Origin of the sequence: Massilia cavernae, assembly GCF_003590855.1 — a bacterium.
In the GTDB taxonomy this organism is placed as follows: Bacteria; Pseudomonadota; Gammaproteobacteria; order Burkholderiales; family Burkholderiaceae_D; genus Telluria_A; species Telluria_A cavernae.
Window position 1 is genome coordinate 1 of sequence record NZ_QYUP01000124.1, and the last position, 54468, is coordinate 54468.

63 protein-coding genes, 1 tRNA gene, 3 pseudogenes and 1 riboswitch (1 of these 68 only partly in view) are annotated in these 54468 nt (G+C 61.7%); of the genes and pseudogenes, 57 read left to right on the forward strand and 10 right to left on the reverse strand.

Annotated elements, in window-relative coordinates; all coding sequences use genetic code 11:
- Positions 1 to 71 precede the first annotated feature (71 nt).
- The 3 genes from D3872_RS16015 to D3872_RS16025 form a co-directional block, all read right to left on the reverse strand.
- Positions 72 to 785: an ABC transporter ATP-binding protein gene (locus D3872_RS16015; RefSeq protein ID WP_119811746.1), complete on the reverse strand. Its 714-nt coding sequence runs from the start codon at positions 783 to 785 to the stop codon at positions 72 to 74.
- Positions 786 to 814: 29 nt separating this feature from the next.
- Positions 815 to 2122 (reverse strand): efflux RND transporter periplasmic adaptor subunit, encoded by a 1308-nt coding sequence (locus D3872_RS16020; protein WP_229459358.1) that lies wholly within the window; start codon positions 2120 to 2122, stop codon positions 815 to 817.
- 121 nt (positions 2123 to 2243) lie between these two features.
- Entirely contained in the window at positions 2244 to 4100 is a 1857-nt protein-coding gene (locus tag D3872_RS16025) for a phosphoethanolamine transferase (protein ID WP_119811748.1), read from the reverse strand.
- A gap of 352 nt (positions 4101 to 4452) precedes the next feature.
- Between D3872_RS16025 and rpsL the strand changes: the two genes are divergently transcribed.
- The 20 genes and pseudogenes from rpsL (at position 4453) to D3872_RS16125 (ending at position 23389) form a co-directional block, all read left to right on the forward strand.
- Positions 4453 to 4836 (forward strand): 30S ribosomal protein S12, encoded by a 384-nt coding sequence (rpsL, locus tag D3872_RS16030; protein WP_119811749.1) that lies wholly within the window; start codon positions 4453 to 4455, stop codon positions 4834 to 4836.
- Between the two features lie 113 nt (positions 4837 to 4949).
- Positions 4950 to 5419, forward strand: a pseudogene (gene rpsG, locus D3872_RS16035) (30S ribosomal protein S7).
- A 114-nt stretch (positions 5420 to 5533) separates the two neighbouring features.
- Positions 5534 to 7639 (forward strand): elongation factor G, encoded by a 2106-nt coding sequence (fusA, locus tag D3872_RS16040; RefSeq protein WP_119811750.1) that lies wholly within the window; start codon positions 5534 to 5536, stop codon positions 7637 to 7639.
- Positions 7640 to 7720: 81 nt separating this feature from the next.
- A complete protein-coding gene (gene tuf / locus D3872_RS16045; protein WP_119811751.1) occupies positions 7721 to 8920 on the forward strand; it encodes an elongation factor Tu in 1200 nt (399 codons plus the stop codon).
- A 157-nt stretch (positions 8921 to 9077) separates the two neighbouring features.
- Positions 9078 to 9395: a 30S ribosomal protein S10 gene (rpsJ, locus tag D3872_RS16050; RefSeq protein WP_005663509.1), complete on the forward strand. Its 318-nt coding sequence runs from the start codon at positions 9078 to 9080 to the stop codon at positions 9393 to 9395.
- A 200-nt stretch (positions 9396 to 9595) separates the two neighbouring features.
- Positions 9596 to 10630: a nicotinate-nucleotide--dimethylbenzimidazole phosphoribosyltransferase gene (gene cobT, locus D3872_RS16055; protein WP_119811752.1), complete on the forward strand. Its 1035-nt coding sequence runs from the start codon at positions 9596 to 9598 to the stop codon at positions 10628 to 10630.
- A 4-nt stretch (positions 10631 to 10634) separates the two neighbouring features.
- Positions 10635 to 11426 (forward strand): adenosylcobinamide-GDP ribazoletransferase, encoded by a 792-nt coding sequence (locus D3872_RS16060; protein ID WP_119811753.1) that lies wholly within the window; start codon positions 10635 to 10637, stop codon positions 11424 to 11426.
- Positions 11427 to 11428: 2 nt separating this feature from the next.
- A complete protein-coding gene (locus D3872_RS16065) occupies positions 11429 to 11971 on the forward strand; it encodes a histidine phosphatase family protein (RefSeq protein ID WP_119811754.1) in 543 nt (180 codons plus the stop codon).
- A riboswitch (cobalamin riboswitch) is annotated at positions 11967 to 12186 on the forward strand. It overlaps the preceding gene by 5 nt.
- A 136-nt stretch (positions 12187 to 12322) precedes the next feature.
- On the forward strand, positions 12323 to 14185 hold the full coding sequence (locus tag D3872_RS16070) for a TonB-dependent receptor plug domain-containing protein (RefSeq protein ID WP_119811755.1): 1863 nt from the start codon (positions 12323 to 12325) through the stop codon (positions 14183 to 14185).
- Positions 14186 to 14195: 10 nt separating this feature from the next.
- The gene (locus tag D3872_RS16075) at positions 14196 to 15221 is read left to right on the forward strand and encodes a FecCD family ABC transporter permease (RefSeq protein WP_119811756.1); all 1026 of its coding nucleotides are present in this window, start codon (positions 14196 to 14198) and stop codon (positions 15219 to 15221) included.
- A complete protein-coding gene (locus D3872_RS16080; protein WP_119811757.1) occupies positions 15218 to 15991 on the forward strand; it encodes an ABC transporter ATP-binding protein in 774 nt (257 codons plus the stop codon). The genes D3872_RS16075 and D3872_RS16080 overlap by 4 nt, the downstream gene beginning before the upstream one ends.
- Entirely contained in the window at positions 15988 to 16590 is a 603-nt protein-coding gene (gene cobO, locus D3872_RS16085; protein WP_119811758.1) for a cob(I)yrinic acid a,c-diamide adenosyltransferase, read from the forward strand. Before D3872_RS16080 ends, cobO begins: the two co-directional genes overlap by 4 nt.
- Entirely contained in the window at positions 16584 to 17894 is a 1311-nt protein-coding gene (locus tag D3872_RS16090; RefSeq protein WP_119811759.1) for a cobyrinic acid a,c-diamide synthase CobB, read from the forward strand. The genes cobO and D3872_RS16090 overlap by 7 nt, the downstream gene beginning before the upstream one ends.
- Positions 17891 to 18448: a bifunctional adenosylcobinamide kinase/adenosylcobinamide-phosphate guanylyltransferase gene (gene cobU / locus D3872_RS16095; RefSeq protein WP_119811760.1), complete on the forward strand. Its 558-nt coding sequence runs from the start codon at positions 17891 to 17893 to the stop codon at positions 18446 to 18448. The genes D3872_RS16090 and cobU overlap by 4 nt, the downstream gene beginning before the upstream one ends.
- Positions 18442 to 19386, forward strand: coding sequence for an adenosylcobinamide-phosphate synthase CbiB (gene cbiB, locus D3872_RS16100; protein WP_119811761.1), 945 nt, complete (start codon positions 18442 to 18444; stop codon positions 19384 to 19386). Before cobU ends, cbiB begins: the two co-directional genes overlap by 7 nt.
- Positions 19379 to 20371, forward strand: coding sequence for a threonine-phosphate decarboxylase CobD (cobD, locus tag D3872_RS16105; protein ID WP_119811762.1), 993 nt, complete (start codon positions 19379 to 19381; stop codon positions 20369 to 20371). Before cbiB ends, cobD begins: the two co-directional genes overlap by 8 nt.
- Positions 20368 to 21249 (forward strand): cobalamin-binding protein, encoded by an 882-nt coding sequence (locus tag D3872_RS16110; protein WP_119811763.1) that lies wholly within the window; start codon positions 20368 to 20370, stop codon positions 21247 to 21249. Before cobD ends, D3872_RS16110 begins: the two co-directional genes overlap by 4 nt.
- On the forward strand, positions 21246 to 22709 hold the full coding sequence (locus tag D3872_RS16115; protein WP_119811764.1) for a cobyric acid synthase: 1464 nt from the start codon (positions 21246 to 21248) through the stop codon (positions 22707 to 22709). The genes D3872_RS16110 and D3872_RS16115 overlap by 4 nt, the downstream gene beginning before the upstream one ends.
- A gap of 6 nt (positions 22710 to 22715) precedes the next feature.
- A pseudogene (locus D3872_RS16120) lies at positions 22716 to 22847 on the forward strand (30S ribosomal protein S10); the annotation flags it as partial.
- 116 nt (positions 22848 to 22963) lie between these two features.
- A complete protein-coding gene (locus D3872_RS16125) occupies positions 22964 to 23389 on the forward strand; it encodes a DUF2784 domain-containing protein (protein ID WP_119811766.1) in 426 nt (141 codons plus the stop codon).
- 239 nt (positions 23390 to 23628) lie between these two features.
- On the opposite strand, the gene D3872_RS26585 is transcribed toward D3872_RS16125, so the two are convergent.
- The 4 genes from D3872_RS26585 to fucP all read right to left on the reverse strand — a co-directional run bounded on the left by D3872_RS26585 (position 23629) and on the right by fucP (position 29988).
- Positions 23629 to 23895, reverse strand: a complete 267-nt coding sequence (locus tag D3872_RS26585; protein WP_119811829.1) for a hypothetical protein — start codon at positions 23893 to 23895, stop codon at positions 23629 to 23631.
- A 167-nt stretch (positions 23896 to 24062) separates the two neighbouring features.
- Positions 24063 to 26276, reverse strand: a complete 2214-nt coding sequence (locus D3872_RS16135) for a beta-glucosidase (RefSeq protein ID WP_220476949.1) — start codon at positions 26274 to 26276, stop codon at positions 24063 to 24065.
- Positions 26277 to 26413: 137 nt separating this feature from the next.
- Entirely contained in the window at positions 26414 to 28543 is a 2130-nt protein-coding gene (locus tag D3872_RS16140) for a TonB-dependent receptor (protein ID WP_119811767.1), read from the reverse strand.
- A 155-nt stretch (positions 28544 to 28698) separates the two neighbouring features.
- Positions 28699 to 29988 carry an L-fucose:H+ symporter permease gene (gene fucP, locus D3872_RS16145; protein ID WP_119811768.1) on the reverse strand — a complete coding sequence of 430 codons (1290 nt, stop codon included), beginning with the start codon at positions 29986 to 29988 and terminating at the stop codon, positions 28699 to 28701.
- Between the two features lie 412 nt (positions 29989 to 30400).
- Here fucP and D3872_RS16150 point away from each other — a divergent pair, with 412 nt between their 5' ends.
- The 3 genes from D3872_RS16150 to D3872_RS16160 are packed head-to-tail and all read left to right on the forward strand — an operon-like array spanning position 30401 to position 33847.
- Entirely contained in the window at positions 30401 to 31672 is a 1272-nt protein-coding gene (locus tag D3872_RS16150; RefSeq protein ID WP_182915830.1) for an ABC transporter substrate-binding protein, read from the forward strand.
- Positions 31669 to 32382 (forward strand): response regulator, encoded by a 714-nt coding sequence (locus D3872_RS16155; RefSeq protein WP_119811770.1) that lies wholly within the window; start codon positions 31669 to 31671, stop codon positions 32380 to 32382. Before D3872_RS16150 ends, D3872_RS16155 begins: the two co-directional genes overlap by 4 nt.
- Positions 32375 to 33847, forward strand: coding sequence for an ATP-binding protein (locus D3872_RS16160; RefSeq protein WP_119811771.1), 1473 nt, complete (start codon positions 32375 to 32377; stop codon positions 33845 to 33847). The genes D3872_RS16155 and D3872_RS16160 overlap by 8 nt, the downstream gene beginning before the upstream one ends.
- A 40-nt stretch (positions 33848 to 33887) precedes the next feature.
- Here the strand turns inward: D3872_RS16160 and D3872_RS26590 are convergent, their stop codons facing one another.
- Positions 33888 to 34100, reverse strand: a complete 213-nt coding sequence (locus tag D3872_RS26590) for a hypothetical protein (RefSeq protein WP_229459359.1) — start codon at positions 34098 to 34100, stop codon at positions 33888 to 33890.
- A 46-nt stretch (positions 34101 to 34146) separates the two neighbouring features.
- Positions 34147 to 34281, reverse strand: a pseudogene (locus D3872_RS27510) (hypothetical protein); the annotation flags it as partial.
- A 234-nt stretch (positions 34282 to 34515) separates the two neighbouring features.
- Here D3872_RS27510 and D3872_RS16170 point away from each other — a divergent pair.
- From D3872_RS16170 to dsbD, 30 genes are all read left to right on the forward strand, one after another.
- A tRNA-Val gene (locus D3872_RS16170) sits at positions 34516 to 34592 on the forward strand.
- A 218-nt stretch (positions 34593 to 34810) separates the two neighbouring features.
- Complete coding sequence (gene rplC, locus D3872_RS16175) at positions 34811 to 35467, forward strand: 50S ribosomal protein L3 (protein ID WP_119811773.1); 657 nt, start codon at positions 34811 to 34813, stop codon at positions 35465 to 35467.
- Between the two features lie 3 nt (positions 35468 to 35470).
- Positions 35471 to 36091 carry a 50S ribosomal protein L4 gene (gene rplD / locus D3872_RS16180; RefSeq protein WP_119811774.1) on the forward strand — a complete coding sequence of 207 codons (621 nt, stop codon included), beginning with the start codon at positions 35471 to 35473 and terminating at the stop codon, positions 36089 to 36091.
- Positions 36088 to 36405: a 50S ribosomal protein L23 gene (rplW, locus tag D3872_RS16185; protein WP_119811775.1), complete on the forward strand. Its 318-nt coding sequence runs from the start codon at positions 36088 to 36090 to the stop codon at positions 36403 to 36405. The genes rplD and rplW overlap by 4 nt, the downstream gene beginning before the upstream one ends.
- Entirely contained in the window at positions 36405 to 37232 is an 828-nt protein-coding gene (gene rplB, locus D3872_RS16190; RefSeq protein ID WP_119811776.1) for a 50S ribosomal protein L2, read from the forward strand. The genes rplW and rplB overlap by 1 nt, the downstream gene beginning before the upstream one ends.
- 10 nt (positions 37233 to 37242) lie before the next feature.
- On the forward strand, positions 37243 to 37518 hold the full coding sequence (rpsS, locus tag D3872_RS16195; RefSeq protein WP_119811777.1) for a 30S ribosomal protein S19: 276 nt from the start codon (positions 37243 to 37245) through the stop codon (positions 37516 to 37518).
- Positions 37515 to 37847, forward strand: coding sequence for a 50S ribosomal protein L22 (gene rplV / locus D3872_RS16200; protein WP_181002795.1), 333 nt, complete (start codon positions 37515 to 37517; stop codon positions 37845 to 37847). The genes rpsS and rplV overlap by 4 nt, the downstream gene beginning before the upstream one ends.
- A 9-nt stretch (positions 37848 to 37856) precedes the next feature.
- Positions 37857 to 38678, forward strand: coding sequence for a 30S ribosomal protein S3 (gene rpsC / locus D3872_RS16205; RefSeq protein WP_119811778.1), 822 nt, complete (start codon positions 37857 to 37859; stop codon positions 38676 to 38678).
- Positions 38679 to 38680: 2 nt separating this feature from the next.
- Positions 38681 to 39100, forward strand: coding sequence for a 50S ribosomal protein L16 (gene rplP, locus D3872_RS16210; RefSeq protein WP_107869960.1), 420 nt, complete (start codon positions 38681 to 38683; stop codon positions 39098 to 39100).
- A gap of 12 nt (positions 39101 to 39112) precedes the next feature.
- The gene (rpmC, locus tag D3872_RS16215) at positions 39113 to 39301 is read left to right on the forward strand and encodes a 50S ribosomal protein L29 (protein WP_119811779.1); all 189 of its coding nucleotides are present in this window, start codon (positions 39113 to 39115) and stop codon (positions 39299 to 39301) included.
- Positions 39301 to 39573 (forward strand): 30S ribosomal protein S17, encoded by a 273-nt coding sequence (gene rpsQ, locus D3872_RS16220; RefSeq protein ID WP_119811780.1) that lies wholly within the window; start codon positions 39301 to 39303, stop codon positions 39571 to 39573. Before rpmC ends, rpsQ begins: the two co-directional genes overlap by 1 nt.
- A gap of 273 nt (positions 39574 to 39846) precedes the next feature.
- Positions 39847 to 40215: a 50S ribosomal protein L14 gene (gene rplN, locus D3872_RS16225; RefSeq protein ID WP_099789560.1), complete on the forward strand. Its 369-nt coding sequence runs from the start codon at positions 39847 to 39849 to the stop codon at positions 40213 to 40215.
- Positions 40216 to 40224: 9 nt separating this feature from the next.
- The gene (gene rplX, locus D3872_RS16230) at positions 40225 to 40539 is read left to right on the forward strand and encodes a 50S ribosomal protein L24 (protein ID WP_119811781.1); all 315 of its coding nucleotides are present in this window, start codon (positions 40225 to 40227) and stop codon (positions 40537 to 40539) included.
- 2 nt (positions 40540 to 40541) lie between these two features.
- Complete coding sequence (gene rplE, locus D3872_RS16235; protein WP_119811782.1) at positions 40542 to 41081, forward strand: 50S ribosomal protein L5; 540 nt, start codon at positions 40542 to 40544, stop codon at positions 41079 to 41081.
- Positions 41082 to 41087: 6 nt separating this feature from the next.
- Positions 41088 to 41393, forward strand: coding sequence for a 30S ribosomal protein S14 (gene rpsN / locus D3872_RS16240; RefSeq protein WP_119811783.1), 306 nt, complete (start codon positions 41088 to 41090; stop codon positions 41391 to 41393).
- 14 nt (positions 41394 to 41407) lie between these two features.
- A complete protein-coding gene (gene rpsH, locus D3872_RS16245; protein ID WP_119811784.1) occupies positions 41408 to 41803 on the forward strand; it encodes a 30S ribosomal protein S8 in 396 nt (131 codons plus the stop codon).
- A 10-nt stretch (positions 41804 to 41813) separates the two neighbouring features.
- Positions 41814 to 42347, forward strand: a complete 534-nt coding sequence (gene rplF / locus D3872_RS16250; protein ID WP_119811785.1) for a 50S ribosomal protein L6 — start codon at positions 41814 to 41816, stop codon at positions 42345 to 42347.
- 11 nt (positions 42348 to 42358) lie between these two features.
- On the forward strand, positions 42359 to 42721 hold the full coding sequence (gene rplR / locus D3872_RS16255; protein ID WP_119811786.1) for a 50S ribosomal protein L18: 363 nt from the start codon (positions 42359 to 42361) through the stop codon (positions 42719 to 42721).
- Positions 42722 to 42733: 12 nt separating this feature from the next.
- Entirely contained in the window at positions 42734 to 43252 is a 519-nt protein-coding gene (rpsE, locus tag D3872_RS16260) for a 30S ribosomal protein S5 (protein WP_119811787.1), read from the forward strand.
- A 10-nt stretch (positions 43253 to 43262) separates the two neighbouring features.
- Positions 43263 to 43442, forward strand: coding sequence for a 50S ribosomal protein L30 (gene rpmD / locus D3872_RS16265; RefSeq protein WP_206085891.1), 180 nt, complete (start codon positions 43263 to 43265; stop codon positions 43440 to 43442).
- A gap of 31 nt (positions 43443 to 43473) precedes the next feature.
- The gene (gene rplO / locus D3872_RS16270; RefSeq protein WP_119811789.1) at positions 43474 to 43905 is read left to right on the forward strand and encodes a 50S ribosomal protein L15; all 432 of its coding nucleotides are present in this window, start codon (positions 43474 to 43476) and stop codon (positions 43903 to 43905) included.
- Between the two features lie 32 nt (positions 43906 to 43937).
- Complete coding sequence (secY, locus tag D3872_RS16275) at positions 43938 to 45272, forward strand: preprotein translocase subunit SecY (RefSeq protein ID WP_119811790.1); 1335 nt, start codon at positions 43938 to 43940, stop codon at positions 45270 to 45272.
- Between the two features lie 37 nt (positions 45273 to 45309).
- A complete protein-coding gene (gene infA / locus D3872_RS16280; RefSeq protein ID WP_005663428.1) occupies positions 45310 to 45528 on the forward strand; it encodes a translation initiation factor IF-1 in 219 nt (72 codons plus the stop codon).
- A gap of 40 nt (positions 45529 to 45568) precedes the next feature.
- Positions 45569 to 45682: a 50S ribosomal protein L36 gene (rpmJ, locus tag D3872_RS16285; protein ID WP_119811791.1), complete on the forward strand. Its 114-nt coding sequence runs from the start codon at positions 45569 to 45571 to the stop codon at positions 45680 to 45682.
- Positions 45683 to 45709: 27 nt separating this feature from the next.
- Positions 45710 to 46075, forward strand: coding sequence for a 30S ribosomal protein S13 (rpsM, locus tag D3872_RS16290; protein WP_119811792.1), 366 nt, complete (start codon positions 45710 to 45712; stop codon positions 46073 to 46075).
- Between the two features lie 14 nt (positions 46076 to 46089).
- Positions 46090 to 46494 carry a 30S ribosomal protein S11 gene (gene rpsK / locus D3872_RS16295; protein WP_008444339.1) on the forward strand — a complete coding sequence of 135 codons (405 nt, stop codon included), beginning with the start codon at positions 46090 to 46092 and terminating at the stop codon, positions 46492 to 46494.
- Between the two features lie 230 nt (positions 46495 to 46724).
- Entirely contained in the window at positions 46725 to 47348 is a 624-nt protein-coding gene (rpsD, locus tag D3872_RS16300; RefSeq protein WP_119811793.1) for a 30S ribosomal protein S4, read from the forward strand.
- A gap of 138 nt (positions 47349 to 47486) precedes the next feature.
- Positions 47487 to 48464, forward strand: a complete 978-nt coding sequence (locus tag D3872_RS16305; RefSeq protein WP_119811794.1) for a DNA-directed RNA polymerase subunit alpha — start codon at positions 47487 to 47489, stop codon at positions 48462 to 48464.
- 168 nt (positions 48465 to 48632) lie between these two features.
- Positions 48633 to 49028, forward strand: a complete 396-nt coding sequence (rplQ, locus tag D3872_RS16310; RefSeq protein ID WP_119811795.1) for a 50S ribosomal protein L17 — start codon at positions 48633 to 48635, stop codon at positions 49026 to 49028.
- A gap of 176 nt (positions 49029 to 49204) precedes the next feature.
- Positions 49205 to 50992: a protein-disulfide reductase DsbD gene (gene dsbD / locus D3872_RS16315; RefSeq protein ID WP_119811796.1), complete on the forward strand. Its 1788-nt coding sequence runs from the start codon at positions 49205 to 49207 to the stop codon at positions 50990 to 50992.
- Positions 50993 to 51009: 17 nt separating this feature from the next.
- On the opposite strand, the gene D3872_RS16320 is transcribed toward dsbD, so the two are convergent.
- Entirely contained in the window at positions 51010 to 51549 is a 540-nt protein-coding gene (locus tag D3872_RS16320; protein WP_119811797.1) for a Spy/CpxP family protein refolding chaperone, read from the reverse strand.
- Positions 51550 to 51725: 176 nt separating this feature from the next.
- Here D3872_RS16320 and D3872_RS16325 point away from each other — a divergent pair, with 176 nt between their 5' ends.
- The 4 genes from D3872_RS16325 to D3872_RS16335 form a co-directional block, all read left to right on the forward strand.
- Entirely contained in the window at positions 51726 to 52454 is a 729-nt protein-coding gene (locus D3872_RS16325) for a response regulator (RefSeq protein ID WP_119811798.1), read from the forward strand.
- Positions 52451 to 53815: an ATP-binding protein gene (locus tag D3872_RS16330; RefSeq protein ID WP_119811799.1), complete on the forward strand. Its 1365-nt coding sequence runs from the start codon at positions 52451 to 52453 to the stop codon at positions 53813 to 53815. Before D3872_RS16325 ends, D3872_RS16330 begins: the two co-directional genes overlap by 4 nt.
- Positions 53816 to 53887: 72 nt before the next feature.
- Positions 53888 to 54094, forward strand: a complete 207-nt coding sequence (locus tag D3872_RS26595; RefSeq protein WP_229459360.1) for a hypothetical protein — start codon at positions 53888 to 53890, stop codon at positions 54092 to 54094.
- Positions 54095 to 54162: 68 nt separating this feature from the next.
- Positions 54163 to 54468 carry the start of an efflux RND transporter periplasmic adaptor subunit gene (locus D3872_RS16335; protein ID WP_229459366.1) on the forward strand. Its footprint extends 639 nt past the window's final position, so the window shows 306 of its 945 coding nt (coding positions 1-306); the start codon lies at positions 54163 to 54165; its stop codon lies off the right edge, out of view.

A 54468-nucleotide genomic window follows, 5' to 3' on the forward strand; every position in this document is an offset into this window, starting at 1 on the left:
GCGGTCAGGGCCGGATTGCGGCGCAGGCTGCGCACGCCGAGAAGGAAGTAGTACGAGAACATGGGATCTCCTCAGGCCACGTGTTCGCTCTTGGACGCGACCAGGGTCGGCGCCTTGCGCACCAGGTCGGACACCTGGCCGTCGATGATGTGCACATTGCGCTGCGAGCGCACCGCCAGTTCCGGGTCGTGGGTGACCATCAGGATGGTGGTGCCTTGCGCGTTGATCTCTTCCAGCAGTTCCATCACGCCGCGCGCCATCTGGGTATCGAGGTTGCCGGTCGGTTCATCGGCCAGCAGCAGCTTGGGCGAACCGGCCAGCGCGCGCGCGATCGCCACGCGCTGCTGCTGGCCGCCGGACAGTTCGGCCGGGTAGTGCTTCATGCGCGATGCCAGGCCCACCTTGGCCAGCGCGTCCTCGATGCGCTCCTTGCGCTCGGCCGCGTTGAAGCCGCGGTAGCGCAGCGGCACGTCGACGTTGTCGAACAGGGACAGGTCGGGAATCAGGTTGAAGCCCTGGAAAATGAAACCCAGCTTTTCGTTGCGCAGGCGCGAGCGCGCGTTGTCGTCCATGCCCTTGACGTTGATGCCGTCCAGGACGTACTCGCCATCGGTGAAGTCTTCCAGCAGGCCGGCGATGTTCAGGAAGCTGGTCTTGCCCGAGCCCGAAGGGCCGGTGACGGTGACGAACTCGCCCTGCTTGACGTCGATCTCGAAGCCGCGCAGCGCGTGGGTTTCGATCATGTGGGTGCGGTACACCTTGCTCAGGTTTTTCATGCGCAGCATGGGATGTCCTTTCGGGTTCGAAGTAGTGTTCAGTTAATCGAAACGCGTGCGGCGTTCTTGAATTCGTCGGTGCCGGAGATGACCACCTTGTCGCCTGCCTTCAGGCCGGACAGGATCTCCACCGAATTGATGCTGGTGGCGCCCATCGAGATCGGCTTGCGCACGGCGACGCCGCCGTCCATCACGTAGGCGAAGCGTCCGCCCTCGCTTTCGACGAAGGGGCCGCGCGGCACGATCAGCACGTTCGGTTTTTCCTCGATCAGCAGGCGCGCTGTCAGGCGCTGGCTCTGGCGCAGGCCTTTCGGCTGTTCGCCGTCGAAGCGCACGCGCGCCAGCACCTGGTTGCGCACCACTTCCGGCGACAGCGCCGACAGCTTGCCGGTGGCGGTGCCGGTCGGCAGCTGGATTTCGGCAGTCATGCCCAGGCCCATGTCCTGCACGTAGGTCTCGGGCACCTCGAGTTCGACTTCGAGGCGCGACAGGTCGACCAGCGTCATGAGGGGAGCGTTGGCGGCGACCACCATGCGGTTCTGCACCGACAGCGTGCCGATGAAGCCATCGACCGGCGCGCGCACGGTCAGTTCGTCGACGCGGCGCTGGGCGTTGGCCAGCGACAGGCGCTGGCGGTCCAGTTCATTGACCTTGGTTTTCAGCGCGAGCGAGACGTCGTCGCCTTCGAGCAGGGCGGCGTCGGCCGCGTGGCGGGCGCGGATCTGCGCGGACTTCAGTGCGTCCTTGGCCTTCTGGTAGTCGATCTTGGCGATGATGCCTTCGTTGGCGACGCCCTCGTAGCGTTCCAGCGTGCGCTGGGCTGACAGGCGGTCGATCTCCGCAGTGTCGGCCTCGCGCTGGGCCAGCAGCTTCTGCTTGCGCGCCAAAATCTTCTGGCGCGCGACTTCTGCTTCGAGCTGGAGGTAGCTGGACTGCTCGCGCTTGAGTTCATCGGACAGGTCTGGCGATTCAAGGATCGCCAGCACCTGGCCTTTCTTGACAGTGTCGCCCGCCGCGACCTTGAGGTTGACGGTCGACGCGGAAGTGGAATACAGGGTCGGGCTGACGGCGGCGACCACGCGGCCGTTGACCGAGGCGTCGCGCACCAAGGTGCCGCGCGCGACTTCGGCGATGCGCACGCGCGCGGCGCTGACCGAGTGTTCGCTCTTGCCCCAGGCCGAAAAAAGGAAGACGCCGGTGGCGATGATTGCGACGGTGGCGGCGCCGACCAGCGCGCGGCGCTTGTTGTTGTGGCCCTTTGGCGGGGCGATGACTGAATCCTGGTGTGATGTGTCGCGAATCATGGCAGCGGTGTTTGTTGAAACGATGTAAATATCGTTACGCACGAACCGTGCCAAGCGTTAAGAGATTGATTTCATGGGCGTTTCATTGCGCGGATGGTGTCCGCCGTGTCCGGTCGGGCACTGGTGGACGCCGCGCCGGACAGCTTTCGGGCGCCGCGGCTTACTATCGCTCCCGCTTCAGCGGAGTTCCCTTGTCGATCACCTCACGGCAGTCGCCCTTGAACTTCGCATTGTCGTAATTGCTCCAGCCGTAGCTGTCGACATAGCGTTTGTGTTCGGCGAAGGCGCGGTTCACGAAGCTCCATTCAAGCCGCTCGCCCGGATAGCGGATGTCGGCCATGTCGAGCAGGGTGTGGAACATGTTCTCGGTCGCCAGCCTCGATGTGCGGTGGCGCGCCAGTTGCTGCACCTTGTGCGGGTAGCGCTCGCGGTACAGGTCCGAGTACCAGACGAAGGCCGGAACGTGGAAATCGTATTGCGTATTGTGGCCATGGAAGCCCAGCTTGCAGCTGCCGTCGTACAGCGACTGGCCGTGGTCGGCAATGTACACCATCGACGTGCGCTGCCCGGACGCCTTCAGCTTGCCGATCACCTGCGCCAGGAACCAGTCTGTATACAAGATGCTGCTGTCGTAGCTGTTGTTCAGGTGCGCCTTCAGTTTCAGGTCGGTGTAGACCGGCTTGTCGATGCCGTGCAGCGAGGGCTGCCATTTGTCGAAGGCCTTCGGGTAGCGGTGGCCGTAGTTCCAGTGGCTGCCCAGCGAGTGCAGCACGATCAGCTTCTTGGGCGCGGCGTCGGACAGGGCGATACGCAGCGGGTCGAACAGGATTTCGTCGAAGTTGGAATTGTTGGTAAAGCCGCCAAGGTTCAGGAACTGCACCACGTCGGCCTCCCTGGCGAACACCGATATCGGGGTGTCGAACTCGCCGAAGGAGATCTGGTTGGACAGCCAGTAGGTCTTGAAGCCGGCTTCCTTGTACGCGGTCAGGAAGGATTTTTCGGCGAAGCCGTCCTTCAGGCTTTTCATCGACGGCTTGCGCGAAATGATCACCGGGACCGACAGGCGGGTGGCCGACACGGCGGTGATCACGTCCGGCAGCGCGACCAGGTTGGCTTCCTGGCGCAGCAGGGGATTGGTGTCGCGCGCGTAGCCGTTCAGGCTCCAGCGGTCGAAGCGCGACGATTCGCCCAGTACCAGCACCACGACCTCGGGCGCGGCGTCCGGTTTGGCCTGGCGCGCGTGGAAGCGGAACCTGGTGCTGCGCTCGCTCAGTTGGGCGAGGTACTCGCGCTCTTTATAGAAGTCGACGCCGCGCGCCAGCAGGCCGAATGGCCACGACTGCGAGAAGGCGTCGAATTCGAAGGGCAGGCTTGCCCAGTGCGGCAACGGCGCCAGCGCCAGGCCGGTGTGGCCGGCGCCGGGAATGCCGCCTGGCGGGCGTGCCGCAGCGGCAGGGCTGGCCTTTGCGAGGTGCGCCAGCGGCGGCAAGGCGCGCGCCGGCGCAGCGGCCACCTGTTTTGGGGCGATGCCGAATTCGTGGCTGTAGGCGCCGACAGCCGCGCTCACGGCGAGGGCGGCCAGCGCGACCCAGCGCGAGCTGTCGTTCCAGTCGAAGGCGCGGGTGGCGCGGGCGATGCGCAAGGTGCCGGCCCACCAGGCCAGCACCGCGGCGACCGCGGCCAGCATCAGCCACACCGTGTTGCCAAGGAATTCCAGCGCCTCCATCGGGCTGGTCTCCGCGATGATGCCGAGGTGGTGGGTGGAAATGCCCTGGCCGTAATAAGTCAGCAGGTAGATTTCGGTCGGCAGCGCCAGGAAGGCGGGCAGCAGCAGCCAGTGGAAGCGAGCCGGGCGCTTGAACACGGCCCAGGCCGCCACCCAGGCGAACAGTTCGATGCCGAACACCTGCCAGGGGCGTGCCAGCGGCCGGCCCAGCAGCGCGGGCGCGAAAGGCACGAGCGACACGGCCAGGTAAGTCAGCAGCAGGATCAGGTTGGCAGGGCGGAGCAGCGGGCGCATGGTTGGACGAACGGGAAAAGTCGTCTATTATCATGGCGTTCCCAACCGTGGGGGGGAAATTTTGATCCGGAACGCGCCGCCGTTGCCCCACCGATTGTCGCCAGATAACGACGAATCCCGGCAGTTTACCGCCGATTCCACCCGGGCAAGACCGTAAACCGGTTGACCGTGCCTCGTCACAAGCATATACTCGCGAGTTCTCGAATTTATTCTGCACACCGTGTGCGTAGCTCAGCCGCTCCTTCGCGAGTGGCTTTTGTCGCCTCCGCTGTCAGTCCAAACCGGGACTCAGTTTTAGTCCCCGGGCATCAGCCCGGGTTATTCACGTTGTATCTTTGTTGGATTAATAACGATGCCAACCATCAATCAACTGATTCGCAAACCACGCGTCGCTACGATCGTGAAGAGCAAATCGCCGGCGCTGGAAAATTGCCCGCAAAAACGTGGTGTCTGCACCCGTGTGTACACGACGACCCCAAAGAAGCCTAACTCGGCTCTGCGTAAAGTCGCCAAAGTTCGCCTGACCAACGGTTTCGAAGTCATTTCGTACATCGGCGGTGAAGGCCACAATCTGCAAGAACACAGTGTCGTGCTGCTGCGCGGCGGCCGTGTTAAAGACTTGCCGGGTGTGCGTTACCACATGGTTCGCGGTGCACTGGATACCCAGGGCGTTAAAGACCGTAAGCAAGCTCGCTCGAAGTACGGTGCGAAGCGCGCTAAAGCAGGCAAGAAGTAATATTTTTGCCCCACAATTGAGTTGAACCGACCGCAAGGTCGAGTAAGTGGATGGCTATGATGGCCTCCGCGAGTGCGCCAGGCGCGCTCAACTGAAGACTGAAAGGAATTGAAATGCCACGTCGTCGTGAAGTACCCAAGCGCGAGATCCTGCCTGATCCAAAATTCGGCAATACCGATGTCGCCAAGTTCGTCAACATTCTGATGCTGTCCGGTAAAAAATCGGTCGCTGAGAACATCATCTACGGTGCGTTCGAGCACATCAAGCAAAAGTCCGGCAAGGACCCGCTTGAAGTCTTCGCTGCAGCGATCAACAACGCCAAGCCAATGGTCGAGGTTAAGTCCCGCCGTGTCGGCGGCGCCAACTACCAGGTGCCAGTTGAAGTTCGCCCAGTTCGCCGTATGGCGCTGTCCATGCGTTGGTTGCGCGAAGCCGCAAACAAGCGCAGCGAAAATCCATGCCACAACGCCTTGGCGGTGAGCTGATGGAAGCGGCTGAAATGCGCGGCGGCGCAATGAAGAAGCGTGACGAAGTTCACCGTATGGCTGAAGCGAACAAGGCGTTCTCGCACTTCCGCTTCTAATCCAATGGCCAGACCCTGCGAGGGGCGCGGCCATGCATCCGTTGTTCGAGGCCGGGCTCATTTTGTCGAAAAAATGTTGCTCGGTTTTGTCCATTAAAAGATTTAGGAATAATTATGGCACGCAAGACCCCCATTGAGCGCTACCGCAATATCGGTATCTCCGCTCACATCGATGCTGGTAAGACCACCACCACCGAGCGCGTCCTGTTCTACACGGGCGTGAACCACAAGATCGGCGAAGTGCATGATGGCGCGGCCACCATGGACTGGATGGAGCAGGAGCAGGAACGCGGTATCACGATTACCTCGGCTGCGACCACCTGCTTCTGGAAGGGTATGGCTAACAACTTCCCTGAGCACCACATCAACATCATCGACACGCCGGGCCACGTCGACTTCACCATTGAAGTCGAACGCTCGATGCGCGTGCTCGACGGCGCCTGCATGGTTTACTGCGCAGTCGGCGGCGTTCAGCCACAGTCGGAAACCGTATGGCGCCAGGCCAACAAGTACAAGGTTCCACGTCTCGCGTTCGTCAACAAGATGGACCGTACCGGCGCGAACTTCTTCAAGGTCTACGAGCAGATGCGCGCTCGCCTGAAGGCAAACCCGATCCCGCTGCAGATTCCTATCGGCGCTGAAGAAAACTTCAAGGGCGTGGTCGACCTGGTCAAGATGAAAGCCATCTACTGGGACGACGCGTCGCAGGGCATGAAGTTCGACTACCGCGACATTCCTGCGGAACTGGTCGACCAGGCCAACGAATGGCGTGAGAAGCTGGTCGAGACCGCTGCTGAAGCGTCGGAAGACCTGATGAACAAGTACCTGGAAGAAGGCGACCTCTCGGAAGAAGAGATCAAGGCCGCTCTGCGCCAGCGCACCATCGCTTCGGAAATCGTTCCGATGATGTGCGGTACCGCGTTCAAGAACAAGGGCGTACAGGCCATGCTGGACGGCGTCATCGAATACCTGCCGTCGCCAGTGGACATCCCGCCAGTGACCGGTACCGACGAAGACGACGAGCCGACCAGCCGCCGCGCTGCCGACGACGAAAAGTTCGCCGCACTCGCGTTCAAGATCATGACCGACCCGTTCGTCGGCCAGCTGATCTTCTTCCGCGTGTACTCCGGAACGATCAACTCGGGCGACACCGTGTTCAACCCGATCAAGAACAAGAAAGAGCGTCTTGGCCGTATTCTGCAGATGCACGCCAACCAGCGTGAAGAAATCAAGGAAGTCCGCGCCGGCGACATCGCCGCTGCTGTCGGCCTGAAAGATGCGACCACGGGCGAAACCCTGTGCGACCCTGCAGCTGTCATCACGCTGGAGAAGATGATCTTCCCTGAGCCGGTGATTTCGCAGGCAGTCGAGCCTAAGACCAAGGCCGACCAGGAAAAAATGGGCTTGGCGCTGAACCGCCTGGCACAGGAAGATCCTTCGTTCCGCGTCAAGACCGACGAAGAGTCGGGCCAGACCATCATCGGTGGTATGGGCGAGCTGCACCTGGAAATTATCGTCGACCGCATGAAGCGCGAATTCGGCGTGGAAGCAACCGTCGGCAAGCCACAGGTTGCATACCGCGAAACGATCCGCAAGACCTGCGAAGAATCCGAAGGCAAGTTCGTCAAGCAGTCGGGCGGCCGCGGCCAGTACGGCCACGTGGTCCTGAAGATCGAACCGCAAGAGCCGGGCAAGGGCTTCGAGTTCGTCGACGCGATCAAGGGCGGTACGGTTCCACGCGAATACATCCCTGCAGTTGAAAAGGGTGTGCGCGGTACGCTGAACACCGGCGTGCTGGCAGGTTACCCAGTGGTCGACGTCAAGGTCACGCTGTTCTTCGGTTCGTACCACGATGTGGACTCGAACGAAAACGCGTTCCAGATGGCAGCTTCGATGGCGTTCAAGGACGGTTGCCGTCGCGCCGCTCCGGTTATCCTCGAGCCGATGATGTCGGTTGAAGTGGAAACCCCGGAAGACTACGCCGGTTCCGTGATGGGCGACCTGTCGTCCCGCCGCGGCATGGTGCAGGGCATGGACGAAATCCAGGGTGGTGGCGGCAAGATCATCAAAGCCGAAGTACCACTGTCGGAAATGTTCGGTTACTCGACCTCGCTGCGTTCCGCAACGCAAGGCCGTGCTACCTACACGATGGAATTCAAGCACTACTCCGAAGCGCCTAAGCACGTTACCGACGCAATCGTTACTGCTAAAGCTAAGTAATTCAAAGTTAGTTGAGGACAGGGCAAGGATAAACCCTTGCTCTGTCCCGCAAAAAATAATCGCTCTTAAAGGAAGATCAAAATGGCAAAAGGTAAATTCGAACGGACCAAGCCGCACGTCAACGTCGGCACTATCGGCCACGTCGACCACGGCAAGACCACCCTGACCGCAGCAATCGCTACCGTCCTGTCGAAGAAATTCGGCGGCGAAGCTAAAGCTTACGACCAGATCGATGCAGCACCAGAAGAAAAAGCACGCGGCATCACCATCAACACCGCACACGTCGAGTACGAGACCGCAAACCGTCACTACGCTCACGTTGACTGCCCAGGCCACGCCGACTACATCAAGAACATGATTACCGGTGCAGCGCAGATGGACGGCGCGATCCTGGTTTGCTCCGCAGCTGACGGCCCAATGCCACAGACCCGCGAGCACATCCTGCTGGCACGCCAGGTTGGCGTTCCATACATCATCGTGTTCCTGAACAAGTGCGACCTGGTCGACGACGCAGAACTGCTGGAACTGGTTGAAATGGAAGTGCGCGAGCTTCTGTCGAAGTACGAATTCCCAGGCGACGACCTGCCAATCATCAAGGGTTCGGCACGTATGGCGCTGGACGGCGACACCGGCCCAATGGGCGAGCAGGCAATCCTGGCGCTGGCCGAAGCACTGGACACCTACATCCCTGAGCCAGAGCGCGCAGTTGACGGCGCATTCCTGATGCCAGTGGAAGACGTGTTCTCGATCTCGGGCCGCGGTACCGTGGTTACCGGTCGTGTCGAGCGCGGCATCATCAAAGTCGGCGAAGAAATCGAAATCGTCGGCATCAAGGATACCGTCAAGACCACCTGCACCGGCGTGGAAATGTTCCGCAAGCTGCTGGACCAGGGTCAAGCTGGCGACAACGTCGGCCTGCTGCTGCGCGGTACCAAGCGTGAAGACGTGGAGCGTGGCCAGGTTCTGGCCAAGCCAGGTTCGATCAAGCCGCACAACCACTTCACCGGCGAGATCTATGTTCTGTCGAAGGATGAAGGCGGCCGTCACACCCCGTTCTTCAACAACTACCGTCCACAGTTCTACTTCCGTACCACCGACGTGACCGGCTCGATCGAGCTGCCAGCGGACAAGGAAATGGTTATGCCAGGCGATAACGTGTCGATCACCGTCAAGCTGATCAACCCGATCGCGATGGAAGAAGGCCTGCGTTTCGCAATCCGCGAAGGCGGCCGTACCGTAGGCGCAGGCGTTGTTGCTAAGATCCTGAGCGAAGGCAAGTAATTGCTTTTGCAGCCGGGGAGGGCGTCAGTCCGCCCCGCCTGACTCGGTATTGCAACAGGGAGGGGCTTTCGGGTTCCTCCCTGTGATTTCGTAGTACAATCTCGGTCCCCTATATATTGCCGTGCGCAAGCGCGGTTCGCTCTTTAAAGGAATTACCATGTCCGCACCAAACCAGAAAATCCGCATTCGCCTGAAAGCGTTCGATTACAAGCTGATCGACCAGTCCGCACTGGAAATCGTTGACACCGCGAAGCGCACCGGCGCCGTTGTCAAGGGTCCAGTCCCACTGCCAACCCGCATTCAGCGTTTCGACGTCCTGCGTTCGCCGCACGTCAACAAGACCTCGCGCGACCAGTTCGAAATCCGTACGCACCAGCGTCTGATGGACATCGTCGACCCAACGGACAAGACCGTTGACGCGCTGATGAAGCTGGACCTGCCAGCAGGTGTAGACGTAGAAATCAAACTGCAATAATCATTGCGAGTTGATGCCGGCGGGGTGATCCCCGCCGGCTGAATCGGGGCCGGGCAAGTCCGCTGTTTAGCGGATGAACCCGGCCCCGATGCCATTGTGCGCGCGCTACGCGTGCCCGAGGAGCAGGCGACGCCAGTCCGGCGGTTGTGCAGGAAAGGATTGCCCTGCATAATATTGCCACCTTCTCATCACTTCAATCCATGCAAATTCCCACCGTCTCACCGATTGCCGATCCCGATCTTTCCGCGCGGCTCGAACGCGCCATTGCCAACAAAACCAAACCGCCGGGCAGCCTGGGTGCGTTGGAAACGATTGCCCACCAGATTGGCCTGATCCAGCAAACGGTTGAGCCGGCATTGCGGCGACCGGCAATCATCGTGTTCGCCGCCGACCATGGCGTGGTCGCGGAAGGCATTTCCGCCTATCCGCAGAGCGTGACGTGGCAGATGGTTGAAAATTTCCTGGCCGAGGGCGCCGCAATCAATGTGTTTGCGCGCGCCAGCGGCTGCGCGCTGCAGGTAGTCGATGCGGGCGTCAACCACGACTTCGGCCCGCGTGCGGGACTGGTCGACCGCAAGGTCGGGCACGGCACCGCCAACTTTGCGCAGCAACCGGCCATGAGTGCAGCCGACTGCGCGGCCGCGATTGCGCACGGGGTGGCGCTCGCGGCCGGCCTGGAAGGCAATCTGGTCGGCTTCGGCGAAATGGGTATCGGTAACACCACGGCCGCCGCCGCCCTGATGCACAAGCTGACCGGCGTGCCGGTCGCCGAGTGCGTGGGCGCCGGTACCGGCCTGACGCCCGACGGCATCCTGCACAAGCAGCGCGTGATTGAAGCGGCTGTCGAACGGCATGCTTCGGCATGCGAACCCCTCGACATCCTCGCGGCGTTCGGAGGTTACGAAATCGCCATGATCGCCGGGGCGATGCTGGGTGCGGCCGAGCGCCGCATGGTACTGCTGATCGACGGCTTCATCGTCACCAGCGCGCTGCTGGTGGCAGCCCGGCTGCAACCGGCGATTCTCGACTACTGCGTGTTCTCGCACTGCTCCGACGAGCATGGCCACCGCCGCATGCTTGCCTATCTTGAGGCGCGGCCGCTGCTCAACCTGGGGCTGCGCCTCGGCGAAGGAACCGGCTGTGCGCTGGCCGTGCCGCTGCTGCACGCCGCCGTCGATTTCCTGCGCGAGATGGCGACGTTCGAGTCGGCGCAGGTCAGCGACAAGTCGGCCTAGCGCCATGCCGGCAGTCCTTCACCAGTTCCGCCTGTTCTTCATCGCGCTGCAATTCTTCACCCGCATTCCGATTCCGCGCTGGGTCGGATTCCAGCCTGAGTGGCTGCATCACGCGTCGCGCTATTTTCCGATGGTCGGTATCGTGGTCGCCGCGGTTGCGGGCGCCGTGTACTTCGCGGCGGCGCACATCTGGCCCGCCCCGGTTGCGGTCCTGCTATCGACGGCAGCAGGGATCTACCTGACCGGCGCTTTCCACGAGGACGGCTTTGCCGACATGTGCGACGGTTTCGGCGGCGGCACGACGCGCGAGCGTGTCATGGACATCATGAAGGATTCGCGCATCGGCACCTATGGTGCGGTCGGCGCCGGCTTGCTGGTGGCGCTCAAGTGCGCGCTGCTTTCCATGCTCGCGCCAACCAGCGTGATCGTCGCGCTGTTCATCGCTCACCCGCTGTCGCGGCTCGCCGCTACGGCCTTGATCTGGAACCTGAAGTACGCACGCGACGAAGGCAAGGCCAAGCCGCTGGCCCAGCAAATGACGAATGCGGAATTCGCAATCGCGGCCGCCTGCGCGCTTGTTCCCTCCGTCATTCTCGGCGCGCTGGGATACCTCTCGTGGCTTGTCATCGCCGGCTGCATTGCGGGTGCCGCCGCTGTCGCGCTCTGGCTGAGCGCAAAGTTCGTGCGCCGTATCGGCGGCTACACTGGCGACTGCCTGGGCGCCGTACAGCAGGTCAGCGAGGTCGTGATCTACCTGTGCCTGCTGGCCAGCCTGCAGCAGGGCGCCTGGAACTGACGATGCGTGTCCACCTGGTGCGCCACTTTGCGCCGATGGTCGCTGCGGGAATTTGCTATGGCCGCAGCGATCTCTCTGTCGATCCGGAACTGCATGCGCGCTCGCTGCCGGCATTGCGCGCCCAACTTCCAGCCGGCGCCCCGATAATTTCAAGTCCGCTGCGGCGCTGCGCGACGCTGGCCGTGGATCTGGGTGGCGAGGTACGTTTCGATGCGCGCCTGGCCGAACTCGATTTCGGCCGCTGGGAGATGCGACACTGGGACGACATACCGCGCGCCGAGGTCGATGCATGGGCTGCCGATGTTGCTCGATACCGGCCGGGCGGCGGCGAAAGCGTGCTCGATATGGCGCAGCGCGTGTCGGACTTCTACGCGGGCCTGATGCGGGAACCGGTGTCCTCGGCGGTGGTGGTCTGCCACGCCGGCGCGATACGCCTGCTGGCAGCCCGCCAGCGCGGACTCTCCCCATTGGAAATGGCGTACGAGGCGGCGCAACGGCCCCACGCAATCGGCTACGGCGAAGTAATAGTCCTCGACTGTGTATAATTGCGGGCGTTATGGTGCCCGCATACATGTCCATGTGTGCAGTTAAACGGGAAACACGAAGCCTCCACGGCCCGCGTGTGCTGCCCCCGCAACGGTAAGCAAGTGTCGTTCTTCGAACGACGAGCCGCCTCAAAAGACCACTGTGCGTTTTTGCATGGGAAGGTGAGACGGCCGCACTTGCCAGCCCGGATACCGGCCATGACAGGTGGAAGTGTGCGAACGGGGATGTTCGCGGCGCGGCCGGGCCTTGCCTCATTCCCAGTCGGTCGATCCTCATCTTCAGTTCACGCATTTCTTTTCAACCTGGCCAACGGGGAACTCGGCCGGTTGCTTGCCAACTGAAGATTCATCATGACCTTTCCTGTTTCACGCCGTGCGGCCTTATCGTCGCTCGCGCTAGCCATTACCTCGACTTTCGCTCAAGCCGAAAACACCAGCCAGGCTGCCGTGACGGCCGTCCTTGTCACCGCAACGCGCGCCCCGCAGGCGGCCGTCGATGTCCTGAGCGACCATATCGTGCTGTCGTCCGAGGACATCCTCCGCTCCGGCGCCGGCAATGTGGTCGACCTGCTGCAAAAACAGCGCGGCATTGAAGTTACCCGCAACGGCGGACCGGGCACGACTGCCTCGGTATTCATGCGCGGCGGCGACTCCAAACAGACCGTGGTACTGGTCGACGGCGTTCGCATCGGCTCGTCCACCACCGGCGTCGCCAACTGGGCTGCCCTGCCGCTGGCAAACATCGATCGCATCGAAATTATCTACGGTCCACTCGCGACCATGTACGGCGCCGACGCCATCGGCGGCGTGGTGCAGCTGTTCACGAAGCGCGGCGCCGGCGCGCCAGCCATGAAGGCGGCGATCGGCGCCGGCAGCGAAAAGGCCCGCCGCGCGGAAGCGGCCGTCGCCGGAAGCACCGGAGGCGTAAGTTACGCATTTGCGGCCGCGCGCGAACAAGACGACGGCTTCTCTTCAACGCTGCCCGCCAGCTCCTCATTTAACGCCGACAAGGACGGCTACCGGAAGGAGAGTGCCAGCAGCCAGCTGGCGGTCTCCCTGGCCAGCGGCCATGAAGCGGGCCTGCTGTTTTTGCACAGCCGCCTGAATGCGCAGTACGATGCGGGAAGGGCGAGCTACGACGTGCGTACCGTGCAAAGCCTGGACAACATCGCGCTCTACTCGAAGCACCAGCTCACGCCGGGCTGGCAGCTCAAACTTCAGGCGTCGCAGGCGGACGACAAGTCGGCCAACTTCAGCAACGCGACGGCGACCGGTACCAGCAGCATCGATACCAGGCAAACCGCGTTCAGCGCGCAAAGCGACGTGGCCCTCGGCGCCGGCCTGCTGCAGATGTTGCTTGAGCGCCGCGAGGAGGAAGTCGTGTCCAGTTCCACCGCCGCGCTGACCACCGGCCGCACGACCAACTCGGCGGCGCTGGCGTATTCGCTCAAGCGCGATGCCCACCTCGCCACGGCCAGTACGCGCATCGACGACAGCTCGCAGTACGGCTCAAAGGTCACCGGCGGTATCGGTTATGGCTACCGGATCACCCGCACGCTGCGCGCCAATGCAAGCGCCGGCACCAGCTTCCGGGCGCCAACCTTCAATGAACTCTACTTCCCCGGATTCGGGGTCGCAGGCAACCAGCCGGAACACGGGAAGAACGTGGAAGCCGGCCTGGCTTTCAACGACGGCGCCACCGAGGCGACCGCGGTCTACTATCGCAACCGAATCACCGACCTGCTGGTCAATACGACCCCTTGTCCGGTCGAGGTGGCGACCCATCCTTTCGGCTGCGCCTACAACGTCAACCGTGCGATGTTGACCGGACTGTCGGTGGGTGCGCGTACCCGCCTCGGCGACTTCGACCTGCGCGGCGCGTTCGACCTGCAGGATCCGCGCGACGACACCACCGGGAAACAGCTGGTACGCCGCTCCAGACGCCACGCCAATTTTTCGGTAGAGTACCGCACCGGCCCGCTGGTTGCAGGCGCCGGCGTGCACCTGTCCGGCAAGCGCTTCGACGACACCGCCAACCGCAACGTCCTTGGCGGCTACGGCCTGCTGAACCTGTTTGCGTCGTATCGCTTCGCGCCTGACTGGTCGGCCATCGTCCGCTGGAACAATGCAACGGACAAGCGCTACCAGCTGGCCCGCAACTACGCAACCGCCGGTTCCCAGGTGTTTGCCGGTGTTCGCTACGGTATGAACTAGGAGCAGTCAAGTGCATCTGTCTTTCCGCAACATGCGCCACCGCGCCAGCGTCGTCATCACGGCGTTGTCGATGCTGGCCATCGCCAGCCTTGTACTGTCCGGCATGACCGGTTCCGTTCCGGTTCCGCTCGCCGAAATACCGGGTGCGCTGACGGAGCTTGCGAGCGGAACTGCCGGATCGCTGCCGGCGACCTTGCTCGACCTGCGCCTGTCGCGCGCCTTGGTGGCGTTCGTCACCGGGGCCGCGCTCGCGCTGGCGGGTGTCATGATGCAGGCCTTGCTGCGCAATCCCCTGGCCGACCCGTATGTCCTCGGCATCTCCGCCGGGGCGTCGGTCGGCGCGCTGGCGGCGCTGCTGTTCATGTGCGCGATGTGGGTGGTAGACGCATCCGCGTTCCTGGGCGCGGTCGCGGTCTCGATGATGCTGTTCCTGTTTGCGCAGCGCGACCTGCGCGGCGGAACAGCGGCCGAGGGCGGTGCTTCGCTGCTGCTCCTGACCGGGGTCATCCTGTCGTCGGCTTGCATGGCGATCGTGACCCTGATGCTGTCGATCGCTCCCGAAAGCCGGCTGCGCAGCATGATCTTCTGGATGATCGGCGACCTTGCCGGCGCGCCGCTGCGCGCCATTCCCTGGATCGTGCTGGCTGGCGCTCTCCTGTTCGCCCTGCGCAGCGCCCGTTCGCTCAACGTGCTGGCGCTGCACGCCGAAGCCGCCGCAACCCTGGGTATCCGGGTCGGAGCCCTGCGCAAGGGGCTGTTCTTTTGCTCGGCGCTGCTCACGGCAAGCGCAGTCACAAGCGCCGGCAGCATTGGGTTCGTCGGCCTGATCGTGCCGCATGCCTGCCGCTTTGCCTGCGGCCCCGATCATCGTGTGCTGATCCCGGTGGCGACGCTCGCGGGCGGCGCCTTCCTGGTGCTGGCCGATACGCTTGCGCGTACCGTGCTCGCGCCGCAGCAGCTCCCTGTCGGCGTCGTTACCGCACTGATCGGCGCTCCCGTCTTCCTGTATCAACTTCACAGGCTGCATCGACAATGATCGAGACGCAAAAACTGACACTCAGGGCCGGAACCCGCACGCTGGTCGACAAGCTGGACTGGCATGTCCGCGCCGGCGAATGCTGGTGCATCATCGGCCGCAACGGCGCCGGCAAGAGCACGCTGATGCGCACGCTGGCCGGCCTGCGCGGCCCGGATGACGGCGTGGTCTCGATGCAGGGCCGCCCGCTGTCGCAATGGCCGCTGCCAGAACTGGCTCGCAGGCGCGCCTTCCTGCCTCAATCGCGCAGCGACGCGTTTGCCTACCGCGCCATAGAAACGGTGCTGGCGGCGCGCCATCCCTACCACGCCAACCGCTACTGGGAAGGCAGCGACGACCACGTCATCGCACGCGCCGCGCTGGAATCGATGGAAGTGCTCGACCTGGCCGATCGCGACGTACGCACCTTGTCCGGCGGCGAGCGCCAGCGGGTGGCGATCGCCGCCATGCTGGCGCAGGATACGCCGCTGCTGCTGCTCGACGAACCGGCCAACGCGCTCGACCTTGCACACCAGTCGAGCGTCATGCGCCTGCTCGCCCGCCTGTGCCGCGAACAGGGCAAGACGGCGGTCATGATCGGACACGACCTGGGCCATGCGCACCAGGCGTCGACCCACGCACTGCTGCTGATGGGCGATGGAGAATGGCAGGCCGGCACCGTCGCCGACATGATGCAGGCTTCCGTCCTGAGCCGCTGCCTTGGCCACCCGATCGAAGTCGTCAGCCATGGAACACGCCGTATTTTCATCCCCACAGAGGAATTCGCATGAACGATATCAACCAGCGTCACCGCGTCCGCATGGAACGCAAGAAGGCCGTCATCGACCAGAAGATCGCGGCGGCGCAGAAGGACATCGGCATCATCATCGTCAATACCGGAAACGGCAAGGGCAAGAGCTCCAGCGGTTTTGGCATGGTGGTCCGGGCGATGGGGCACGGAATGAAAGTCGCCGTCATCCAGTTCATCAAAGGCGCGATGTCGACGGGCGAAGAGAAATTCCTGCGCCGTTTCCCGGACGAGGTGAGCTTCCACGCCATGGGAGAAGGTTATACGTGGGAGACCCAGGACCGCGAACGCGACATTTCAAAAGCGCAGCAGGCATGGGCGCTGGCCAAGACCTACCTGTCCGATCCGTCGATCGGATTGGTGCTGTTCGACGAGCTCAATATCGCCCTCAAGTATCGTTATCTCGACCTCGACACCGTGATCGCCGACCTGCTCGACCGCCCCGACATGCAGCACGTCGTCATCACAGGGCGCGGCGCACCGGATGAACTGATCGCGATCGCCGATACGGTAACCGAGATGGCCGTCGTCAAGCATGCCTTCAAGGCAGGTATCGCGGCCCAGGCGGGAACGGAATGGTAACGGCGGCCCACGCCGACGTGCGTGTACTGCTGGTCTCCGCGGTCGCATCGGGCCAGGGGAAGACCACCGTGACCGCTGCACTGGCGCGCTCACTGGCCAGGCGCGGCCTGCGCGTCAGGGTGTTCAAGTGCGGTCCGGATTTCATCGATCCCATGCTGCTCGAACGGGCCAGCGGCGCAGCGGTCGGTTCACTCGACCTGTGGATGGTCGGCATCGACCAATGCCGCAGCCAGCTGGCGCAAGCGGCCACAGAGGCGGATGTGATCCTGATCGAAGGCGTGATGGGCTTGTACGACGGCACGCCATCGTCGGCCGACCTGGCGCGCGCCTTTGGCGTACCGGTCATGGCGGTCATCGACGCATCGGCGATGGCACAGACTGCGGGTGCGCTGGTACATGGCCTGCGCGACTATGGGCCGGTCGAGATGGCGGGCGTGATCGCCAACCGCGTCGCCAGTACTGGCCATGCCGCGATGGTTGCGGCGTCGATGCGCGGCATTCCGCTTTTTGCGACCCTGTCACGCCTGCCAAAGGCGCTGCCGGAACGCCACCTCGGGCTAGTGCTGCCGTCTGAACTGGAAGATATCGATGCCCTGCTTGATGACGCGGCTGCGCAGCTTTCAATCGACCAGGCGGCGTGGGATGCCTTGCGCCCCACACGCATCGACCTCTTGGCCTTGCCCGAGCCAGTCCCGCCGCTGCTGGCCGGCGTGACCATCGCCATCGCGCGCGACGCCGCTTTTGCCTTCCTGTATCCGGCAAACCTGCATACCCTGCGCGAGCTGGGCGCAACGCTCACGTACTTCTCCCCGCTGGCGGACGAGCCGGTGCCGGCCGAAGCCGATGCCGTGTACCTGCCGGGCGGATACCCGGAGCTGCACGCGCAGGCCTTGTCCGAGGCGACCGGCTGGAAGGCTTCGATGCTTGCCGTGCATGCCCAGGGCGTCCCTGTCGTTGCCGAATGTGGCGGCATGATGGCGCTGGCCGAAACGCTTGTGGACCAGGCAGGAAGCACCTGGCCGATGGCGGGCCTGCTGCCGGGACGAGCCGCCATGCAGGCTCGCCTCGCGGGCCTCGGTTCGCAAGGCATGAATACGCCGCACGGTGTCCTGCGCGGCCACGCCTTCCACTATTCGCAGCTCGACACCGCGCTGGCGCCGCGCACCCACACCGTCAAGCACCCGAGCGGTGCCGCCGGTGAAGCCGTGTACCGTGTGGGTTCGCTGACCGCGTCCTACTTCCACGCCTACTTCCCGTCCTGTCCCGCTGCAGTGGCGGCGATGTTCTCGCGGAGCCCGGCATGACGGCCACGCTGATTCTGGGCGGCGCACGCTCTGGCAAGAGCGCCCATGCCGAAAGGCTGGCCGTGCAATCCGGGCGCGAAATCGTGTACATCGCAACCGCGCGCGCCGGGGATGGCGAAATGGCGGCGCGCATAGCGCACCATCGCGACGCCAGGCCCGCCCACTGGACCACCGTCGAGGAACCCTTGCGGCTTGGCGACGCGATAGTGCGCCATTCCGGTGCGACGCGCCTGGTCCTGGTCGACTGCCTGACACTGTGGCTGTCAAACCTGATGTTCTCCGATGGCCGCGACTATCCGGATGTCGGAACGATTGCGCTGCCGCCGCTGTTCCACGAGCAGCGCGCTGAACTGCTGGCCGCCTTGCAGCACGCCGGCGGCGATGTCGTGCTGGTGTCGAATGAGGTCGGGATGGGAATCGTGCCATACGGCGCAGTGTCGCGCAGCTTTGCCGACGAAGCGGGACGCCTCAACCAGGCGGTTGCCGCATTGTGCGATCGGGTAGTATTCATCGCTGCCGGCTTGCCACTCGCGCTGAAAGGGACGCCATGCTGACGGGCCTGACGATGCCTGAGCTGGCATTCCTTATTGTGTGCGGCGTGCTGCTGGACTATCTGCTCGGCGAGACACGCCGCTGGCACCCGCTGGTTGGCTTCGGCAACCTGGCCACGCTGATAGAGCGCAGATTCAACAAGGGTGGCGCGCGATTCCTGCGCGGCGCAGCCGCATGGACGATGGCCGTGGCGCCGCTGACCGCGCTCGGCTCCTGGCTGACCGGCTCCGCGGGCCTGATCGCGCATGCCGTGCTGCTTTATCTTTGTCTTGGATTGCGCAGCCTGCGTGACCACAACCTGCCGATCGCGCACGCGCTGCAGCGCGGCGAACTAGCGCAGGCACGCCTGCTGACCGCGCGTATCGTCAGCCGGGATACCGCCGGCGCGGACGAAGGCGATTTGGCGAAGGCGAGCGCAGAATCGCTGCTGGAAAATGGTAACGATGCGGTGTTCGGCACATTGTTCTGGTTCCTTGTGGCGGGCGGCCCTGGTGCACTGCTATTCAGGCTGGCGAACACGCTCGACGCGATGTGGGGCTATCGCAACAGCCGATTCCTGTCGTTTGGCTGCACTGCCGCCCGCATCGACGACGCACTCAATTACGTCCCGGCGCGGCTGACTGCACTTTCATACGTGCTGTTGGCGGACAACCGGAAGCGCGCATGGAACTGCTGGCGCCTTCAAACGCCGCATTGGCCCAGCCCGAATGCCGGACCTGTGATGGCCAGCGGCGCCGGTGCGCTTGGCCTCGCGCTCGGCGGCAGCGCGACCTACGACGGCGTTTCCGAACAGCGGCCGCCGCTGGGCAGGGGCCGCCCCGCCCAGGCCGGCGACATCCACCGTGCGTGGAAGCTGGTTAAGGCGACTACCGTGCTGTGGCTCGCCCTTGCCTGCGCCGCCGGCGCCGGCGTGTATGCATGGGGAGCGCCGCATGCTTGAACATGGCGGAAACCTGCGCGAAGCCGCAGTGCGTTTCGGCCGCGATTACGCCGACTGGATCGACCTGTCGACCGGACTCAATCCGCAAGGATATCCGGCGCCGGCGCTCGCTCCTGATGCATGGCACCGATTGCCCGAAACCGATCCCGCACTGGCGCAAGCCGCGGCCAGGTATTACCGCGCGCCGTCCATGCTGGCCGTAGCGGGCACCCAGGCTGCCATCCAGGCGCTGCCGCAATTGCGATCGCCATCGCGGGTGGTGGTCGCGGCGCCATCGTACGCCGAGCACGCGCACCACTGGGCCATGCACGGCCACCGGATGCGCGAGGTGGCGTATGCCGGCATCGAGGCCGCGCTCCCCGAATGCGAAGTCATGGTGCTCTGCAATCCCAACAACCCGACCGGGGCGATTGTGGCGCCAGGACGCCTGCTCGACTGGTCCTTGCAGCTGGCCGCGCGCGGCGGATGGCTGGTGGTCGACGAAGCGTTCGCCGACACCACGCCCGAGACCAGCGTTGCGCCATGGTGCAATCGTCCTGGCCTGATCGTGCTGCGCTCGCTCGGAAAATTCTTCGGACTGGCGGGCGCGCGGGTCGGCTTCGTCGGCGCACAACCCGGCCTGCTCGCCATGCTGGCCGATGCGCTCGGCCCCTGGACAGTGAGCGGGCCGGCGCAGGAGATATCGCATGCCGCACTGATCGACGAGGACTGGCAGGAGCGCAGCCGCGCGCGCCTGGATGCCGATGGCGCGCGACTGCGCCTGCTGCTCGCATCGAATGGCATCGCATCGAACGGCAGCGCACTGTATCAATGGTGGCCGGAAGCGCGGCCAACGGAATTCTGGCAGCACATGGCCGAGCGTGGGATCTGGGTGCGCCTCTTCGCCAGTGCCGCGCGGGGAATCAGGATCGGCCTCCCGCCGGACGAGAGCGCGTGGCAGCGGCTGGACGCCGCCTTGAAAGAATGGAACCAGGAGCAACCATGAAGAACTTCATCCTCGCTGTCGCGAGCTCAATCGCGGTCAATGCCAGCGCTGCCATTACCGTCAACGATGACGGCGGCAACCCGGTGACGCTGCAAAAACCAGCGTTGCGCGTGATCGCGATGGCGCCGCACGTGACTGAACTACTGTTTGCGGCCGGTGGCGGCGACCGCGTCATCGCCGCCGTCGATTACAGCGATTATCCGGAAGCCGCGAAACGCCTTCCCCGCGTCGGCAGCAACCGCCAGATCGACATGGAAAGGGTCGCCGCGTTAAAGCCGGACCTGATCGTCGTCTGGCTGCACGGCAGCTCGGAGCGCCAGATCGAACAGATCCGGGCGCTGGGCATTCCGATGTTCCACAGTGAGCCGAGGAAGCTGGACGATATTGCGAGCAGCCTTACCCGACTGGGCAAATTGATGGGGACGGAAGCGGTGGCCGACGCCGCCGCTGTCGACGTGCGCAAGAAGTTGGCGACGCTGTCAAGCCAGTATGGCGGCCGTTCGCCGGTGCGCATGTTCTACCAGGTGTGGGACAAGCCGCTCTACACGCTTAACGGAGGCCATATCGTCAGCGATGCGGTTCGCCTGTGCGGCGGCGAGAACATCTTCGCAAGCATGAGGGTCACGGCGCCAGTTGTGAGCGTCGAAGCGGTATTGCAGGAAGATCCGGAAGCGATTTTCAGCAGCGCTGAGCGCGGTCCGGGCGACGGCGGCGTCGCTATCTGGAAGTCCTTCGCCAGCATGACCGCGGTGCGCCGCGCAAACTTGTTCCGGATCGATGGCAATCTGCTCAACCGCTCGGGCCCGCGCATGGTCGCCGGCACCGCTGCATTGTGCGAAAAACTCGAGCTGGCACGCCAGCGCAGGAAGGCGCCATGAGCTTCCCATGGCATACGCTGATGGTTCAGGGCACCACGTCCGATGCCGGCAAGAGCACCGTGGTCGCCGCCCTGTGCCGCCTCCTGAAAGACAAGGGGGTACGGGTGGCGCCCTTCAAGCCGCAGAACATGGCCTTGAACAGCGCGGTGACGGCCGACGGCGGCGAGATCGGCCGCGCCCAGGCACTGCAGGCGATTGCGGCAGGGCTGGCGCCGCACACGGACATGAATCCGGTGCTGCTCAAGCCGTCCAGCGACATCGGCGCGCAGGTTGTCATCCACGGCAAGGTGCGCGCCGAAATGGACGCGCGGGACTACCACCACTACAAGACAATCGCGATGGGGGCCGTGCTCGAGTCGTATGGCCGCCTGCGCCAGCAGTACGACGCGATCATCGTCGAGGGCGCGGGCAGTCCGGCCGAGATCAACCTGCGCGATCGCGACATTGCGAACATGGGCTTTGCCGAAGCCGTCGACTGTCCAGTCATCCTGGTGGCGGACATCGACCGGGGCGGCGTGTTCGCCCATATCGTCGGCACCTTGTCCTGCCTGTCGCAGAGCGAGCGCGATCGCATCGTCGGTTTTGTCATCAACCGGTTTCGCGGCGATATCTCGCTGCTCGAACCGGGACTGGAATGGCTGGAACAGCAAACCGGAAAGCCCGTGCTGGCCGTGCTTCCGTACTTGCAGGGCTTGTTCCTTGACGCCGAGGACGCGGTGCAAGCGGTGCAGGCCTCGAGCGGCGCATTCAAGATCGTGGTGCCGTCGGTGCCCCGCATGAGCAACCACACCGACTTCGACGCGCTGCGCGTGCATCCGGACGTGGACCTGAAGTTCGTGCGCCAGGGCGAAGCGAAGCCGCCGTGCGACCTGCTGATTCTCCCCGGCAGCAAGAACACGCGCGGCGACCTCGCATGGCTGCTGGCGCAGGGATGGGGCGAATACATCGCACGGCATGTGCGCTACGGCGGCAAGGTGATCGGGATCTGCGGCGGGTTCCAGATGCTCGGCGCAACGGTGGGCGATCCCCACGGCGTGGAAGGCGATGCAGGGCAATCCCGTGCACTTGGCCTGCTCGACATGCACACCGAGCTCACGCGCGACAAGCGCCTGGCACAGGTCACCGGGCATTGCGAATTTGCCGATGCCAGTGTTGCGGGTTACGAAATCCATATGGGAATCTCGACCGGCGCTGCAATGGAGCGCCCCGCATTCCGGATCGGCGGGCGCGGCGAAGGCGCGCGTTCGGGGGATGACCAGATCCTCGGCAGCTACCTGCATGGCATGTTCGACACCCCGCAGGCATGCGCGGCTCTGCTGCGCTGGGCCGGCCTGGAGAGTTGCACCGGCGTGAATACAGCGCAGCTACGCGAGAACAGCCTGGACCGAATCGCCGAAGCCGCGCTCCCGCTATACCAGGCACTATGCCGTTCACTTCATCGAACTGCATTTCCACGGTAGCGCTGAGAGGCCTCGCGCGACCAGTTCGAAATCCGTACGCACCAGCGCCTGATGGACATCGTCGACCCAGCGGACAAGACCGTTGACGCGCTGATTTCGATGAATGCTCACATCGCAGCCGTTTCGGTAGATTGTTGACCAGCACGTAGTATTCCTTGCCTTGGAGAAGTGGCTGTGAGCTTGGACAAGTCGCCGGTTTGCGGCGTGCCACCTTCCGAAGTACACTCACCTTGCAACGTCAGCAGGGAGACTCAATGAACTTTGACCCTTCGACATACCGGACGCTCGCGGACGCGGTCCTGGTTCTGCATCTCGGCGTAGTAGTGTTTATTGTCGGCGGCCTGGTAGTGATTCTCTCCGGCGCGCGCCTGAACTGGATGTGGGTGAGGGATATGCGGTTCCGCGTCCTTCACCTCGCAGCGATCGGATACGTGGTGGTAACGACGTGGTTCGGCATCGAATGCGGACTTACCACGCTTGAGCAATCGCTGCGTGTCAGGTCGGGACAGCTGTCATTCGAAGGCGATTTCATCGCCCATTGGATATCCCGGATCATGTTCTACGAAGCGCCACCTTGGGTGTTCGCCGCGGTATATACGGCATTTGGCCTACTGGTAGCGTGGAGTTGGCTCAGCGTACCCCCGCACCGGTTGCGAAGGCGAATACCTCATGCGAACTGATGATCCAGCCATTCGTCCCGGCCAGTGTTTGGCTCGTGCGGCGACGAAGCAGTTCCCGATCGCGCCTTTGATGCCGGCGAACCTACGGTGGGCGGGGTGGGGCGCCCTGAACCGCTGATTGGCCGACTCCGCGTGGAAGGTCCGCGCAACTACGGCGTCAAGCCAACAGCGAGCATGCGCTCGGCGTCAGAATTGTTCACACGCATTCGTAGCGGCGCTGCGCGGCACCATAGCCGTTGCTACCAGTTTGTTCTTACCCCGAGTAGAAATCGCGGCACGCGTTGCCGGCACTGGGTGCGAGTTGGATCCACCGCTGGATGGCGGAATTCCACGCCAATCGCCTGGGCCACCGTGCGTGCGTGATCCTGCATGCTTTCGGAGGCAGTAGCAGCCTGCTCGACCAGCGCAGCATTCTGCTGCGTCATCTGGTCCATTTGAGTGATCGCCTGATTGATCTGGCCGATCCCGTCGCTTCGCTCCTGGCTGGCAGCCGTAATTTCGCTCATGATGTCGGGCGACCTGCTTAACCGAGCGGACGACCAGTTGCATTGTCTGTTCCAGATGCAGGACATTGGGTGAATTATGAAGCCGCAGGGTGGCTCAATCCGAATGCTCCGATTGGAGGCGCGGACGTCGCAGCTACCGGCATCCGCCGGTAGCGCGTCTGATCACGTCACGGTTTTAGTAGCTGAGTGGTCACCTTGGCGCTGCCCGTAAGACCGGTGTCGGCCGCATCGGTGCTTACCGAGACAGCGTACTCGCCGGCCGCGATGCGCCAGCCATGCGCAACACTATCGAAGTTCGCCAGGAGGCGCGGGTCGGCCGCCAGGGAGATACGCTTCTGTTCGCCCGGAGCCAGCTCGACCTTGTCGAAACCGATCAGACGCGTCAGTGGCTTGCCAGCCGCCGAGCGCAGATAGACTTGGGGCACGTGGGCGCCAGTTCGTTCGCCGGTATTCTTTACCGTGAAGCTGACCATCAGGGTCTTGCCTCCCTTCACCTTCAGATCCGACATAGCGAAACTGGTGTACGACAGGCCGTGACCGAACGCGAACAGCGGCTTCGCACCGGTCCTGGCGAACCAGCGGTAACCCACATCCGATCCTTCCGGGAACTGGATCTCATAGCTGCTGTCCGGTGGCAGTCCGAAGCCCGGCAGTTGTGGGCGAGGTAGTTGGCTCTCAGAAACCGGGAAGGACACAGGCAGGCGGCCCGACGGGTTGACACGGCCGAAGAGCACGTCAGCGATCGCGGCCGCGCCATGCTGCCCCGGGTACCAGGACTCCAGCACCGCCGCTGTCTGCTCAAGCCAAGGCATGGCCACCGCGTTGCCAGTCTCGAGCACAACCACGGTACGCGGATTGGCCGCCGCCACCGCAGCGATCAGCGCATCCTGGCCTTGCGGCAAACTGATGTCCGGCGTGTCTTCATTCTCGCCATTCCATTGGGTGCCGAACACGATCGCCACGTCGGCGTTGCGCGCCAGCTCGGCTGCGGCGGCAGGATAACGCCCGTCATCAAAGACGACCTCGGTCTTGTCTGCCAATGTTCGGATCGCTTCCAGCGGACCGGGGCCGAACCATACCGCGCGGCGGAAGAACTGGTCCATTGGCCTATTGCCCCCCAGGTTGACGACGTACTGGGCTCCCGCAGGAGTCACCTGCGACGAGCCGCCGCCCGACAGCACCCCCATGCTGGCGTTGCCGCCGATGACGGCGATGCGCTTCAGCGTGGGGGATAGCGGCAGCAGCTTGTCCTGGTTGCGTAACAGGACGATGCCTTCGGCCGCAACGCGCTGAGCTACCGCACCATGCGCCGCCAGATCGATCGGCGCGGGGCCGGCCGGATGGTCGAACAAGCCATTGGCGAACATCGAGCGCAGCACGCGCGTGACCATGTCCGAGATGCGCTCTTTGGAAACCGCACCTGACGCGACCGCGTCACGTAAGGGGGCACCGAACCACACCTGCTTGTCCAGTTGTTCGCCAGACTGGTGGTCCAGCACCTTCGCGGCATCGACCGACTTAACAGCCCCCCAGTCCGACATCACCCAGCCCTTGTAGCCCCAGTCACCTTTCAGCACTTTACCCAGCAGGTATTCGCTGTGACAAGCCTGGGCGCCGTTGACGACATTATAGGCACACATGACCGAGCCCGGTTGGCCGCGTTCGATTGCCAGCTGGAAGGCCAAACCGTCGCTTTCGCGGAACGGCGCGTCCGCGATGACGGCGTTGTAGGTATTGCGGCTGATTTCGTAGTTGTTCAAGGCAAAGTGCTTGACGGTCGAGACCACGTGCGCGCTCTGGACGCCGGCGATTGAAGCGCCGGCCATGACGCCGGTGAGCCAGGGGTCTTCACTCAGATATTCGAAGTTGCGGCCGCCGCGCGGGTCGCGTGCCAGATTTGCACCGCCGGCCAGCAGCACATTAAAGCCCTTGGCGTGCGACTCCTGGCCGATGGCGGCACCAGCGGCGCGTGCCAGCGCCGGGTTCCACGTGGCCGCCAGCGCCTGGCCGGACGGCATTGCGGTGGCGTGGTCGCCCGGACGCAAGCCAAGCGGGTTCACGACGCCCAGGCTGGCATCGCTTTGCGCCAGCGCTGGGATACCCAAGCGCGCGATACCGGCAACGTAGCCGGCGGTGAACGGGGCGCCCTGCGGGCGCTGGAAAGGCCCCATGTCGAGCGACATCGGACTGTGCACCAGGCTAAAGCGCTCATCCATCGTGAGCTCGCGCTCGAGCAAGTGTGCGCGCTCGTCGGGCGAGAGCGTAGTGTTCATCCATGCCGGCTCGGCGGTGGCGGAATTCACGACGGCCAGTGCGCAGCAAGCCAGCACGGCGCGGTACAGCGCGCCAATGGAGTTCGGAATCGGGTGGGTTTTCTTCATTGTAAGTTCCATGTGTCGTTTGTTGTTGCGAAAATTGGAAGAGTCAGAGCATGAACGTGTTGAACGAATCTGCCGGCAGAGCCACTGCGAACACGCGGTCACGAATAGCAAACCGAATCGGCAGGTCTTGCCGCAAATTAGAAACCGACGTCCACACGAACGCCGGCGGTACGCGGCGCGCCAAGCCCTGCCCTGCGAACCGAGTAAGACGTTAATACGGTCTGGTCCTCGATGTTTCGGATATAGCCTTGCACATACCAGTTGCCCGTAGCCGAAAAATAGGTCAACGTCGCGTCGCTCTTATGGAATCCGCCCTGGCGGTACTGCGTTCTGGTGTCGAAGTCGCTAATGAAGTAGGCGCTCGTATAACGGGTGCCTACATGAGCGCTGAGTTCGGCGCCGCTTTCCATCGCCCAACGGTGGTCGTAGCCCAGTCCCAGCGTGGCGCGTGGCGATTTGTCGAGGCGGAGGCCAGACCAGTCGATGTTCTGGGCTGGCATATAATCCGCATAGTGTGCATCCAGGTAGGTGGCCGAAAAATTGATGCGACCATTGCTGGTCACGGCATACTTGCCTTCGAGCTCCAGGCCGGCAATCTTCGCCTTGGCGGCGTTGCGAGTCTGACTGGTCACACCGCCGTTGATAGGATCCTCTACGATCGACGTCAGCTGCAGATCGCGGTAGTTGTAGCCGAACAGAGCGGCGCTCGTCTGCAGCCGACCGTTGAGCATGCGTCCCTTGATACCCACCTCGATTGCCGTCAAATGTTCGGGAGCGTAGGTCAGGAAAGGGTTGGTGGCGCGCGTCCCGTCGTTGAAGCCGCCGGCCTTATAGCCGGTCGATGCAGTAACGTAGGCCATGATGTTCTTTGCCAAGGCATAGTCTACGCTGAGTTTACCGGTGGTCTGGGCATAGTTGACGGCCGCATCGTTGACCCCGCGCGCGATTACGGGATCGCCGATGATCGTGTAACCTTGCCGCGACTTCTCGTCCTTGGTACGGCGCAAACCCAGAGTCAAATGCAGGTCTCCGCTCAGATCAATAGTGAGGTCGCCGAACGCCGCCTTCGACGCCGACACGGTCGGATCCTGGATAAAGGCCAGGCGGCCCAGGCCGGGATAATTGACGAACTCGACATCGATGTGCGAGCTTTCACGGAACCAGTACAAACCGAGAATCGACTTGAGCGCGCCATGCTTTGACGCCAGCCGCAGCTCGTGCGAGTTTTGCGTATAGCCTGCCAGCGATGAGCCGAAGGGCGCCGGGTTGCTCAGGCCAAACCCAAGCGGCGTTATCTCGTCGCGGTCGAAGCTTCGATGCGCCCCCTGATAGGTCAAGGTTCCGACGTCGAGCGTCGCGTTCAGTTCAGCGCTGTATCCGTTGGCCTTGTTATCGATCCGCCCTTGGACGGTTGGCGTCGCGGTGCGCTGGGCGTCACCGCTCTGCGTTTGAAAAGTTTCCATGGGCACGTTACCTGGACCGGCGCCCCTGGTCTTGCTGGTATCGGCGCTCAGCAGCAAAGTGACATCGGGAGCAAACTTGAAAAGTGCATGTACGCGCCCGGAAAGTGAGTCTTGGTCATCATAGTTGCGCGCCAAGCCCTGCGTCGAGCGCAGATAGCCATCGTGCTTGCTGCTTGACACTGCAGCACGCAGTGCGAGCGTCTCGTTGACAGGGACGTTCAGCATCGCGTCAACGATGCGGGTGTCGTAGTTCCCCATCTGAAGCGCTACGTTGCCTTCGAATCGACTGCCGGGTTTGTTTGTGATCAGGTTGACGGCGCCAGCCGTGGCGTTGCGGCCATACAGCGTGCCTTGCGGGCCGCGCAACACCTCTATCCGCTCCAGGTCGTAGAACGCAATGCCGGCTGACTGTGGCCGGGCCAAGTTCACGCCATCGATATTGAAGGAGGCCGAGGGATCGCCTTTTTCCGTGTTGTCGGCGCTGCTGACGCCGCGAATTGCAATTTCCATCGCGCCACCGTTGTTTGCAATCTGTACGTTGGGTACGAGATCGGTCAGGCTGGCGGCATTCATCGCGCCTGCGTTTTTCAGGTCGTCCCCCGACACCACGCTGAGCGCCAACGGAGTCTTCGACGCCGGTTGCGCGACACGCTGCGCGGTGACAATAACCTCTTGGATGGCGCCTGCAGAGGCGTCGGATTGCTCCTGGCCAGCGGCCTGGGTGGGCGCCATTACCGCGCCGGCAAGGAAGATCGCCACGGCCGAGGCGATGGTGTGTCGTTTGAATCCGGTATGCTCCAACATAAAGTGTCCCTTCGCAAATATCGTTATATAAATGTGCCGCTATGGGCGTGTAAGCAAACGGATCGGCGTACCGCCGGTCCGCTGTAATCAAAGCCACGGATAGTGCCTGGAGGTGGACGCCACGGCCTTGTGGGCATTGGCGCGGCCGCGAAAATCTATGCGGTGCCGTAGTCGCGCGGGTACAGCGCCCTGTACTTCAGACCATAAAACAGGATGAAGGCGTAACAGGCCAGCGGTACCAGGAAAGAACTGCGGAGGCCGGCATTGTCAGCGACAGCCCCCTGCAGGAAAGGCAGTACGGCGCCGCCGACGATCGCCATGCACAACAGGCCCGCTCCTTCGCCGCTACGCTGACCGAGGCCGTGCAGCGCCATGGCGAAGATCGTGGGGAACATGATGGCGTTGCAAAGTCCAACGGCAAGGAGCGACCACATCGCCACTGCGCCGCGACTGCCGATGGCGCACGCGATCAGGAGCATGGCGCCGACAGCACTGCATGCCAGTACCTTGCCTGGGCTGACATTGCGCATCACGGCGAAGCCGATCAAGCGACCGACCATGGCGCCGCCCCAGTAAATACTGACATAGCCGGCGGCCGTCGCAGGCCCCAGTGATGCGACCTCGTGATCGCCAAGAAAACTGATCAGGAAGCTGCCGATACTGACTTCGCCGCCGACGTACAGGAAAATGGCCAACACACCGTATAGCAGCGGACGATGGGCCAGCAGCGGCGCCCCTTTCTCTTTCCCGATGGAGGCGGGGCTGGCGTGCTTCAGTTGCGGCAGCTTGATCAGGGCGAACATCAGTGCCAGCGCCAATAGCAAGAGCGCCAGTATCAGGTAAGGACCTTCCACGGCTTGCGCCTGGTGCAGGCGGTAAGCAACCCGGTCCGCTTCCGCCAGGTGTGTCACGCGCTCCGGCGATTGGACCACGTCGGACAGGATCAATATGCCTCCCAACGTCGGCGCGACTGCCGTTCCGAGCGCGTTGAACGCTTGCGTGAAGTTCAGGCGACTGGACGCGGTTTCCGGCCTGCCAAGTGCGGCAACGAAGGGATTGGCTGCGACCTGCAGGATAGTGATGCCGGAAGCCAGCACGAAAAACGCGAACAGGAACATGGCGTAAGTGCTGCGCGCGGCCGGATAGAACAAGGCGCAACCGAGTGCGGCGGTCAGGAGGCCGGCCACCGCGCCGCGCTGATAGCCTATGCGGCGCACCAATATGCCCGCTGGCAGGGAGACGAAAAAATAGGCGCCGAAAAAGCAGAACTGCACCAGCATGGCTTGCACGTAGCTGAGTGTGTAGACCGATTTCAGGTGAGGAATGAGGACATCATTCAGAGAAGTCAACAGACCCCACATGAAGAACAGTAGCGTAATAATCGAAAGCGGGCCGTGGCTGGTCGCTTGGGCAGATTTTAAGTGAATCGATGACGTCGTTGGCATGCGGTCTCCTGTTTTTTGATCCCGGCATCCGGGCAATTTGGCGGACATTAACATAACGAAAATCCTTGCGCCATGCATCCTATTTTTTTGAACAAATTTACTAAGTAATTGGTTATAAAGGATTTATTTTTTCTAGACCATCTTCTATGTAACATATGTTTACAATCCGCCGCCCGCTCGCCGGTCCGTTTACACTATGTCGCACAGCTGGTTCTTGCAGCTTTTCCTGACTCTGGCGGTTGTAACAAAACGCAATAAAACAATCACCTTTGTTGCTTGCATTTGTACTCGATTCGCAACGTTTTCGGGATCTGCCGTGGTATTTGCTGTATAGTCAGAATTCTGAAAAATTCATTTCCTAAGGATGTCGTACTAACTAGTTGGATCGATATTTATGCGAGGACAGAACTGTTTGCACCGTATAGCCGTTGCGGTGTCACCATGGGCCTGGGTATTGGTATCAAATTTCTGCCTGCCTCTGACAGTTGCTGCCCAGGCGCAGGAGCTGCGCGTTCTGCACTGGTGGCGATCGCCGGGAGAGCGCCTTGCTTCGGATATGCTGGCGGCCGAGGCGCGCCGGGCACAGATCGGATGGCGCGAAATCGACGTTGGGGACGGCTTTGGCGCGGGCATCGTCCTGCGCAGCAGGATCCTGTCGGGCGACCTTCCCGACGTGGTGCAAGTGAACAGCTTGAGCGTACCCAGCTGGGCGCTGCTGGGGCAGATCGTCGCACTCAACGATGTGGCTGAATCGAGCAATTGGAACGCCACGCTATTGCCGGCCGTTTCACGCATGATGCGGATGGACGGCCAGATGCGCGCCGCCCCTCTCGGCGTCCACCGGGTTAACACACTGTTCTATAACCGCAGGCTACTGGCGAGACTGCGCCTCCGCACGCCCCACACCTGGGATGAATTCGAACGCGTCGCCGAACGCCTGCGGCGCGCCGGCGTCGTACCGCTGGCGCAGAGTAGTGAGCCATGGCAGATCGTCCTTCTGTTTGAAAACCTGTTGCTGGCGCAGGCTGGGGCCGGGTTTCATGGCAGAGTTTTTCTTGGCGCCGACGAATCCGCGTTGGCCGATCCAGACATGGCCCGGGCACTGTTGCAACTGCGCCGGCTGAAACGGTGGATGCCTCAGCCGGTTCCCGAACTCGACTGGCCAACCGTAACGCGGCAACTGGCCGCTGGCGGTGCCGCCATGATGCTGTCGGGCGACTGGGCCAAGGGTGAGCTGAATGCCGCCGGCCTGGTCACCGATCGTGAATTTGGCTGCACGGCGGCTCCCGGTACCGCTGCCATTCACCTGTACGATCTCGACGCCCTGGTCATGCTGCGTTCGCGGCAGCCGGTGCGAGATGCACAGCGCAAGCTGGCACAGATCGTCCTCTCGTCGACATTGCAGAATCGCTACAATCAGCTCAAGGGATCGGTTCCGGTGTTGCGGAGGCCGGACCGCGCTTCAATGGACAGCTGCGCCCGTGCCTCTTGGGACCTGTTGGCGCAGCCGAACGCCGTACTGGTGCCAAGCTACACGGCAGGCACGTCGGGCAATGAGGCCATGCGCAGCGTACTCATCGACGAGCTGCACCGCTTTTTTATGGACGACCAGATCGACGTCCTGGATACCCAACGCCGGCTGATCAAAGCCTGCAGTGCCATCAAGAAGGCCCGCCTGCCATGAAGCGCAAGATTCTCGTCGTCGACGACGACCAAAAAATCCGCACACTGCTCAAGACCTACCTCGAAAAAAACCAATTCGAAGTCATCCTTGCTCACGACGGTTCGTCTTTTCGCAACATGTTCGAGCGCGAAAACGACGAACTTTCGCTGATTGTCCTGGATGTCATGCTGCCGGATACCGACGGCTTCAGTCTGTGCCGCTTCGTTCGCCAGAGCTCGAATATTCCTATCATCATGTTGACCGCAAGTTCGGGCGAGACCGACTGCGTGGTCGGCCTCGAGCTGGGGGCCGACGACTACATGGGGAAACCCTGCAGTCCGCGCGAGCTACTTGCCCGTATCAAGGCAATCCAGCGCCGGGTCGGGATCGAATCCGCCGCCGCGCCGCGCTACTTCCGCTTCGCAGGCTATACACTCGACATCATCGAACGCACCTTGTGCGACTTCGAAAACGCATTGGTGCCGCTGACCGGATTGGACTTCCAGCTATTGAAATGCTTCGTCGAGCGGCCAGGTGATGTCCTTGAGCGCAACCAGCTGCACGAGGCCACGCGCGGGCGCGACGCCGGCCCCCATGACCGGTCGCTCGATGTACAGATCAGCCGCCTGCGTACGCGCCTGAACGACGATGGTCGTGACATACCGCTGATCAAGTCCGTGCGTGGCATCGGCTATGTGTTCTCGGCCGACGTGCGCAGCACCGATGCCTAGCCGCTGGCCCCGGCGGCTGGATGCCGCACTGCCGCAGACCTTGCTTGGACGGCTGACCGCTGCGCTGGTGGCGGCGGTCCTGTTGAGCCAGGTTGTCGGCAATCTGATTTGGAGCACGCAGAGCACCGTGAAGGCCGAGGCCGAAACCCGGGGCGCCGCCCAGTCGATCGCGTACAGTGCCGCCGGTGCTATACGCTTTTTCCTGAGTCTATCGCCCAGCTACCATCAAATCATCATTCAACAGTTCCGTGAAATGGGCGGCACCCGTTTGTTCGCCACGATCAACCGTGCACCGATCAACATCGCCGCAATCGACGAGCAACCGCTGGCCAGCCTTGCCATCCGTCAGGTCAGCGCGACGCTGACCACGGCATTGCCGAGTGTCCGCAGGATTCATGTCGCCTTTGCCTGGCCAAGGCAACTTCAGGTCAGCGATGCCGGTACAATGATCGCCGATCTCCCTGACAGCTGGGTACAGCACATCGTATTATCCAAAACCGAGCCTGCACCGATCCTGGTGATCCAGGTGGAGCTGGCGCGGGATCGCTGGTTGTACCTAGCGACACTGATGCCAAATCCATACTTCCTGGGCAATGGGAATCTGCTCACCAGTGAGCGACTGATATTGCAGGGCATGACATTGATGTTCGTGTTGGCGGTAACGATCTTTGTCGTTCGCAGGTCCATCTATCCGCTGGCCGAATTGTCGACTGCGGCGGAAGCATTCGCGCGAGGCGAGCCTGTGCCGCTTTTGCCGCAGTGCGGCAGCAAGGAGTTCGTCAGCACAGCGCGCGCCTTCAGCGCAATGCGCGAACATATTCAAGGCTATATCGAAGACCGGGAACGGCTGTTCGTAGGGATTTCGCATGATCTGCGTACCCCCATCATGCGTTTGAGGCTGCGTGCAGAGCTACTCAACGATGACGACGCGCGTGTAGAATTCCACGAGGATCTCGACGAACTGGACATGATGCTCAAGGCCGCCCTGCAGCACGTTCAGGATAGTAATATTCACGAGAACATGACTAATATCAGGCTTGATGTACTGCTGGCCCGGATGGTGCGCGACGCCAGACTGGCCGGACACGTCGTGGCTTATGGCGGCACGGAACTAAGCGTGACGGCGAAGCCGCTCGCTCTCAAGCGCGCGATCGGCAACCTGCTGGACAACGCACTGCACTACGGTTCCCGGGTGGAGATTGTAGCGCGCGGATCAGAGGGCGATATCTCTATCGAGATCCGCGACCACGGCCCGGGCGTTCCGACCGAAGCCCTGGAGGCACTGTTTGACCCGTACGTTCGACTCGATCATGGCCGCCAAAGAAACAGTGGCGGCATGGGACTGGGCCTCGGCATTGCACGCCGGCTGGTTCAAGGCATGAGTGGAAAGCTCGTGCTGGTGAATCATCCGGCGGGAGGACTATCTGCCACCATCGTGCTCGCGGCCGGCACGGCGGATGCGTGACCCGGCTGCCGGATGACATTAATTGGATGGTTGTGGAAGCTCAGTGCAAAGATTTCAGTGTGCGCAATATGCGTTCGACCCGACGACCATACGGCGGTTGAAAGGCACTGAATGAATTCCAGCGAGACTGGATAAACACGGGCTTCTCCTTGCTGAAACTGAGAAAACCGTATTCGCCATGATAGCTGCCCATGCCGCTGGCGCCCACGCCCCCAAATGGCAGGTCCTCGTGCGTCACATGCCAGCGCTTCATCCAGCGTGTCGTACGCCATCACGGGCAACAGTGGACCGAAAATCTCTTCTCGCATCAAATCCATGTCGTTGTTCGCGTTGATGACCATCACAGGTGATAGCTTGCGATCACTAGCCCCTTGGCCCTCTTGCCGGGAAAGTGGCACGATCTCTCCTCCTTTTTCTTTGGCGTCACTCAACAATCGAAGCAGACGGTCATAGTGACGAGGAGAGACAATGCTTGTGTAATCCGGGTTCCCGCAATCGAAGGATACAAAGTGGCAACAGCGTTCTGCATGGCCTGCGCGAACTGATGCACGTGCTCACGCGGCACAAGCACGTAATCAGGGGCCGCACAAGTCTGGCCGGCGTTGGGCTTGCTATCTGCCGCCTTTCCTTGCGCAACCCAGGCCGGCGCAGATATAATGCCGCTCCCCGGGCGGTTAGTTCAGCTGGTTAGAATACTTGGTCGACATCCAAGGGGTCGCAGATTCGAATTCTGCACCGCCCACCAGATTTCCACGCAGGCGCCGTCCTGCAGTCGTTCCCCGCAGCATCGTCGATGCGCCCAATGCGCAACAACCCGACATACCCCAAACATTCTCGTTGCGTCAAGCCCCTTATCGCGCTATACTAGCCGGCTTCGGTATGGGTTCGTCTTTTTTGAATCTGTGCTTTTACTTGGTAGTTAAACATCAGCCCCGCCCAATCGCAGGTGGGAATGGAGAAAAAATGAGCCTAGGCCTTCTCGGTCGCAAGGTTGGCATGATGCGCATCTTCACGGATGACGGGGATTCGATCCCAGTCACCGTGCTCGACGTATCGAACAACCGTGTTGCGCAAATCAAAACTCCTGAAACGGACGGTTACTCCGCTGTTCAGGTTGCATTCGGTCAACGTCGCGCTTCCCGCGTGACCAAGGCAGTTGCAGGTCACCACGCTAAAGCTGGCGTTGAAGCCGGTACGATGCTGAAGGAATTCCGCGTCGATGCCGCTAAGGCCGCTGAAATGAAGACTGGCGACATCGTCGCAGCTTCCCTGTTCGAAGTTGGCCAGAAAATCGACGTGCAAGGCACCTCGATCGGTAAAGGCTACGCCGGTACCATCAAGCGTCACAACTTCGCATCCGGTCGTCAAACCCACGGTAACTCGCGTTCGCACAACGTTCCAGGTTCCATCGGTATGGCGCAGGATCCGGGCCGCGTTTTCCCAGGCAAGCGCATGACCGGCCACATGGGTGACGTCACCGTGACCACCCAGAACCTCGAAATCGCTCGTATCGATGCCGACCGTCAGCTGCTGCTGGTCAAGGGCGCGGTACCAGGCGCGAAAAATGGCCAGGTAGTGGTATCGCCTGCGGTCAAAGTTAAAGCACAGAAGGGAGCTTAAACGATGGAACTCAAGCTTCTGAATGAGCAAGGTAAAGAAGGCGCCAACGTAGCCGCAGCCGACACCGTTTTCGGCCGTGAATACAATGAAGCCCTGATCCACCAGATCGTGGTTGCTTACGCTGCAAACGCACGTAGCGGTAACCGCAAGCAGAAGGATCGTGAAGAAGTTCACCACACGACCAAGAAGCCTTGGCGCCAGAAGGGCACCGGCCGCGCCCGTGCCGGTATGTCGTCGTCGCCTCTGTGGCGCGGTGGTGGCCGTATCTTCCCGAACTCGCCTGACGAGAACTTCAGCCACAAAGTCAACAAGAAGATGTATCGCGCAGGTATCTGCTCGATCCTGTCCCAGCTGGCCCGTGAAGGTCGCCTGAGCGTCATCGAAAACCTGAGCATCGAAGCTCCAAAGACCAAGCTGCTGTCGCAAAAACTGCAGTCGATGGGCCTGGAATCGGTTCTGGTTATCACCGACACGCTCGAGGAAAACCTGCTGCTGGCATCGCGCAACCTGCCGAACGTGCTGGTTGTCGAGCCGCGTCACGCTGACCCGATGTCGCTGGTGTTCTACAAAAAAGTTCTGGTCACCAAAGCAGCGCTGGCCAAGCTTGAGGAGATGTTCGCATGAGCGGCGTAATGAAATTCAGCGAAGAGCGCCTGATGAAGGTGCTCCAGGCTCCGGTCATTTCCGAGAAGGCCACCATGGTCGCGGAAAAGAACGAGCAGATCGTTTTCCGCGTTCTGCCGGATGCGACCAAGCCTGAAATCAAGGCAGCCGTTGAACTGTTGTTCAAGGTTGAAGTCCTGTCGGTCCAGACAGCCAATCGCGAAGGTAAGCAAAAGCGTTCGGGCCGTTTCAATGGCCGTCGCAACCATACCAAGCGTGCTTTCGTGTGCCTGAAGCCTGGCCAGGAAATCAATTTTGTCGAGGAGGCTAAATAATGGCACTCGTTAAGATGAAGCCAACCTCCCCAGGCCGTCGCGGCATGGTGAAGGTTGTCAACGCCGACCTGTACAAGGGTCGTCCGTTCGCAGCCCTGGTTGAAAAGAAATCGAAGACTGCTGGCCGTAACAACAACGGTCACATCACCACCCGCCACATCGGCGGTGGCCACAAGCAGCACTATCGCCTGATCGACTTCAAGCGTCAGAAGGATGGCATCCCGGCGAAGGTCGAGCGTATCGAATACGACCCGAACCGTACCGCGAACATCGCACTGCTGTGCTATGCAGACGGCGAGCGCCAGTACATCATCGCTACCAAGGGCATGGCCGTTGGCGACAGCGTGATGAACGGCTCGGAAGCGCCTATCAAGTCGGGCAACTGCCTGCCGATCCGCAACATTCCGGTCGGTACCGTGATGCACTGCGTCGAAATGCTGCCAGGTAAAGGTGCCCAGATGGCACGTACCGCCGGCGCCGGCGTCGTGCTGATGGCGCGCGAAGGCACCTACGCCCAGGTTCGCCTGCGCTCGGGTGAAGTTCGCCGCGTGCATATCGAGTGCCGCGCAACCGTGGGCGAAGTCGGCAACGCCGAACACAGCCTGCGCAAGATCGGTAAAGCTGGTGCGATGCGCTGGCGCGGTGTTCGTCCTACCGTTCGCGGTGTGGTCATGAACCCGATCGATCACCCGCACGGTGGTGGTGAAGGTCGTACGGCAGCTGGTCGTCATCCAGTGTCGCCATGGGGTCAACAGACGAAGGGTAAGAAGACGCGTTCGAACAAGCGCACTTCTTCGATGATCGTTTCGCGCCGCGGCAAGAAATAAGGGATAAGAAATGACACGTTCATTGAAAAAAGGGCCGTTTATCGATGCCCACCTGGTGAAAAAAGTCGAAGCCGCGCAAGCGAACAAAGACAAAAAGCCAGTCAAAACCTGGTCGCGCCGTTCGACGATCTCGCCTGACTTCATCGGCCTGACGATCGCGGTTCATAACGGCAAGCTGCACGTGCCGGTATATGTTTCCGAAAACATGGTCGGCCACAAGCTTGGCGAATTCGCACTGACCCGTACGTTCAAGGGCCATGCCGCTGACAAGAAGGCGAAGAAATAATGGAAACCAAAGCTATCCTCAAAGGTGTGCGCCTGTCGGACCAAAAGGGCCGTCTGGTCGCCGATCTGATCCGTGGCAAGAAAGTTGACGCAGCACTCAACATCCTGCAATTCAGCCCGAAGAAAGGTGCAACCATCATCAAGAAAGTGCTGGAGTCCGCAATCGCGAACGCCGAGCACAATGATGGCGCCGACATCGACGAACTGAAGGTCGTTCAGATCTACGTTGAAAAGGGCCCGATCCTGAAGCGCTTCACTGCACGCGCTAAAGGCCGGGGTGATCGTATCTCGAAACAATCCTGTCACATCTACGTGACTGTCGGCAACTAAGGGGTCACGATGGGACAGAAGATTCATCCAACAGGCTTCCGCCTGTCAGTAACCCGTAACTGGGCTTCGCGCTGGTATGCAGGCAATGGCAACTTTGCCTCGATGCTGAACGAAGACCTCAAGGCACGCGCGTTCCTGAAAAAGAAACTGAAGAACGCTTCGGTTGGCCGCATCGTCATCGAGCGTCCTGCAAAGAACGCACGCTTCACGATCTACAGCTCGCGCCCAGGCGTGGTCATTGGTAAAAAAGGCGAAGACATCGAAGTACTGAAGTCGTCGCTGACCAAGATCATGGGCGTGCCTGTGCACGTGAACATCGAAGAGATCCGCAAGCCGGAAATCGACTCGCAGCTGATCGCCGACTCGATCTCGCAGCAGCTGGAAAAGCGCATCATGTTCCGCCGCGCAATGAAGCGCGCAATGCAAAACGCAATGCGCCTCGGTGCCCTCGGTATCAAGATCATGTCTTCCGGCCGCCTGAACGGTATCGAAATCGCCCGTACCGAGTGGTATCGCGAAGGTCGTGTGCCTCTGCACACCCTGCGCGCCGATATCGACTATGGCACCAGCGAAGCTTCGACCACCTACGGCATCATCGGTGTCAAGGTCTGGGTTTACAAAGGTGACCGTTCGGCCACCGGCGAAGCTCCGGTCATCGAGACGCCTGCTGACGAGAAGAAGACCCGCGGTCCGCGCCGTGACGATGGTAAGCCAGCCGGCCGTCCACGTCCTGCCGGTGCCAAAACCCCAGCTGCGCCTGGCGTCCGTGCCCGTCCTGCCGTCAAGGTAGCGCCGGCTGCCGCTGCACCAGCTGAGAAAGCAGGAGAATAATCATGCTGCAACCAGCACGCAGAAAATACCGTAAAGAGCAGAAAGGCCGTAACACCGGCATTTCGCACACCGCCGGCACTTCCGTGTCGTTCGGCGAATTCGGCCTGAAGGCAGTTGCCCGCGGCCGTATCACCGCGCGCCAGATCGAGTCCGCACGTCGCGCCATGACCCGTCACATCAAGCGTGGCGGCCGTATCTGGATTCGTGTGTTCCCGGACAAGCCGATCTCGAACAAGCCTGCCGAAGTCCGTATGGGTAACGGTAAGGGCAACCCGGAGTACTACGTTGCGGAAATCCGCCCGGGCAAGGTCCTGTACGAGATGGACGGTGTTGCAGAAGAACTGGCACGCGAAGCGTTCCGCCTGGCTGCTGCCAAACTGCCACTGGCAACGACTTTCGTCGTGCGCCAGGTCGGCCAATAAAAGGAGTTGTCAATGAATGCAAAAGAACTCCGCGGCAAAGACCAGGAAGCTCTGCAAAAAGAGCTGAATGAGTTGTTGAAGGCCCAGTTCGGCCTGCGCATGCAAATCGCTACGCAGCAGCTGAGCAACACTTCCCAGCTCAAGAAGGTACGCCGCGATATCGCGCGTGTGAAGACCGTTATGAACTCGAAGGAAGCCTAATGAACGACACTACCAAACTTGCGCTGAAGCGTACGCTGGTCGGTAAAGTGGTTTCCGACAAGATGGACAAGACTGTCACCGTCCTGATCGAGCGTCACGTCAAGCACCCGCTGTACGGCAAGATCATCATGCGTTCGAACAAGTATCACGCGCATGACGAGACCAACTCGGCCAAGACCGGTGACACGGTTGAAATCCAGGAAGGTCGCCCGATCTCGAAGACCAAGGCATGGACCGTCACCAAGGTTGTACAAGTAGCCCAGGTGCTGTAAATGCCTTACCCCGGAAGTGCGGAAGCGTCTGACGCTTTCGTGCAACCGGTATAAATTGTTCTTGCGGGCCCGCCAGTATTCTGCGATACTAGCGGGCTTCGTTCATGTATTGCCGCATTTTTAGTCACCCCGGTGTAAGCGGCCTGAACCGAAACGTTACTGGAAAGTCCATCACCCAATCAGCAGCTCCAGCAGGAGTTACTGGCGGGACCAAGACTGACCGCAGGCCCACGCTGTGGGGTTTCTTCGGCTTAAGTTGGGAAAGAGAATACTATGATTCAAACTGAAAGCCGGCTCGAAGTGGCCGACAATACTGGTGCCAAAGAAGTCATGTGCATCAAGGTATTGGGCGGTTCCAAGCGCCGTTATGCTGGCATTGGCGACGTGATCAAGGTAACCATCAAGGTTGCTGCGCCACGCGGCCGTGTCAAAAAAGGTGAAATTTATAACGCCGTGGTTGTGCGTACCGCTAAAGGTGTGCGCCGCCAAGACGGTTCGCTGGTGAAGTTCGACGGCAACGCCGCCGTTCTGCTGAACGCCAAGCTCGAACCGATCGGTACCCGTATTTTTGGACCAGTCACGCGCGAACTGCGTACTGAGAAGTTCATGAAGATCGTGTCCCTGGCACCTGAAGTTCTGTAAGGAGTCGTAATGGATAAGATTCGTAAAAACGACGAAGTCATCGTTCTGACCGGCAAAGACAAGGGCAAGCGTGGCGTGGTTCAGAAGCGTGTAGACGCTGAACACGTCGTGGTTGAAGGCGTCAACGTCGCTAAAAAAGCGACCAAGCCTAACCCAATGACCGGCGTAACTGGTGGTATCGTCGATAAGACTATGCCGATTCACGTGTCCAACGTTGCCCTGTTCAATGCAGCGACTGGCAAGGCAGACCGCGTAGGCTTCAAAGACGTAGACGGCAAGAAAGTCCGCGTTTACAAGTCCTCCGGCGAAGTAGTGAAGGTTTAATCATGGCCCGTCTCCAGCAAATCTACAAAGACAAGGTTGTTGCCGACCTGGTAGCCAAGTTCGGCTACAAATCGGCAATGGAAGTGCCGCGCCTGACCAAGATCACCCTGAACATGGGTCTCTCGGAAGCCGTCGCCGACAAGAAGATCATTGAGCACGCAGTGGGCGACCTGACCAAGATCGCCGGCCAGAAGCCAGTGATCACCAAGGCGCGCAAGGCAATCGCAGGTTTCAAGATCCGCGAAGGCTACCCGATCGGTACCATGGTCACCCTGCGTGGCGCTCGCATGTACGAGTTCCTGGATCGTCTGATCACCGTGGCCCTGCCGCGCGTGCGTGACTTCCGTGGTGTCAATGGCAAATCGTTCGACGGTCGTGGCAACTACAACATCGGCGTCAAGGAACAGATCATCTTCCCTGAAATCGAGTACGACAAGATCGACGCGCTGCGTGGCATGAACATCTCGATCACCACCACCGCGAAGACCGACGACGAAGCGAAAGCTCTGCTCGCCGCCTTTAAATTCCCGTTCAGGAACTAATAGATCATGGCAAAACTCGCACTGATTAACCGTGAACAGAAGCGTGCAGACCTGGTGGAGAAATTCGCCGCAAAGCGTGCCGCTCTGAAGGCCATCATCGATGACCAGTCCAAGTCGGAAGAAGAGCGTTATGAAGCTCGTCTGAAGTTGCAGGCCCTGCCGCGCAACTCGGCCCCGACCCGCCAGCGTAACCGCTGCGCAGTGACCGGCCGTCCACGTGGCACGTTCCGTAAATTCGGTCTGGCCCGTATCAAGCTCCGTGAATTTGCCATGCGTGGCGAGATTCCGGGTATGACTAAAGCAAGCTGGTAATAGGAGAATATGCAATGAGTATGAGCGATCCTATCGCCGATATGCTGACCCGCATCCGCAATGCGCAAGGTGTTCAGAAGACGACCGTGGCCATGCCATCGTCGAAAGTGAAGATTGCAATTGCCAACGTCCTCAAGGACGAGGGTTACATTGAAGATTTCGCCGTCACCGAAGAAGGTGGCAAAGCGGAACTGAAGATCGGTTTGAAGTATTACGTAGGCCGTCCGGTCATCGAGCGCCTCGAGCGCGTTTCCCGTCCAGGGCTGCGCGTCTACAAGGGCAAAGATGAAATCCCGAGCGTCATGAATGGCTTGGGCGTGGCGATCGTGTCGACCCCGCAAGGCGTCATGACGGACCGCAAAGCGCGCGCCACCGGTGTCGGCGGCGAAGTGATTTGCTACGTGGCTTAAGGAGTAGACGATGTCTCGAGTAGCTAAGATGCCAATCGCTGTCCCAGCTGGCGCCGAAGTGGCGATCACTGCAGCAGCGATCACGGTCAAGGGCCCGCTGGGCACCCTGACCCAGAGCCTGAATGGCCTGGTAAAAGTAGAAAACAAAGACAACACGCTGACCTTCGACGTCGTCGACGACAGCCGTGAGTCGAATGCGATGTCCGGCACCTTGCGTGCCCTGGTCAACAATATGGTGACCGGCGTGACCAAAGGCTTCGAGAAGAAGCTGTCCCTGGTGGGCGTGGGCTACAAGGCCCAGGCTGCCGGCGACAAGCTGAACCTCTCGCTGGGTTTCTCGCATCCAGTTGCACACGCGATGCCGGAAGGCGTCACCGCAACCACCCCAACCCCGACCGAAATCATCATCAAGGGTATCGATCGTCAAAAGGTTGGCCAGGTTGCCGCTGAAGTGCGTGCTTACCGCTCCCCTGAGCCTTACAAGGGCAAGGGCGTCCGCTATGTGGACGAAGTGGTTAAGCTTAAAGAAACCAAGAAGAAATAATAGGGCCGACCATGGACAAGAAAGAATCACGTCTGCGTCGTGGACGCCAGACCCGCATCAAGATCGCCCAGCTTGGCGTGAACCGCCTGTCGGTACACCGCACCAACCTGCACATCTATGCGAACCTGATCTCCCCGGACGCGAAAGTGCTCGTTTCGGCTTCGACCCTCGAAGCCGAAGTGCGCGCCGAGCTGGCTGGCCAGTCGGGCAAGGGCGGCAATGCCGCCGCTGCCGCCCTGGTAGGCAAGCGCGTTGCGGAAAAAGCACTGAAAGCCGGAATCACCGAAGTAGCGTTCGACCGCTCGGGTTTCCGTTACCACGGCCGTGTGAAGGCGCTGGCGGAAGCCGCGCGTGAAGCCGGTCTGAAGTTCTAAGGAAGAATCGTCATGGCAAAAATGCAAGCGAAAATGCAAAGCGACAAGCCGGATGATGGCATGCGCGAAAAAATGATCGCGATCAACCGCGTGACCAAAGTGGTCAAGGGTGGTCGTATCATGGGTTTTGCGGCACTGACCGTAGTTGGTGACGGCGATGGCCGCATCGGCATGGGCAAGGGCAAGTCGAAGGAAGTACCGGTCGGTGTGCAGAAGGCAATGGAAGAAGCCCGCCGCAACCTGATCAAGGTACCGCTCAAGAACGGCACCCTGCACCACACCGTTTCGGGCCGCCACGGCGCCTCGAAGGTGATGATGTCCCCGGCCAAGCCAGGTACTGGCGTGATCGCCGGCGGTGCAATGCGCGCTATCTTCGAAGTGATGGGCGTAACCGATGTGGTCGCGAAGTCCACCGGTTCGTCGAATCCTTACAACCTCGTCCGCGCGACGCTGGATGGCCTGTCGAAGATGAGCACCGCTTCCGACATCGCCGCCAAGCGTGGCAAGTCGGTCGAAGACATCCTGGGCTAAGGTGAAGACAATGGCAAACACCATCAAAGTACAACTGGTCAAGGGCCTGATCGGCACCAAGCAGGATCACCGCGCCACCGTGCGTGGCCTGGGCCTGCGTCGTGTCAACTCGGTCTCCGAGCTGCAGGACACCCCATCCGTGCGCGGCATGATCAACAAAGTCTCGTACCTCGTGAAAGTTGTCTCTTAAGCGCCTGTCGCTGACGAGAACGGAGAAAACAATGGAATTGAACACAATCCAACCAGCCGAAGGCGCCAAGCACTACAAGCGCCGCGTCGGCCGCGGTATCGGTTCGGGCCTGGGCAAGACCGCGGGTCGCGGCCACAAGGGCCAGAAGTCGCGTTCGGGCGGCTTCCACAAGGTCGGCTTCGAAGGCGGTCAGATGCCTCTGCAGCGCCGTCTGCCTAAGCGCGGTTTCAAGTCGCTCAACGCCACCTTCAAAGCTGAAGTGCGCCTGTCCGACCTGAACAACCTGCCTGTCGGCGACGTCGACATCCTGGTTCTGAAGCAAGCAGGCATCCTGCCAGTGCTGGCGCGCGACGTGCGCGTCATCCTGTCCGGCGAAGTCACCAAGGCGGTGAACCTCAAGGGCCTGAAGGCAACGGCGGGCGCGAAAGCGGCAATCGAAGCAGCCGGCGGCTCGGTCGCTTAAGTTGCAGCCTAACAGCTTGATCGGAGCATAAAGTGGCGACTAATTCACAACTCGGTAAAAGTGCAGCGTCTGGTTTCCCTTGGGGCCGGCTGTGGTTTTTGCTTGGCGCATTGGTCGTGTACCGCATCGGTGCCCATGTCCCCGTACCGGGCATCGACCCGGTACAGCTGGCATCGCTGTTCAAGCAGAACGAGGGCGGCATCCTGGGCATGTTCAACATGTTCTCGGGTGGCGCGCTGGAACGCTTCACGGTTTTTGCGCTCGGCATCATGCCGTACATTTCGGCCTCGATCATCATGCAGCTGGCGTCCATCGTGTCGCCCCAGCTGGAAGCACTGAAGAAAGAGGGCGAGGCAGGACGCCGCAAGATCACCCAGTACACCCGCTACTTCACGGTGGCGCTGGCACTGTTCCAGGCCTTCGGCATCGCCGTCGCGCTTGAGTCGCAGGCCGGACTGGTCATCGATCCTGGCATGGCATTCCGCTTCGTGACCGTGGTCACCCTGTTGACGGGTACCATGTTCCTGATGTGGCTCGGCGAGCAGATCACTGAGCGTGGTTTGGGCAACGGTATCTCGATCATCATTTTTGCCGGTATCGCAGCAGGTCTGCCGTCGGCGCTGGGTGGCTTGTTCTCCCTGGTGTCCACCGGTTCGATCTCGAGCCTGGCAGCGATCTTCATCGTGGTGCTGGTGGCTTTGGTTACTTACCTTGTCGTGTTCGTCGAACGCGGCCAGCGCAAGATCCTGGTCAACTATGCGAAACGCCAGGTCGGCAACAAGGTGTACGGCGGCCAAACCAGCCACCTGCCCCTGAAGCTGAACATGGCAGGCGTGATCCCGCCGATCTTTGCATCGTCGATCATCCTGTTCCCGGCGACCATCGTGGACTGGTTCACGCGCGGCAAGGATTCGACTTCGCCGGTGATCGGCTTCCTGAAGGACCTGGCGGCTTCGCTGGGACCTGGCGAACCGATCCATGCGTTGCTGTATGCGGTAGCCATCGTATTCTTCTGTTTCTTCTACACCGCGCTGGTATTCAACAGCAAGGAAACAGCGGACAACTTGAAGAAGAGCGGCGCCTTCGTTCCCGGGATCCGTCCTGGCGAGCAGACCGCGCGCTACATCGACAAGATCCTGATGCGCCTGACCTTGGCTGGTGCCGTCTACATTACGGCCGTCTGCTTGTTGCCTGAATTTATGCAAGCCCAATGGAAAGTGCCATTCTACTTTGGCGGTACTTCCCTGTTGATTATTGTGGTTGTCACCATGGACTTCATGGCGCAAGTACAGAACTACGTCATGTCGCAGCAATATGAATCGCTGCTGCGCAAGGCAAATTTCAAGGGCGGAATCCCGACGCGATAAGCAATTGCTTACCGCGAACCAGGAGTGCACAAACCGAATGGCAAAAGACGACGTCATCCAAATGCAGGGCGAGATTCTCGAGAATCTGCCGAATGCAACGTTTCGAGTGAAGCTGGAAAACGGGCACGTGGTGCTCGGACACATCTCGGGTAAAATGCGGATGAACTATATCCGCATTCTCCCCGGCGACAAAGTAACGGTGGAGTTGACGCCTTACGACCTGTCCCGGGCCCGCATTGTGTTCCGGACCAAGTAAACAATTTAAGTAACTGAACCAATCCAAAGAGAGTGCAAAAATGAAAGTTCTCGCATCAGTCAAGCGGATCTGCCGCAACTGCAAAGTTATCAAGCGCAAAGGTGTGGTCCGCGTAATCTGCGTCGAACCGCGTCACAAGCAGCGTCAAGGTTAATTAACGTTATTTATTGAGGAATAACGAATGGCACGTATTGCAGGGGTTAATATCCCAAATCATCAGCACACCGTAATCGGCCTTACCGCCATCTACGGTATCGGCCGTCCTCGCTCGCAGAAGATCTGCGCCGAGACCGGTGTACCGACCAACAAGAAGGTCAAGGACCTGGACGACTCCGAACTGGAAAAGCTGCGTGACGCAGTTGGCTCGTTCGTAGTTGAAGGCGATCTGCGCCGTGAGCTCTCCATGAACATCAAGCGTTTGATGGACCTGGGTTGCTACCGCGGCATGCGTCACCGCAAGGGCCTGCCAGTGCGCGGTCAGCGTACCCGCACCAATGCTCGTACTCGCAAGGGTCCGCGCAAGGCCGCACAATCGCTCAAGAAATAATCTAGGAAACGACCATGGCTAAGCAACAAAGCAGCGCCGCAGCAGCGCGCGTACGCAAAAAAGTTAAGAAGAACGTCGCCGAAGGTATCGCACACGTGCACGCTTCGTTCAACAACACCATCATCACGATCACCGATCGCCAGGGCAATGCCCTGTCGTGGGCGACGTCCGGCGGTGCTGGCTTCAAGGGTTCGCGCAAATCGACCCCGTTCGCAGCGCAGGTTGCGGCTGAAGCGGCAGGCAAGGTCGCTGTCGAGTGCGGCGTGAAGAACCTGGAAGTGCGTATCAAGGGCCCAGGCCCAGGTCGCGAATCCGCGGTTCGCGCTTTGAACAACCTGGGTATCAAGATCACCGAGATCCAGGACGTGACGCCAGTTCCGCACAACGGCTGCCGTCCACCGAAGCGTCGTCGCATCTAAATAACGGTTGGCGAGGTTCGCTTCGTCGCCTGTTGTTTAATGGCCGCGCAATACGGCTGTTCGTTGAAGAAGATCGCCGGTGCAGTGTCCGAATAGGATATACTGCCCGGCTATTGTCGCCTGCCGTGCACATGCACGCGGGCTTTAAGCCACGTCCGGCCCGCAGGGAATCGGACTAGCGCCTGTCGCCATGATGGTGTCGGGGCGTCATAATTTATAAAGGAAGTATTGTGGCACGTTATATCGGACCAAAAGCAAAACTGTCCCGCCGCGAAGGCACGGACCTGTTCCTCAAGAGCGCACGCCGCTCCCTCGATTCGAAGTGCAAGCTGGACGTCAAGCCAGGCCAGCACGGTGTCAAGTCGGGTGCCCGCACCTCGGACTACGGCAACCAGCTGCGCGAAAAGCAGAAGGTCAAGCGCATGTACGGCATCCTCGAGCGCCAGTTCCGCCGCTACTTCGCTGAAGCGAACCGCCGCAAGGGCAACACCGGCGAAACGCTGCTGCGCCTGCTGGAATCGCGTCTCGACAACGTCTGCTACCGCATGGGCTTTGGCTCGACCCGCGCCGAAGCGCGCCAGCTGGTCAGCCACAAGGCATTCACCGTGAACGGTAACGTCGTCAACATCGCTTCCTACGCAGTCAAGACCGGCGACGTCATCGCCGTGCGCGAAAAGGCCAAGAAGCAGGTTCGTATCGTCGAAGCACTGTCGCTGGCTGAACAGGGCGGCATGCCAAGCTGGGTGTCGGTCGACAGCAAGAAGATGGAAGGTACCTTCCGTTCGTTCCCAGAGCGTAACGAGATCGCTAACGACGTCAACGAAGCGCTGATCGTCGAACTGTACTCGCGTTAATAGCAGTATAAGCACCTTCGTGTTGTTCCTCCCATTGGTCGGAACAACCTCCGCCCGCTCCAACAAGGAGCGGGCGTTTTCACTAATGCCATCAGCCTTATCGGTGTAATGAGCCGAGGGTATTGAAAAGGACATTTCATGCAAAACAGTTTGTTGAAGCCACGTATTATCGATGTCGAGGCACTCGCTGCCGGTCACGCCAAAGTCGTGATGGAGCCGTTTGAACGTGGCTATGGCCACACCTTGGGTAACGCGTTGCGCCGCGTACTGCTGTCGTCGATGGTCGGCTATGCGCCAACCGAAGTGACGATCGCCGGCGTGGTCCATGAGTACTCGTCGCTGGACGGCGTACAGGAAGACGTCGTCGACCTGCTGCTGAACCTCAAGGGCGTGGTATTCAAGGTGCACAACCGCGATTCCGTCACGCTGACCCTGAAGAAGGAAGGCGAAGGCGCGATCCTGGCATCGGACATCGACCTGCCGCATGACGTCGAACTGATCAACCCGGACCACGTGATCGCTCACCTGACCGCCGGTGGCAAGCTGGACATGCAGATCAAGGTCGAGAAGGGCCGTGGCTACGTTCCTGGCAATGTGCGCCGCCTGTCGGAAGACACCAACAAGACCATCGGCCGCATCATCCTGGACGCATCGTTCTCGCCAGTGCGCCGCGTGTCGTACGCAGTGGAATCGGCCCGTGTCGAACAGCGTACCGACCTGGACAAGCTGATCATCAACATCGAGACCAACGGCGTCATCACCCCGGAAGAAGCGATCCGCCAGTCGGCACGCGTGCTGGTTGACCAGCTCAACGTGTTCGCTGCGCTGGAAGGCACCGAAGCGGCCGCCGAAGCACCATCGCGTGCTCCGCTGGTCGATCCGATCCTGCTGCGCCCGGTCGACGACCTGGAACTGACCGTGCGTTCGGCCAACTGCCTGAAAGCAGAAAACATCTACTACATCGGCGACCTGATCCAGCGTTCGGAAAACGAACTGCTGAAGACGCCGAACCTGGGCCGCAAGTCCCTGAACGAGATCAAGGAAGTGCTGGCATCGCGCGGCCTGACCCTCGGCATGAAGCTGGAAAACTGGCCGCCTGCTGGCCTGGAAAAGTAATAGTATTCACCCGAAAGTACAACCCTACTTTCGGGTGCGTTCAGCCAATAAGGACTGGCAAAGCCAGATCCTTTTTGGATGACAAAACCGTAGTAAACCACCCATATTCAACCGGCCCGCGCGCAAGCGATCGAAGAGCTGGATTTAAACAAACCGAAAGGAACTACCATGCGTCACCGTCACGGCCTTCGCAAGCTGAATCGTACTTCGTCCCACCGCCTGGCTATGCTGCGCAACATGACCGTTTCCCTGCTGCGTCATGAAGCCATCAAAACCACCGTGCCAAAAGCTAAGGAACTGCGCCGCGTTATCGAGCCGATCCTGACCCTGGGCAAGACCGACACCCTGGCGAACAAGCGTCTGGCATTCTCCCGCCTGCGCGATCGCGAAATGGTTCTGAAGCTGTTCGCTGAACTCGGCCCACGCTACGCAAACCGCAACGGCGGCTACCTGCGTATCCTGAAAATGGGTTTCCGCGTTGGCGACAATGCACCGATGGCATACGTCGAACTGCTGGACCGTCCAGAAGTTACCGATGCTGAAGAAGCACCAACCGCTGAGTAATCAGCCGGTTAGAAAAAAAGCCAGGCCTAGCCTGGCTTTTTTTTTCGCCCGTTTTTCCGGGCTGACCCCGGTCTTTGCAATTGTAGATAAGCAGCCCTTAAGCACGTTCTCGTTCCCCCGGTGTACTATTCTGGTGCGCCGAAGCGCGCCTGTCGAACACAGAACAAAAGGAAGTTATGCACCGTCTGCCGTCCCTCCGCCTGCTGGCCATCCAGGCCGCCGCACTGCTGTTGCTGGCTCTGTCCGTGCTGCTTGGCGCCGCAAGCGCCCGCGCGGAAGAGGAGTTCCTCGATCCCGCTGACGCCTTCCGCTTTACGGCCCGCATGGCCGATCCGCAGACCATCGCCGTGACCTGGGAAATCGCCGACAAGTACTACATGTACCGCGAACGCTTCAAGTTCACCGCCACTGGCGCTACCCTGGGCGAGCCGCAGTTCCCGCCCGGTAAGGTCAAATACGACGAAACCTTCCAGAAGGACGTCGAAATGTACCGAAACGTAGTCACGATCATGATCCCGGTGCAGGCCGCGGGCATGTTCACCCTGAACGCCACCAGCCAGGGCTGCGCCGACGCCGGCCTGTGCTACTCGCCGCAGGACACCAGCGCGCGCCTCGTGGCCACGGGATCCGGTGGCGGCGGCATGAGCGTACCGGGCGCGCCGGCACCACTCGCTCCCGCAGCGGCAATCGCCGACGCGCAGCCCGCCTCCGAGCTGTCCGGCATCGTCTCCGTGCTGGGCGGCGGCAAGCTGCTGGTCATCGTTCCTGCCTTCATCCTGCTTGGCCTCGGCCTCGCATTCACGCCCTGCGTGCTGCCGATGGTGCCTATCCTGTCCTCGATCATCGTGGGCGAGGGCGCGCAGGCGAAGCGCTCGCGCGGCTTCATCCTGTCGCTGGCGTATTCGCTCGGCATGGCGATTGTCTACACCGCGCTGGGCGTCGCCGCCGGGCTGATCGGGGAGGGTCTTGCGGCCGCCCTGCAGAACCCTTGGGTGCTGGGCGCCTTCGGTTTGCTGATGGTGGCGATGGCACTGTCGATGTTCGGCGTGTACGACCTGCAACTGCCTGCCGCGCTGCAGACCCGGCTGGCAGGCGCATCCGGCCGCCGCTCGTCCGGCAAACTGGCCGGCGTGTTCGCCATGGGTGCGATCTCGGCCCTGATCGTCGGCCCCTGCGTCGCCGCGCCGCTGGCCGGCGCGCTGGTCTACATCAGCCAGACCCGCGATGTGCTGATCGGCGGCGCCGCGCTGTTTGCGATGGCGGTCGGCATGAGCATCCCGCTGCTGCTGGTCGGCGTATCCGCAGGATCGCTGCTGCCGCGCGCCGGCGCATGGATGGAAGCGGTCAAGAAATTCTTCGGCGTGCTGATGCTGGCGATGGCCCTGTGGCTGGTGTCGCCGGTGCTGCCGCCGGTGGCGCAGATGCTCGGCTGGACCGCGCTGCTGCTCGGCTACGGCTTCTACCTGCTGCGTTCCACCCGCCACTTTGGCGCGATGGCCATGGGCGCGGCTTTCGCCATCCTGGGCGCGATCCAGCTGGTTGGCGTAGTCTCCGGCGCGCGCGACCCGCTCGCCCCGCTGGCGCACCTTAATGGCGGTGCAGCGCATGGCCTGACCTTCAAGCGCATCAAGACCGTTGCCGACCTTGACGCTGCGCTGGCGAATGCCGGCGGCAAGACCGTCATGCTCGACTTCTACGCCGACTGGTGCGTTTCGTGCAAGGAAATGGAAAAGCTGACCTTCGTCGACGAGCGCGTGCAGGCCCGCCTCGAAAACACGCTGCTGCTGCAAGTTGACGTCACCGCCAACGATGCGGCCGACAAAGCCATGCTGAAGCGCTTCACGCTGTTCGGCCCGCCAGCGATCATCCTGTTCGACAAGCAGGGCCAGGAAATCGCCGACAGCCGCGTGATCGGCTACCAGGATCCCGGCAAGTTCCTGGGATCTCTGAGCCGGCTCAACTAAATAAGAAAAGGCAACGGTCAGCTTGCCTTGCCGTGCTCCATGCCATGGCCACCATGCCCATCGTGCCCATGGTGCATGCCGCGATGCCTCATGCCGTGGCGGCCGCCGTGCTTGCTGTTCTCGTCGAACAGCTTCTGCTGCTCAGGCGACAGCGCCGCGAACAGCTGCCGTGTGGCAGCCAGGCGCGCTTCCATGCGCGCGATGCGCTGCTTGGCCATCTCGATGCGCCTTTCCATGTGCTGCGGAGTGGACAGCGCCTTCCAGTCGCCACGCTCACCGCGTGCCTGCGGCGTGCCGGCCGGCTTAATTGCCGCCTGGTAAGCGGCCCACGCAGGTTCCTGCGCGGCGCTCAGTTTGAGCGCATCATGCAGCTTGGCTTGGTGCCTGGCGCAATGCGCGGCGCGCTTGGCTTGCCATTCGGCACGTTTGGCATCCCGTTCCTGCTGCGTCATGGCGTGGCCCTGGCGGCCTTCCTCGGCGGCGAACGATGGCAGCACAGCGCTGCCCAGTCCAAGGACGGTGAGACCGATTACGATACTCTTGCGAAGTGCGTTCATGTTGTTTGCTTCCTTCAGGTTGGGGTTGGACTACGGGATCCATCATGGCCCTGGGATGTAACGACGCAGTGTCCGCTGCCCGAGAGTTTGTATCTGTTTGTATCGCTTCCCTGTCAATATACACAGCGATACAAATAGGCCGTGCAGGCTGTCCTTAAGTCAGGATAATTGCGGTTATGGATACTCCCTCTACTATTCTCATCGTCGACGACGACCGCGACATCCGTTCACTGCTGGCCGACTACCTCGAGGCCAACGGCTACCGCGCCCTGGTTGCGCCCGACGGCGCCGGCATGTGGAAGGCGCTCGACGACGCGCGCCCCGACCTGATCGTGCTCGACCTGAACATGCCGGGCGACGACGGCCTGACCCTGTGCCGCAAGCTGCGCGCCACCTCGACCATGCCGGTGATCATGCTCACCGCGCGCAGCGAACCGCTCGACCGCATCCTCGGCCTCGAGATGGGCGCCGACGACTACCTGCCCAAGCCGTTCGAACCGCGCGAGCTGCTGGCCCGCATCCGCAGCGTGCTGCGGCGCAGCCACGCGATGCCGTCGAACACCCCGTTCGACAACGCCCAGCGCATGCGCTTCTCCGGCTGGACGCTCGACCTCACCGCGCGCCACCTGATCAACCCGGACGGCCTGGTGATCATGCTGTCGGGCGCCGAGTTCCGCCTGCTGCGCGTGTTCCTCGAGCACCCGAACCGCGTGCTCAACCGCGACCAGCTGCTGAACCTCACGCAGGGCCGCGACGCCGACCCGTTCGACCGCTCGATCGACATCCAGATCAGCCGCCTGCGCCAGAAGCTGGGCGAGGACGCGCGCCTGCCGCAGATCATCAAGACGGTGCGCAACGGCGGCTACGTGCTGGCGGGGCAAGTTACCGTGGAGCCAGGCGCATGAGGGCGTTCTTCGGATCGATGACCGGGCGCGTGTTCCTGACCCTGCTGCTCGGTACCGTATTCTCGGCTGCGCTGACCCAGCTGCTGGCCGAGGCCGAGCGCCAGCGCGTGATCTCGGATTTCCGCAGCATCCATGCGCTCGACCGCGCCGAGCAGCTGATCACGGCCGCCGAAATCGTGCCCGCCTCGGCGCGCCTGGCCTACCTGGGCGTCGCCAACCGCCCCGGCATACGGCTGGAAGAAGTGACCGGCGCGCTGCCGGTGGCGCCGCAGCACTCCGAATTCACCGCCGCGCTGGCCCAGCGCATGGGCAAGGGTTACCAGTTCGCGACCATTGCCGCGCGCCCGAAGGAATGCGATATCCCGCGCCCCCAGTCCAGCATCTTCGGGCCGAAGGAAGCGCTGTGGAAGGGCGCCTGCGAAAGCATCGACGTGAACCTGCCCGACGGCGGACGGCTGCGCCTGCAGATCCTGCCGCCGCCGCCATCGGTACTGGCCACCGAGACCGACTACCGCCTGATCATCGCGCTGTTCCTGGGCAGTATCGCGGTCCTGGCCTACCTGGTCGCGCGCATGACCACGCGCCCGCTCAAGCAGCTGGCGCAGGCGGCGAAAGATCTCGGCAACGACATCAACCACCCGCCGCTGGTGCTCGAAGGCGCCAGCGAGATTCGCCAGGCCAGCGCCGCCTTCAATGCCATGCAGGCGCGCATCCGCCAGTACATCGCGCAGCGCACCCAGATGCTGGCCGCGATCACCCACGACCTGCAGACCCCGCTGACGCGCATGCGCCTGCGGCTGGAAAAGGTCGGCGACCACGATCTGCAGGAGCGCCTGATCGGCGACCTGTCGGCGATGCAGCAAATGGTGCGCGAAGGCCTGGACCTGGCGCGCAGCACCGACAATACCGAAGCGATGCAGGCGCTCGACCTCGACTCGCTGCTCGACAGCGTGTGCTCGGACGCCACCGACGCCAGCCAGCGGGTGGCGCTGCACGGGCGCGCCGGCATGGCCGTCATGGGCCGCCCGCTGGCCTTGCGGCGCTGCCTCGCCAACCTGATCGACAACGCGGTCAAGTACGGCAACCAGGCCGAACTGACCGTCGAGCGCGCGGCCGGCGCCGCGCGCATCCGCATCCGCGACCGCGGTCCCGGCATCGCCCGCGACGAGCAGGCGCGCGTGTTCGAGCCGTTCTACCGCGTCGAAAGCTCGCGTTCGCGCGAGTCGGGCGGCACCGGCCTTGGCCTGCCGATCGCACGCAATATCGCGGAGCAGCACGGCGGCAGCGTCACGCTGGCCAACCACCTCGACGGCGGGCTGGAAGTGACCCTTGTGCTGCCCCAGGCTTATCCCGGTAAATAAACGCGGCGTGATCGCCTTGCCTTATCCATAAATAACTGACGAAGAGCCGCCCGCGAGCGGCCAGGACATCAAATGAAGCAGAAGAACATCGTACTCGCCGTCGGCGTGATCGCCATTGTCGGCACGGCCGCCTGGTACATGAACCGCGACGTCAACGGCGCGTCGGCGCCTGCGGGCGGCAAGGGCGGCCCGGCGGCGCCCAGCCGCCGGTGGTGGTCAACGTGGTGGCGCCGGTGCGCCGCGACGTGCCGGTCCCCCGATACTAACTGCAGGCGCTAACGGGCACGTCACGCCGGTCGCACCGTCGACCCGCATCTCGCCGACACCACACGATCCGCAAGGTTCACATCAAGGAAGGCCAGTTCGTCAAACGGGGCGAACCTGAGTGTTCTCGGCTCGACGAACCCGCAACGCGCGCGCCACATGTCGACAAGGCCCAGGCCCAGCTGGCGCGTGACCGCGCCCCCTGGCCGACCTCGAGCGCCAATACCAGCGCAACCAAGAGCTGGTGGCGCAGAAGTTCATCGGCACAGCGCGGTCGACACCCTGCGCAGCCAAGTCGAGGCGGCGGGCGCGCCGCGGTCGCGGTCCAACCAGGCGCGCTTGCAGGCGAGCGCGTGGAGCGCCAGCTAGGCACCATCGTCCGCGCGCCG

Excerpts from the sequence above, each read along its gene's own strand:
- rpmD (WP_206085891.1), top strand. The coding sequence starts at position 43,263 with ATGGCAAACACCATCAAAGTACAACTGGTCAAGGGCCTGATCGGCACC.
- D3872_RS16125 (WP_119811766.1), top strand. The coding sequence starts at position 22,964 with ATGAACTTTGACCCTTCGACATACCGGACGCTCGCGGACGCGGTCCTG.
- rplB (WP_119811776.1), top strand. The coding sequence starts at position 36,405 with ATGGCACTCGTTAAGATGAAGCCAACCTCCCCAGGCCGTCGCGGCATG.
- cbiB (WP_119811761.1), top strand. The coding sequence starts at position 18,442 with ATGCTGACGGGCCTGACGATGCCTGAGCTGGCATTCCTTATTGTGTGC.
- dsbD (WP_119811796.1), top strand. The coding sequence starts at position 49,205 with ATGCACCGTCTGCCGTCCCTCCGCCTGCTGGCCATCCAGGCCGCCGCA.
- rpsQ (WP_119811780.1), top strand. The coding sequence starts at position 39,301 with ATGAACGACACTACCAAACTTGCGCTGAAGCGTACGCTGGTCGGTAAA.
- rpsS (WP_119811777.1), top strand. The coding sequence starts at position 37,243 with ATGACACGTTCATTGAAAAAAGGGCCGTTTATCGATGCCCACCTGGTG.
- D3872_RS16140 (WP_119811767.1), bottom strand. The coding sequence starts at position 28,543 with ATGTTGGAGCATACCGGATTCAAACGACACACCATCGCCTCGGCCGTG.
- fusA (WP_119811750.1), top strand. The coding sequence starts at position 5,534 with ATGGCACGCAAGACCCCCATTGAGCGCTACCGCAATATCGGTATCTCC.
- D3872_RS26595 (WP_229459360.1), top strand. The coding sequence starts at position 53,888 with ATGAAGCAGAAGAACATCGTACTCGCCGTCGGCGTGATCGCCATTGTC.
- D3872_RS26590 (WP_229459359.1), bottom strand. The coding sequence starts at position 34,100 with ATGAAGCGCTGGCATGTGACGCACGAGGACCTGCCATTTGGGGGCGTG.
- D3872_RS16160 (WP_119811771.1), top strand. The coding sequence starts at position 32,375 with ATGCCTAGCCGCTGGCCCCGGCGGCTGGATGCCGCACTGCCGCAGACC.
- cobO (WP_119811758.1), top strand. The coding sequence starts at position 15,988 with ATGAACGATATCAACCAGCGTCACCGCGTCCGCATGGAACGCAAGAAG.
- D3872_RS16065 (WP_119811754.1), top strand. The coding sequence starts at position 11,429 with ATGCGTGTCCACCTGGTGCGCCACTTTGCGCCGATGGTCGCTGCGGGA.
- infA (WP_005663428.1), top strand. The coding sequence starts at position 45,310 with ATGGCAAAAGACGACGTCATCCAAATGCAGGGCGAGATTCTCGAGAAT.
- rplW (WP_119811775.1), top strand. The coding sequence starts at position 36,088 with ATGAGCGGCGTAATGAAATTCAGCGAAGAGCGCCTGATGAAGGTGCTC.
- rplC (WP_119811773.1), top strand. The coding sequence starts at position 34,811 with ATGAGCCTAGGCCTTCTCGGTCGCAAGGTTGGCATGATGCGCATCTTC.
- D3872_RS16115 (WP_119811764.1), top strand. The coding sequence starts at position 21,246 with ATGAGCTTCCCATGGCATACGCTGATGGTTCAGGGCACCACGTCCGAT.
- rpmC (WP_119811779.1), top strand. The coding sequence starts at position 39,113 with ATGAATGCAAAAGAACTCCGCGGCAAAGACCAGGAAGCTCTGCAAAAA.
- fucP (WP_119811768.1), bottom strand. The coding sequence starts at position 29,988 with ATGCCAACGACGTCATCGATTCACTTAAAATCTGCCCAAGCGACCAGC.
- D3872_RS16305 (WP_119811794.1), top strand. The coding sequence starts at position 47,487 with ATGCAAAACAGTTTGTTGAAGCCACGTATTATCGATGTCGAGGCACTC.
- rplE (WP_119811782.1), top strand. The coding sequence starts at position 40,542 with ATGGCCCGTCTCCAGCAAATCTACAAAGACAAGGTTGTTGCCGACCTG.
- rplR (WP_119811786.1), top strand. The coding sequence starts at position 42,359 with ATGGACAAGAAAGAATCACGTCTGCGTCGTGGACGCCAGACCCGCATC.
- rpsM (WP_119811792.1), top strand. The coding sequence starts at position 45,710 with ATGGCACGTATTGCAGGGGTTAATATCCCAAATCATCAGCACACCGTA.
- rplO (WP_119811789.1), top strand. The coding sequence starts at position 43,474 with ATGGAATTGAACACAATCCAACCAGCCGAAGGCGCCAAGCACTACAAG.
- D3872_RS16025 (WP_119811748.1), bottom strand. The coding sequence starts at position 4,100 with ATGCGCCCGCTGCTCCGCCCTGCCAACCTGATCCTGCTGCTGACTTAC.
- rpsH (WP_119811784.1), top strand. The coding sequence starts at position 41,408 with ATGAGTATGAGCGATCCTATCGCCGATATGCTGACCCGCATCCGCAAT.
- D3872_RS16090 (WP_119811759.1), top strand. The coding sequence starts at position 16,584 with ATGGTAACGGCGGCCCACGCCGACGTGCGTGTACTGCTGGTCTCCGCG.
- rpsC (WP_119811778.1), top strand. The coding sequence starts at position 37,857 with ATGGGACAGAAGATTCATCCAACAGGCTTCCGCCTGTCAGTAACCCGT.
- rpsN (WP_119811783.1), top strand. The coding sequence starts at position 41,088 with ATGGCAAAACTCGCACTGATTAACCGTGAACAGAAGCGTGCAGACCTG.
- rplF (WP_119811785.1), top strand. The coding sequence starts at position 41,814 with ATGTCTCGAGTAGCTAAGATGCCAATCGCTGTCCCAGCTGGCGCCGAA.
- rplQ (WP_119811795.1), top strand. The coding sequence starts at position 48,633 with ATGCGTCACCGTCACGGCCTTCGCAAGCTGAATCGTACTTCGTCCCAC.
- D3872_RS16330 (WP_119811799.1), top strand. The coding sequence starts at position 52,451 with ATGAGGGCGTTCTTCGGATCGATGACCGGGCGCGTGTTCCTGACCCTG.
- D3872_RS16080 (WP_119811757.1), top strand. The coding sequence starts at position 15,218 with ATGATCGAGACGCAAAAACTGACACTCAGGGCCGGAACCCGCACGCTG.
- rplX (WP_119811781.1), top strand. The coding sequence starts at position 40,225 with ATGGATAAGATTCGTAAAAACGACGAAGTCATCGTTCTGACCGGCAAA.
- D3872_RS16155 (WP_119811770.1), top strand. The coding sequence starts at position 31,669 with ATGAAGCGCAAGATTCTCGTCGTCGACGACGACCAAAAAATCCGCACA.
- D3872_RS16015 (WP_119811746.1), bottom strand. The coding sequence starts at position 785 with ATGCTGCGCATGAAAAACCTGAGCAAGGTGTACCGCACCCACATGATC.
- rplN (WP_099789560.1), top strand. The coding sequence starts at position 39,847 with ATGATTCAAACTGAAAGCCGGCTCGAAGTGGCCGACAATACTGGTGCC.
- rpmJ (WP_119811791.1), top strand. The coding sequence starts at position 45,569 with ATGAAAGTTCTCGCATCAGTCAAGCGGATCTGCCGCAACTGCAAAGTT.
- rplD (WP_119811774.1), top strand. The coding sequence starts at position 35,471 with ATGGAACTCAAGCTTCTGAATGAGCAAGGTAAAGAAGGCGCCAACGTA.
- D3872_RS16060 (WP_119811753.1), top strand. The coding sequence starts at position 10,635 with ATGCCGGCAGTCCTTCACCAGTTCCGCCTGTTCTTCATCGCGCTGCAA.
- cobT (WP_119811752.1), top strand. The coding sequence starts at position 9,596 with ATGCAAATTCCCACCGTCTCACCGATTGCCGATCCCGATCTTTCCGCG.
- D3872_RS26585 (WP_119811829.1), bottom strand. The coding sequence starts at position 23,895 with ATGAGCGAAATTACGGCTGCCAGCCAGGAGCGAAGCGACGGGATCGGC.
- tuf (WP_119811751.1), top strand. The coding sequence starts at position 7,721 with ATGGCAAAAGGTAAATTCGAACGGACCAAGCCGCACGTCAACGTCGGC.
- cobD (WP_119811762.1), top strand. The coding sequence starts at position 19,379 with ATGCTTGAACATGGCGGAAACCTGCGCGAAGCCGCAGTGCGTTTCGGC.
- rpsE (WP_119811787.1), top strand. The coding sequence starts at position 42,734 with ATGGCAAAAATGCAAGCGAAAATGCAAAGCGACAAGCCGGATGATGGC.
- D3872_RS16070 (WP_119811755.1), top strand. The coding sequence starts at position 12,323 with ATGACCTTTCCTGTTTCACGCCGTGCGGCCTTATCGTCGCTCGCGCTA.
- rpsL (WP_119811749.1), top strand. The coding sequence starts at position 4,453 with ATGCCAACCATCAATCAACTGATTCGCAAACCACGCGTCGCTACGATC.
- D3872_RS16320 (WP_119811797.1), bottom strand. The coding sequence starts at position 51,549 with ATGAACGCACTTCGCAAGAGTATCGTAATCGGTCTCACCGTCCTTGGA.
- D3872_RS16135 (WP_220476949.1), bottom strand. The coding sequence starts at position 26,276 with ATGAAGAAAACCCACCCGATTCCGAACTCCATTGGCGCGCTGTACCGC.
- rpsJ (WP_005663509.1), top strand. The coding sequence starts at position 9,078 with ATGTCCGCACCAAACCAGAAAATCCGCATTCGCCTGAAAGCGTTCGAT.
- cobU (WP_119811760.1), top strand. The coding sequence starts at position 17,891 with ATGACGGCCACGCTGATTCTGGGCGGCGCACGCTCTGGCAAGAGCGCC.
- rplP (WP_107869960.1), top strand. The coding sequence starts at position 38,681 with ATGCTGCAACCAGCACGCAGAAAATACCGTAAAGAGCAGAAAGGCCGT.
- D3872_RS16325 (WP_119811798.1), top strand. The coding sequence starts at position 51,726 with ATGGATACTCCCTCTACTATTCTCATCGTCGACGACGACCGCGACATC.
- rpsK (WP_008444339.1), top strand. The coding sequence starts at position 46,090 with ATGGCTAAGCAACAAAGCAGCGCCGCAGCAGCGCGCGTACGCAAAAAA.
- D3872_RS16110 (WP_119811763.1), top strand. The coding sequence starts at position 20,368 with ATGAAGAACTTCATCCTCGCTGTCGCGAGCTCAATCGCGGTCAATGCC.